Genomic DNA, 42,894 nt, shown 5'->3' with positions numbered 1-42,894 from the left:
CCGGCAAGGATCAACCTCATTCACCTGAATGCGGAATCCATTCCGCTCGCCTTCGCCTATCAGCCCGATGTTTTTTCAAACAGCTACAACATCGGCTACTTCTTTTGGGAACTCGATAAACCCGCTTATTGCCACTATCTAGGCATGGAAATGCTGGACGAAATCTGGGTTTCGACAGACTATGGCATGCAAATCTATCAAAAGGATTCAAACGGAAAACCGGTCGTGAATGTCGGCATGTGCTTTGAAGACACAGCAGAAATATGTCGAGACCGTAGTCGCGACTTTATAGAGCGTCGCTTCAAGTTTTCGGCAAAAAACTACATTTGCTTAGTCGCATTTGATAGTTTTTCCTTTGTTCAACGCAAAAACCCAGTGGCCGTATTACGGGCTTTCCAGCAAGCCTTTGTCGGCATTCGAGAAGCGCGACTGATTGTAAAAACTCAAAACCGAGACAGCGTGTTTGATCCCGTCCAAATGCATTTATGGGATCAAGTCGATACGATCGTACAGTCCGACCCTCGTATCATTGTGATGAATGAAACACTCTCCTATCAAAACTTGCTTCAACTTAAGGCGGGGTCCGATTGCTACATTAGCCTGCATAAATCTGAAGGCTGGGGCTTTGGCATGATAGAAGCGATGAACCTTGGGGTGCCAGTCGTCTGCACAGGGTATTCGGGCAATTTGGACTTTTGCAACCAAGATACGGCATGGCTTGTCGATTTTATCGAAACACCGCTACAGAAAGACGATTATATCTTCGTAAGGAACGGCTCTGTCTGGGCTGAGCCTGATATTAACCACGCTGCAGCGCAATTACGTGCAGCTTTTGATGATCCAGTGGCACGCGCGGCAAAAGCCACCGCGGCAAGAGCCCTCATTCATGAAAATTTCTCTCTAGAGGCGATCGCAAAAAGATATGGCGCACGCTTACAAGACATCCTCAAAAAGGGGCGTCACAGCAGTGCAGCGTAACATTTCTATCGGTGGCATTCGCCACACCGTTTCATCCGATGACCAATATCTCTCCCAGATGCCTGAGGTCTTTGAACCAGAAATGGCCGCTGTCTTTAAGGCCCTGATACACCCCGATATGGTGGTTGCCGATGTCGGAGCCAACATTGGCATGACCGCTCTCTTGTTTTCCCAGCTTGCGCGCAAAACCTTCGCTTTCGAGCCATCACCCAGCACATTTGCTTTTTTACGCAGTAATCTGGACAGCAATAAGGCTGTGAATGTCGACGCTCACAACCTTGGCATGGGCGACCAACACGAGCAGCAGACAATCACATTCGCCCCTTCCAACCGCTCAGGTGGTTTTGTGAGCGACACCCTGAAGCTCACTGCAGGGCACATCACCGAGACAATCGAGATCGAGACTATGGACAGGTTTTTCTACAATCATGCAGATCAACCTGATTTTATCAAACTAGATGTTGAAGGTTTTGAGCCGCGTGTTCTGCGTGGGGCTCGGTCGGTATTAACAGCACAAAAGCCTATTATAATACTCGAACTCAACCATTTTTGCCTTAACATTATGCATCGTGTGAGCGTCCCTGACTTCCTTGATCAGCTAGCAGCCACTTTTCCTGTCCTGCTTGCTTTGGAGCGCGACAACAGTGCAATGGCAAACCTGCACAACCCTGATCAACGCTATAGAGTGATGAACCTTCATGTCACGAAATTCCGCTTCCCCAACATCTTGGCGGGCTTTGACCCGCAGATAGAAACACACATGAAAACTGTCATTAAATCAAAATAGATGCCTGCCTTATCTTCACAAAAACTGCAAAGAGACTTCCCTTGGACGTGACAAAAGAAACTATTAAGGTCGCCTACCGCCTTTTTCTTGACCGAGAGGCTTCTGAGACCGAAGTCAACGTTATGGCTTCAAGCGAAATATCATTCGAGCAGCTGCGCAATGCATTCCTCAACTCTCGAGAGTTTAATAACAAAAATTCGGCCCGCAATTTGAAGACCAATCATTCAATGCGTCCGGCGCGCGCGCTGGTCCATTTGCATATCCCCAAAACTGCGGGCTCAAGTCTCACACGGATTCTTGCGCCTCATGTTGCTTCAGGCACCCAATTGCCTGTCAGCGACGGCGACTTAGCGACCTTCGCCGCACTCTCAGAAACAAAGCGCCGCAAAGCAAGTTTTATTTATGGGCATCTTTCACATGGAATTGCGCATCTTTTGCCTCAAGGGCATAATTATATTTGCGTTCTGCGCAAGCCAGCGGCACGGCTATTAAGCTATTACAAGTATTTGTATCGCACGACGGATCATCACAGTCAAAAATTTGTCGGCGGCCAAGATATGTCGTTTGGCACATTTTTAGAGTGGACAGCAGATCCAGCGAACGGGCATATCAACGAGGTCAACAATGGCCAGATCCGCCGGTTGGCTGGCCTCAAAATGCAACGTGACGGAGCCAGCGACCCTCAACTTCTGCTGACGGCGGTCCGAAACATTGCCTCACCCGATATGGTTTTTGGCCTTACAGAACATTTCAACCACTTTGTTCATCGCCTATCGGTAAGAGGCTTGATTGTAGGGACACCAGACGTGTGGGAAAATATGGCACCCTCTCCAAGTAATCTAGAAAATGCGCTCAGTGCGCTCACTCCAGATCAGACTTTGCTGTATAATGCGTTCACAGCATGGGACGAAGTATTCTATAATGTCGCGGAACAACTCTATTTTGCGCAAGACCCACCCCCTACCAAGACCCAGTGACAGGTCTACCCTTTAGTTAGTATTCCAGCCTCCTACCCAAGGATCTTTTAATGATTACCCCTGTTCTTCTCTGTGGTGGCTCAGGCACACGCCTTTGGCCATTGTCTCGCAAAAGCTTTCCAAAACAATTCGCGTCCATTCTGGGCGAGGAAAGCTTGTTTCAAGCCTCTGCCAAGCGTTTCTCAGGTAAGAGTTTCTCCAACCCTCTGCTCGTCACTGGGGATAGCTTTCGCTTCATTGTCGAGGAACAGCTTGATGCCTGTGAGATCAAGGCAGGTGGCATCTTAATTGAACCTGACGGCCGCAACACAGCACCAGCAGCCATTGGAGCGGCCTTGGCTTTAGCGCAGACAGACCCTCAAGCACTGATGCTTCTGGTTCCCTCCGATCACGCCATAACCGATCCACAGGCCTTTCGTGATGCGGTCTGCGCAGGCGCTGTGGCTGCTCGCGACGGCCAAATTGTAACCTTCGGGATCGCTCCTGACCGCGCCGAAACGGGCTATGGCTGGCTCGAAAGCGGCGATGAAACCCACCCTTCCGTAATGGAACTGAAACAATTTATTGAGAAGCCCGACCGCGAAAAAGCCGAAGCCCTACTCAACGACACCCGCTACCTCTGGAATGCGGGTGTGTTTCTTGCACGTGTCGATGTCCTGATCAAAGCCTTCCAGATCCATGCACCAAATGTGCTCACAGCCGTCGAAGACGCGGTGAAAAAGGCAACGCTCGATCTCGGCTTCACCCGCCTTGACCCAGACGCTTGGGCGGAGGTTCCAGATATTTCGATAGACTATGCCGTCATGGAAAAGGCAAACAACGTGAGTGTTGTGCGATTTGATGGGAAGTGGTCCGATTTAGGCAGCTGGGAGGCCGTGTGGCAAGTGTCTCCCCGTGATGCTGATGGTAATGCAATGACCGAACACACCACAGCCTTAAACTGTGAAAACACCCTCTTGCGCTCGGAGAGTGATGAAATCGAGCTGGTGGGGATCGGTCTCAAAAATGTGGTGGCCGTCGCCATGCGCGACGCTGTCATGGTCGCCGACATATCCGATAGTCAAAATGTAAAACACGCCGTTGCTACGCTCAAAAATCGTGCTGCAAAGCAAGCGGTCCAATTTCCTGTCGATCACCGGCCTTGGGGGTGGTTTGAAACACTCATTCTGTCCGATCGCTTTCAGGTCAAACGTATCCATGTTCACCCGGGCGCATCCCTAAGCCTTCAAAGTCACCATCACCGCTCCGAACATTGGATCGTTGTCACAGGCACCGCAAAAGTCACTGTAGATGACGAGATCAAGCTCATTACAGAAAATGAATCTGTCTATATTCCTCTTGGGGCAAAGCACCGTATGGAAAATCCTGGCAAAATGCCCATGGTCCTGATCGAGGTCCAGACTGGGGGCTATCTGGGCGAAGATGATATCATTCGCTACGAAGATATTTACGCGCGCAGTTGATCTCGGGTGCGCGATAAAACGGCGGCCAAAGCACATAACCCTCAATAAAAAATACGGCACTCACAGGCCGTGACTCAAATGCAACGCCGCATTTGGGATAAAAAATCTCATACCAAATTTATACAGAGTTTCATGATACTTCCCTACTTAAGAAACTTTTTCGCCACATTTCACGGCGATAAGCAAAAATAAGAAACGTATAGTGAGACACGAGTATGGCCTATATTGCCCTCTGGGATCAGAGCGATCCCGCGCCTGTTGTTGACAGTGCCACCGCCCATAATACGGCGGTAAAATCCCATGCAGCTGCTCTCATCACCCTCAAAACAACGTCCAAGTCGCTGCACGTCGCGCAGGCCGCAACACACATACAGGAGGTCTGATCATGGCCGTATTTACCCTTACCGCCCTAAACTGGAACGATGTGGCCTTCTGGTCTGCGATCAACGCTGTCAACGGCGACACACTCGATATGGCGGCACTGCCAGCAAACTTTACGGTCACATATGACTACACAACCAACAGCAATCTCCAAATTTCAGATGGCACAACCACCTACACAATCGGCAGCGCAGGTGCGACAGGCACCGATGTCAACTTGGCCAGCGGCGCGTTGGACTTTTTTGACACCATCCTGATGCCCGCTGGCGGAGGCAATGTAAGCCTTGATGGAGACGACCAGACAATCACAGGCGCTGCAGGTGCTGACACGCTCGATACGGGCGCTGGAGACGACGTTGCGAGCGGGGGCGATGGCGACGACAGCATCGACGGCGGCGCGGGGGCGGACAGCCTGTATGGCGAAGACGGCGACGACACGATCATCGGTGGCGATGGCAACGATGAGCTTTTTGGCGGCGCGGGGGCGGACAGCCTGTCGGGCGGCGCGGGCACGGACTGGCTGCGCTATAATGATGCCTCCAGCGATGCGGTGGGCAGCGGCGTCAATATTGATCTGTCGACCAACTCCGCCTCGGGCGGCGCGGCGCAGGGCGACACGATCTCGGGCTTCGAGAATGTGCAGGGCGGCATCCATGACGACACGCTGACGGGCGATGCGGGCAACAACGTTCTGCGCGGCGGCGCGGGCGATGACAGCATCGCGGGCGGCGCGGGCACTGACCGGATCTATGGCCAGGACGGGGCCGATACGCTGGATGGCGGCGATGGAAACGACTGGCTGGACTATCATTTCGATACCGAGGGCGTCACGGTCGATCTGTCCACCAACACCGCCTCGGGCGGCGAGGCGCAGGGCGATGTGATCTCGAATTTCGAGAATATCCGCAGCGGCACCGGCGATGACAACCTCACCGGCGCTGCAGGCAATAACAATCTGGTAGGACAGGACGGCGACGACACCCTCACGGGCGGCGCGGGCCACGATCAGCTTTATGGCGGCGCGGGGGCCGACAGCCTGTCGGGCGGCGATGGCATCGACTGGCTGCGCTATGACGACGGCTCCAGCGAGGCGGTGGGCAGCGGCGTTAATATTGATCTTTTGACCAACAGCGCTTCTGGCGGGGCGGCGCAGGGCGACACGATCTCGGGCTTCGAGAATGTCTGGGGCACGTCCCACGACGACACGCTCACCGGCGACGCGGGCAACAACCTCCTGCGCGGCGGCGATGGCGATGACAGCATCGCGGGCGGCGATGGCGACGACTGGATCATGGGCCAGGACGGGGCCGATACGCTGGATGGCGGCGATGGCGCTGACTGGCTGGATTACATTTGGGACACCGAGGGCGTCACGGTCGATCTGTCGACCAACTCCGCCTCGGGCGGCGAGGCGCAGGGCGATGTGATCTCGAATTTCGAGCATATCCGCGGCGGCAGCGCCGCTGACAACCTCACCGGTGATGCGAACAACAACACGTTCTCGGCGGGCGCGGGCGACGACACGATCGACGGCGGCGGCGGCGATGACTGGATCAACGGTCAGGCGGGCGACGACCTGCTGACCGGTGGTGCGGGGCGCGATACCTTCCGCATGGTTGCGGGTGAAGGTCAGGACACGATCACCGATTTCGAACTGCCGGACTTGAACATCACCACCGGCACGTGGAGCAGCACCAGCGGCGACACCCTGAGCATCGGTGGCGTGCTGAACGCGTCGGGCAATCAGGTGACGACCGATGACGTCACCCTCAGCGACACCAACGGCGACGGCACCGGCGATGTGATCATCAGCTTCCCCATGGGCGAAAGCTTTACCTTGCAGGGCATCACCCCGAGCGAGGTCAACCAGGTCGCGATCCTGACCGCGATGGGCATTCCGGCGGGCACGGACGATGGCATCGTCATGGGCGGCGCGGGCGATGACACCATCGACGCCGCCTATGCGGGCGACCCGGACGGCAATGTCGTCGATGGCGGCGATGCGCTCGACGGCTCGGACGACGATATCATCCATGCCGGTGCGGGCGACGATCTGGTCCAGGGCGGCGATGGCGATGACATCATCATCGACACCGGCGGCAATTCCACCCTGTCCAACGGCGACGACACCTTCTATGGCGGCGATGGCGACGACCTGATCATCGGGCAGTTCGCGGGGACGTTCGCGGGCGGCACCGTGGGAACCAACGTGTTCTACGGCGGTGCGGGCAATGACACGCTGGTGTCCGGCAACAGCCACGAGACGATGCATGGCGGCGACGGTGACGACCTGATTTACACCGGCAATGTCAGCCAGGTGGTTTATGCCAATGAGGGCAACGACACCGTGGTCGGCGACGCCGAGGCCGGAACTGCCGAGAGCGACACGATCTATGGCGGCGCGGGCGATGATGACCTCAGCTCCGGCTTTGTCGGCACGGTCAACCTGCATCAAGGCGATTTCATCGACGGCGGTGAGGGAAACGACACCGTCACCGGCGGCGACGCCGACGACACGCTGACCGGCGGCGCGGGCGACGACACCATCGCAGGCGGCGGCGGGCAGGACGAGATCCGGCTGGAAGACGGCTTTGGCACCGACAGCATCGACGGCGGCAGCACAGGCGTGGACGAAGACACGCTGGATGCGGGCGCAATGACCACCGGTGTCACCGTGACCTTCTCGGGAGACGAGGCCGGCACGCTGACCGACGGCACCAACACCGCGACATTTACCGATATCGAGGCCGTGACAACCGGCGATGGCGACGACACGATCCTTGGCGCGCAGGACAACACCGGCCTCACGCTTTCTTCCGGTGCGGGCAATGACAATGTTCGCGGCGGCGACGGCGACGACACGATTGATGGCGGCACAGGCAACGACACACTCCGCGGCGATGACGGGAGCGACAGTGTCGACGGCGGCGAGGGTGACGATTCCCTCTTCGGTGGGGATGGTGACGACTCCCTCACAGGTGGGGACGGTGACGACAGGCTTCTGGGCCAGGACGGAGCCGATGTTATCGACGGTGGCGATGGCGTTGACACTGCTGTCTTCAACGGCACGACCGGCACCGACATCGACCTGACTGACGGCTTGGCCGAAACCGGCGGCGAGGCCGAAGGCGACACCATCACCAATATTGAGGAATTCGTCCTTTCGGAGGGCGATGACACCTTTGTCGGCGATGCGAACACCACCCGCGTCTCGGGCCGCGATGGCGCTGATGACATCACCACCGATGCAGGCGAGCAGGTTCTTGCAGGCGGCACGGGCAATGACACGCTGTCCGCAGGGGCCGGGGATGACCTGATCCGTGGACAGGAAGACGACGACCTGATCGACGGTGGCGCGGGCGAGGATGTGCTCTACGGTGATGAGGGCAGTGACACGATCGACGGCGGCGAGGGCCGCGATGCGATCTATGGCGGCGATGGTGCGGACGTGGCCGATGGCGGCACGGGCGACGACATCCTGCGAGGTGGTGACGGCGGCGATAGCCTGACCGGCGGCGATGGCGGCGACGTCCTGATGGGCGATGCGGGCAACGATACGCTGGACGGCGGCGCGGGCAGCGACATCTCGATCATGACGACCGGCAGCGGCACCGACACCTTTGACGGCGGCGCGGACGACGATGCGCTGGTGATCGAGGGCGGCGCGACCGGAGCGGATGTGACCTATGATGGCGCAGGCTCGGGCACGGCCGATCTGGGCGCGGACAGCACCGATTTCAGCAATGTGGAAACGATCGCGCTTGGCGCGGGCGACGACACGCTTGAAGCCAGCCTCGACACCGCAGGCATGACCGGCCTTGGCGGTGCGGGCGATGACAGCCTGACGGGCGGCTCCGGCAACGATGTGCTGAGCGGCGATGGCGGCTCCTGGGCGTGGGAGCGGTTCGATATCGACCCGCTGACCATGGACCTCGACAGCACTCTGGCCGATGTGGGCTTTACCCTGAACGGCGGCACCGACAACACCAACACCCCCGACGCCACCGGGTTTTCCAGCGCGATCCACCCCGACGCGCTCAACCCCGGCGAACACCAGGCGTTCAAGTTCGAGACCGAGCTGACAATCACCCAAGGCGGCAACTATGACTTCTCGGCCGTGGCCGACGACAATGTGCGCGTCTTCATCGACGGGGTCGAGATCATCAATGGCGACAGCCAGCAAAGTGCCACCTTCTTTGACAGCGCCGCTCAAACCCTGACGCCCGGCACCTACACCATCGAGGTGATCTACCTTCAGGGTGGCACCGATCAGGCGCTCGATTTGCGGATGAGCGGGCCGGACACTGGCGGAGAAAGCACCAGCCTGCAAGGCTACGCAGGCGTCAGCGCCCCGGGAGCTGTTGGCAACGATACGCTGTACGGCGGCGATGGCGATGACCTGATCGACGGCGGGGCGGGCGACGACACGCTTTACGGCGGCGCGGATAACGACACCTTCGTCATGGCCGATGGCGGCAATGCCGATGTTATCACCGATTTCGATATGGGCGACGACGACACGGACGGCTTCACCAACGATCAGTTGGATGTCACAGGCCTGACCTCAGACGGCGGCACGACGCCTGTGACCACCGACGATGTGGTCATCACCGACACCAATGGCGACGGCACCGGCGACGCGATCCTGACCTTCCCCGGCGGCGAGAGCATCACGCTGCAAGGCGTGACCCCTGCCCAGATCCCCGATGCGGCGACACTGGTGTCGATGGGAATCCCGGCAGGCACCAAGGATTACGTGGTCGACGGCACCGCGGGCGATGACGTGATCAACGGCAGTTACACCGACGCCGATGGCGACGGGGTCGATGGCAACGACAACCTCGCAGGCACCAACGACGACGTGATCGACGCGGGCGACGGCGCGGATCTGGTCGTGGCGGGTGCGGGCGATGACAGTGTCAGTGGTGGCGCGGGCGACGACACCGTTTTTGGTCAGTCTGGTGACGACACACTTGTCGGTGGCGCGGGCGACGACGTCATCAATGGCGACAGCGAATTTTTCGGCCATGACACGCTGCAAGGCGGCGCCGGCAACGACACACTCCACGGCAACGCGGGCGACGATCTGGTCGAGGGGGGCGACGATGCCGATACCTTCTTGCTGGCAGGCGTGTTCGGAGCCGACACGATCATCGGCGGCGAGGGGGGTGTGGATCAAGACCTGCTCACCACGACCCAAGCCGGCACGCCGATCACCGACGATATCACCGTCACTTTCACTGGCAATGAGGCGGGCACGCTGACCGATGGCGTCAGCACGGCGCAATTCTCCGAGATCGAGGCGATCGAGACCGGCGCGGGCGACGACACCATCGACGCCACCGCCCAGACCACCCCCGGCGCGGGTATCGACGTCGCAACCGGCGCGGGCAACGACAGCATTACCGGCGGCGCGGGCCAGGACACCATCGATGGCGGCGCGGGCGATGACATCATCCGAACCGGCGCCAACGCGGGTGGAACCAGCCGCGACACCGTGTTCGGTGGCGACGGCAACGATACAATCACATTTGAAGGCTTCAACATCGGTCAGGCCTATGGCGGCGACGGCAACGACAGCATCACCGGAAGCAACGCCGCCCAATTGCTGGACGGCGGGGCGGGCAACGACACCATATCTGGCGGTGACGACGGGGCAACGGCAGACTCTGATACATTGATTGGCGGCGACGGCGACGACGTGCTGACTTCGGGGCAGACCACTGCCCCTGACGCGTCCCATCAGGCCTTCGGGGATAGCCTGGACGGTGGCGCGGGGCAGGACCAATTGGTGGGCGGCCTTGCAGATGATACGCTTGATGGCGGCACGGGCGACGACGCGCTCGACGGCGGCGAAGGGGCCGATATCCTGCGCGGTGGCGCCGGCGATGATGAGTTATATGGAAACGCAGGCAACGACACCCTCTCGGGCGGTGCGGGAAACGATACGATTGGCGTCGCGCAGGGCTCGAACACCATCATTTTCAGCGATGGCGACGGGAATGATGTCGTCAAAGGTTTTGCGGCGCCGACCGATAACGGTGACGGAACCTATACGTCCAACAGCGCCTTCGATGTCTCCGGCCTGACCTCGGACGGCGGCACCACGCCGGTAACGACGGATGACGTGGTGATCACCGACACCAACGGCGACGGCACAGGCGACGCGATCCTGACCTTCCCCGGCGGCGAGAGCCTCACGCTGGAAGGCGTGACCCCTGCCCAGATCCCCGATGCGGCGACGCTCAACTCAATGGGTGTCCCGCTCGGCACCAAGGATCATGTGGTCGACGGCACGGCGGGTGATGACCTGATCGACGGCAGCTACACCGACGCCAATGGCGACGGGGTTGATGGTAACGACAACCTCGCAGGCACCAACGACGATGTGATCGACGCAGGCGACGGCGATGACACGATCATCAGCAGCGCGGGCGCGGATATCATTGATGGCGGCGCGGGCGAGGATTTTGTCGACTACAACGGCGAAACCGCTGACCTGACCATCGACCTCTCCGATGCGCTGGCCGAAAGCGGCGGCGACGCCGAAGGCGACATCCTGACCAATGTCGAGGATATCCGCGGCGGCAGCGGTGACGACAACATCACCGGCAACGCCAGCGACAACTTCCTGCGCGGCGCAAGCGGCGACGACACGATTGATGGCGGCGCGGGCGACGACAACATGATCGGCGGCGGTGGGAATGATTCCATCATCGGTGGCGATGGCAACGATCTGCTCTATGGTCAATTGGGCGCGGATACGCTGGACGGCGGCGCGGGCATTGACCAGGCTAGCTATGTTCTTGACAACACAGGTATAAACATCGACCTCAGCGCAGGAACAGCCAGCGGCGGCGAAGCCGAGGGAGACGTTCTGACCAACATCGAGCACCTGCGCGGCGGCTCAGCGGCGGATACGCTGACCGGCGACACCGCAGCCAACGAGTTGCGCGGCGAAGGCGGCGACGACATCCTGAAAGGCGGTGTAGGCGATGACACGCTGATCGGCGGCACAGGAGACGACACCTATGTGTTCGCCGACGGGTCTGGCGCGGACGTCATCACCGATTTCGACATGGGTGACGACGACACGGACGGCTTCACCAACGATCAGTTGGACATTAGCGGCCTAACCGATGCAAATGGCGACCCTGTAAATGTTTGGGATGTCGTTATCACCGACACCAACGGTGACGGCACAGGGGATGCGATCCTGACCTTCCCCAATGGCGAAAGCCTCACGCTTCAAGGCGTCACACCAGACCAAGTCGATACAGGGGCGGAACTCGGCTCGATGGGTATTGTCTGTTACGTGAGTGGCACGATGATCCGCACAGAAAGAGGCGAAGTCGCGGTAGAACACCTCACAGACTACGATAAGGTGCTGACCGCGCAAGGCGGCTATGAGCCAATCCTCTGGCGTGATCATACACGCGTGACGCTCGCCCAGCAGAAAGCCGCAGAAAACCTGCGCCCTGTGCGGATCAAACCGCAGGCGCTAGGCAATGACTCCGCGCTCTTTGTCTCGCAACAGCATTGCATGGTTGTTCAAATCGAGGGCAAGGATCAGTTTATCCGCGCAAAGCATCTCGCCGAGTTCACGGATATGGCGCATATTGCAAAGCCGAAATCTGATGTGACCTACCATCATATCCTATTGCCAGAACACGCTGTGATCTATGCCAACGGGGCCGCCTCTGAAAGCTTCTACCCTGGCCCGCAAAGTCTCAAGATGTTGTCTTTGAAGGCGATGTCCTCCTTGGTAACAGCCATTTCACCTAAGGCGACAGAGGGTTTGGCAGCAGCCTATGGACAAAGATGTTTGGAAACGCTCAGCCGAAAATCTGTGCAAGCTCTTCAAGCGACACCCACACAGGGTGTGGCCTGTGCTGCCCTCAAAGCTGGTTCTTCTCACTTGGCAGAAAGAGCACTCGTGCAGCAGCAGTAAGCCGCTAAACTGCGCTGGATACTCAGGATGCACGCACCTCTGTATCTGAAATAATGGGGGCATATCGATGCCCCCATTAAACCCGCAACTATATTGACCTATATCAACGCAGAGAGAAAATACATATTCCACAACACCTATGTAAAGTGGAGAAATATTCATGGTTGATAAATCAAAGGCGCCATCGCGTCGGGCGTTCTTGGGCTTGGCTGCCGGGGCCGGTGCGCTTGGGCTTTCGGGAACGTTTAGCGAGGCACAAGCCCCAATTCCTACCAATGCTAAAATCCTTATTCTAGGCGCTGGTGCAGCGGGAACGGCCTTAGCCAACCGATTAACTGAACGTTTGGAAGGCGCCTCGATCACCCTTGTAGATGGCCGTCAAGCGCATTGGTATCAACCTGGCTTTTCCCTGATTGCAGCAGGCCTCAAACCAGCGAGCTATTCAATTAGCCAAACGGTCGATTGGCTCCCTTCTGGAGTGACACTAAAGCAGGATTGGGCCGCAAACATTGACCCTGAGGCGCGTAAAGTTGCGCTCGCTGGAGGCGAAACACTAAGCTATGATTATCTTATCATCGCAACAGGGCTGACGCTTGACCATGATGCAATCGAAGGCTTTACCCTTGATATGGTTGGAGAAAATGGGATCGGCGCGCTTTATGCGGGGCCTGATTATGCGGCAAAGACATGGAAAGCAGCCTCCAAATTCACAGAAGATGGCGGTATAGGGCTTTTCACACGCCCAGCGACCGAGATGAAATGTGCAGGAGCGCCCCTGAAACATACGTTCCTGATTGATGATTTGGCCCGCAAAGCGGGAACCCGCAGCAAGATGGATGTGCGGTATATGTCCAACAATAAAAGCCTGTTTGGTGTGCCTATTGTGTCCGAAAAGGTGCGGATGCTGTTTGAGGATCGAGAGATCGCGTCAGATTACTCTCACGTGTTGACGAGCATTGACGCCGGTTCAAAGCGCGCAAGGTTTGACACGCCCGAAGGCGTAGTGGAGCGCGATTATGACTACATTCATGTGATTCCCCCCCAACGCGCACCAGATGTCGTGCGCCAGTCAGGGTTAAGCTGGGCCGACAAATGGGTTGATCAAGGCTGGGTCGAGGTCGACAAGGCCAGTCTTCGCCACTTGCGCTATCCGGAAGTCTTTGCTCTTGGTGATGTGGCAGGTGTGCCGAAGGGGAAGACGGCGGCCAGTGTGAAGTGGCAGGTTCCTGTGGTTGAGGAACATCTTGTGGCGCAAATCTCGGGAGACACCACCGATGCCGCCTTTAACGGTTATACGTCCTGCCCATTGATCACCCAAGTGGGGCGCGCGATGTTGATTGAGTTTGATTACAACAACAATCTCACTCCAAGTTTCCCCGGTATCATCGCTCCGCTGGAGGAGCTTTGGATCAGCTGGTTGATGAAAGAAGTGGCTCTAAAAGCGACCTATAACGCCATGCTCCGCGGCAAAGCTTAAGGAAGAAAATCATGCAAGAACTTACACTTACAACACTTCTCGCCGTCTTTGAAGAAATCTTCGGGCGGGGGCTGTTCTGGGCTATGGTGGTGGCGGCTTTGGCCGTCACGGCGCTCTATATTTACGTTTTGATCCGCGACCGAACTGTCAGTTGGAAAAAGTTTCTTTGGGCGCAATTCTCCATGCCGTTTGGCGCAATCGCGGCTGTTGTCTTCGTCCAAACCATGACGCGATCGGGCTTTTCAGACATCGGCGGGCCGATTGATTTGGTCGTTTTGCTGGGTGTGGCAGGCAGTGGGGCCGTGGGTATGGCAGTCTGTATATACACTGTTCAGTCCCTGTTCTGGCCCCCTGCCCCCCACTCCTGAGCGTTTTTAGCTGGCCACCGCTTTCATGAAACGGTCTCGAATGATCACCGGATCCATTGTGATCACCGGCATCTTGGCGTTGCCGCTATCGCATTTGACAACCATGACCGTCATCTCGCCGCTGTCGAGCGCCTCTTGAAGCACGCGGCCTGTGTCAACGTCGCGGCATTCGACCACGCGTTCGCACCCACAGGCCTCAGCGACCTTGGCAAGCGATGTTTTCTTACCAGTGTATGTCGGCTGATCTCCTGTTGAGCCGTAAGAGCCGTTGTCGATGATCATCAAAATGTAGTTGTTGGCGACATTATTGGCGATGGTCGGCAATGTGCCCATGTTGGTGAGGATCGAGCCGTCACCGTCAATCACGATTACGGGCTTGGGCTGCGCGAGTGCAAGCCCAAGGCCAATGCTTGAGGCAAGACCCATGGTTCCGAGCATATAAAAATTGCTCGGCTGGTCATCAATCGCATGAAGCTCTTGACTTGGAATGCCTATGTTACAGACGACAAGCTGGTCACGCAGGATCGGGGCGATTTCTTTCAGAATTTCAGAACGGATCATTGGTCGCCATAGCCTCCCCAGAAGTTGGCATCCGTCAGGATTGCCACAGGTTTGTTGCACATGAAGGTATATTTCAGGATCATGTCGAGCTCTTCGACATCAGACTGTTTGTGAAAGTGGTAGGTCGGGATATTCATCTGGGCGAGAAGCGCTTTGGTATGAACTGCCATTTCAACTTGGCAGGCGACAGGCTCGCGCAGCTCTCCACGATAGCTGATCAGCATCGGAAGCGGCATTCTATAATATTGAATGAGCGTCGCCAAAGTGTTGATGGTTACGCCAATTGCGGTGTTCTGCATAATGATCGCAGGCCGCTTGCCCCCCATCCACGCCCCAGCGCAGAGGCCCATGCCCTCGTCTTCCTTGTTGGACGGAATGTGAAAAATCTCGTCGCGGTTATCAATTTCGTCAATCACACCTGCAAGTTGTTTGCAGGGCACTGTCGTGACAAAGGAAATATCATTCGCCACAAGATCATCCGTGATCTTCTTGTCAATATTCATAGAAGCCCTCCCGAAGCTTTTGGCCACAGTATTGGGCTGATGCACATTTTGCTCAAGAGGGGTTTCGGGGGCGACGCTTTGTTTTAAGTTTGCCTGAAGTGGCGATTATTGCTTTTCGAAAGTAATCGTCACTGTTCCGAGCCTGATGCCAAAGCGTTCCACATAAGCAATGTTGAGCAAGCGGTCATCGCTGAGAAGCCACATCCAGTCATCAAACTCGACGCGCAATGTGCCGCCTTTGTCGGGCTGCGGCAAATCAATCGTGTATTGCCAGTTAAACCTGTCGCCCGCTTCGCGACCCGTGGCCTCGCCTATCACGCCCGCCGCCGTTCCGCGCCATGCGTCAGCCTCTGTCTTGGTCAGCTCCCAAATGCGTTGTTCTGTTGCGCCGCTTTCGTAGCTGAAATCTTCTGTCAGGGTGAGGGTCCCGCCGTCCCATTCCCCCGTCATGGCGACGGTGAAGCGCTGCCGCACCTTGCCAAAGCGGTCCTGAAACTGCCCATAGGCTTTGAATTCGCCTTGAAAGAACTGCTCCAGATCGAGCTTTCGCTCAGACAAGGGCGGGTGATCAAACGAAGGCTTGCCTGTGCACGACACGAGGAAAAGCAAGGCGAGGGCAATTGTTATGTGTTTCATATCATTATTACGTCGCCGCCCCGCAGACCGATGGAAAATACTTGGAATCGGTCGCGGTGAGAAAAGCTGTGTCGCGGTGAGAAAAGTTTTGGCACGGCCACGGCCCTAAGAGAGACTTAACATGAAGGAGGATTCGCAATGACAACCGACGTTTCTGGCGTAATGCGCCCCGTGGCTACGGCCAATGGCTTGCCCAATGATCATTATGTAGACGAGCGGGTCTTTCTGGAGGAGCGCGACGCTGTTCTTTATAAGAACTGGTCGGGTATTGCTGTCACAGCCGATGTGCCAGAAAACGGGGATGCGAAGCCGATCGAATTCCTTGGGATGCCGCTGCTGCTGATCCGCGACAAAGACGGCGATGTGCGGGTCTTTCAGAACACCTGTCGTCACCGTGGTATGATCCTTGTTTCGGAACCCAAAAAAATCGAAGGGGCGATCCGCTGCCCCTATCATTCGTGGTGTTACTCCACCAAAGGCGAGCTTGTAGCGACGCCTCACGTCGGCGGCCCGGGCATGAACACACATAAAGATATGCCACGCAGCGAGCTGGGCCTCTATGAAGTTCCAAGTTATATCTGGCTCGGTGTTGTCTATATCAACGCCTCCGGAACCGCGGCCCCATTTGAAGAGGTTCATGCCGAGCTTCTCGAGCGCTGGAAAGAGTTTGACTTGCCACTGTATCACGGCGGCGAAGACAGCAAATTTGAGCTTGAGGTCAATACCAACTGGAAGCTGGCTGTCGAAAACTACTGCGAGAGCTATCACCTGCCATGGGTTCATCCCGGCTTGAACAGCTATTCGCGCCTTGAGGATCATTACAACATTGAAGAATACGGGCGCTATTCTGGGCAGGGCACGCTGGTTTACCGTCAGTTGACAGGGCAAGACGGCGAAACATTTCCCGATTTTGCGAACCTTTCGGACAAATGGGACACTGGCGGCGAATATATCACCGTTTACCCGAATGTTCTGTTGGGGGTGCAGCGCGACCATGCTTTTGCGATTATTCTGGAGCCGAAGGCGGTTGATAAGACTTTAGAGCACGTGCATTTGTTTTATGCCGAGCCGAAGGTCGATGAGGCCCTGCGCGCCAAGAATGCGACCCAGTGGAAAACTGTCTTTATCGAGGATATTTTTGTTGTCGAAGGGATGCAGAAGGGCCGCTATGGCCGTGGCTTTGACGGCGGCCGCTTCTCGCCCGCGATGGACGGGCCAACGCATTGCTTCCACGATTGGGTGGCCAATCAGATCACATCACATCGTCAGCAAATGGCGGCAGAATGAGCGAGCTGCAATCGCGACTTCTGGTGGCGCATGAGAAAGACGACCGCGCGGGACTGATTGGGCTGTATACCGAGGCGGCAGATCGGGCCAATGATCTTATCGAGCGGTCGTTCTTTCTCACACACGCATTTGTTTTTGCGCTGGAGGCGGGCGACCTACGCGCGCCTCTTTTGCGTGAGCGTTTGCGAGAGATGGGGCGGATTTAGTTGCCCTGCCCCGCCTGAGCCGCTAATGGCAACGCCATGTTAGACAAAGCTGAAGATATTCACCCGCTCTTTCACGGCGCGCCTAAAAGCACCGAGTTTAAGAAGCTGCGCAAACGAATCGTGAGCCAAACGCGCGAGGCGATAGAACAATATGGCATGATCGAGCCTGGCGGTAAGTGGCTTGTCTGTCTGTCGGGCGGCAAAGACAGCTATACGCTTTTGGCGGTGCTTCATGAACTGAAATGGCGCGGGCTTTTGCCCGTCGAGCTTCTGGCCTGCAATCTTGATCAGGGCCAGCCGGGCTTTCCTGCGACTGTTTTGCCAAAGTTTCTGGAAGAACGCGGCGTTGCGCATCGTATCGAATATCAGGACACTTATTCAATTGTCATGGACAAGGTGCCCGAAGGGCGGACCTTCTGTGCGCTGTGTTCGCGTTTGCGGCGCGGCAATCTTTACCGCATCGCACGCGAAGAGGGCTGCACGGCTGTTGTTCTGGGGCACCATCGCGACGACATTCTTGAAACGTTCTTTATGAACCTGTTTCACGGCGGGCGGCTGGCCACAATGCCGCCCAAGCTCGTGAATGAAGAAGGCGATTTGTTTGTCTATCGTCCGCTCGCCCACGTCGCTGAAGTTGATTGCGAAAAGTTTGCGCGCGATCTGGATTACCCTATCATTCCCTGTGATTTATGCGGAAGTCAGGACGGGCTGCAACGCCAACAGGTCAAGCAGATTCTGGATGGCTGGGAAAAGAACAGCCCGGGGCGTAGGCAGGTCATGTTTCGTGCATTGATGAACACGCGCCCAAGCCATTTGCTTGATCCGGGTTTGTTCGATTTTAAGGCACTTGCCAGAACGCAAGCCGAAGAACCTCCAGAAAATGAGCTGCCACCTCTCTTCCGTTAAGGCCCTGTTGATATTATCGCGCTAGCCTCCTCCAAACAGGTTTGAAGGAAGTAAAGATGGCGTTGCATGGTAGGGCTGCATTTATATCACGATCAAAGCGGCTGGCCGAGTGGCTCTTGGGGGCTCATATGTTGGCTTTTGTCCCGGCCATTGCCCTGAGCGCCTTCTGGATTGCTGGAGAACTGGCCCTTGTCAGCGTCGCGCTTGGACTGCCAATCCTCTATCTTCTAGCAGGCACACTCAAAGAGGCGCGCGCAGTGCAGAAACGCGACATTGACGCGACAACAGGTTTGCCACTCCAAAACCAGCTTGAAACCGACATCGAAGAGCTAAACGCAGTGTGCCGCGAGACCGGCCGCAAATCTGCGTTATTCCTGATCCAGTTGGAAGAGTTTGAAGCCCTTTCCCAACGATATGGTCAAGAGGCTGCGGCGACTTTGCTCGAGCGGCTCGGGGAACGATTTCGCGCGTTGGTGCGTGAAGATGACGCCATTTACTGGCTTGGCGGAGCGCGGTTTGCTGTTCTGATCGCTCCTGTGCCTCACTTTGAACTTGAAGCTGCAATCCAGCTTGCGTCACGCTTGCAATCAGCGGCGGAGGAGCCTGTCTCTGTGAATATGCAGGCGCTCTTCCTGAGCAGTGCAATCGGATTTTGCTTGAGCACTCGCAGCCCTGAGAACACAACACAGTCTTGGATGAAGGCCGCCGACACAGCTCTAAATGAAGCCGCTCGTAACGCACCATCCTCCATTCGCGCCTATAGTGCGGAAATGGGCGAAACCAGTGTTAAAAGAGAGGCCCTGATGCGAGAGGCGTTTTTTGCTCTGGACAACGGTGAGATTGCGCCTTGGTTTCAACCTCAACTCTCCACAGATACGGGGCGCGTCACCGGATTTGAAGCACTTGCGCGGTGGCATCATCCCAAACGAGGGACAGTCGCACCCTCAGATTTTCTTCCTGCACTACAAGATTCAGGACAAATGGAGCGCTTGGGAGAGGTTGTTCTCTATGGTGCTCTCACCGCGCTCAAAGCATGGGATCGTGCAGGGTTTTATGTGCCTTGCGTGGCAGTCAATTTCACAGCCGAAGAGCTGCGCAACCCAAAACTCGCCGAAAAAATCCGTTGGGATCTAGACAGGTTTGACCTGGCGCCCAACAGGCTGACGATTGAAGTTCTCGAAACCATTGTCGCGGGATCTCCCGAAGATGCCGCAGCGCGAAATCTTGCAGCCTTGGCAAAGCTGGGTTGCCGTATTGATCTTGATGATTTTGGCACAGGTCACGCGTCTATCACGGCCATCAGACGCTTTACCATCGAGCGCATTAAGATCGATCGTTCCTTTATCAGCCGCGTTGACAAAGATCAGGAGCAACAACGTATGGTCTCCGCAATCCAGACAATGGCGGAACGGCTCGGCCTTGAAACGCTGGCAGAAGGCGTGGAAACTGCGGGGGAACACGCCATGCTTGGCCAGCTTGGCTGTGCGCACGTGCAAGGCTTTGCCGTCGCGCGCCCTATGCCGTTTGATGAAACATTGGGCTGGCTCACACAGCACAACACAAAACTGGGCGCTCTGCCGCAGATTCGGGGCGGAACCGCGATTTAGAATGCTGGTCCAGAGACATCTTAAACGAATTTCCTGCTGCCTTTTGCCCTAAATCCCCAATAACCGCTTGACCTTCGGGCCTTCACTCTGTTGAACCTGCCTCACTCGTAAAGGCAAGGGGCTCAGGTCTTCATGGACGATCAGAACAAGAATCTCATTCTCGCTGTAGCGCTCAGTATGCTTGTCATTCTGGGATGGAGCTTTTTCTTTCCACCACCCGCGCCAAGCCCGCAAGACCTTGCGGGAGCCACGCCGTCTGCAAGCCAGGCAACAGGCGATACAGCCAGCGTCCCCTTGGCCGCCACGGGCACCGAACCTGTCGTGACTGCAGAAGCAAAACCTGCCGTTGATGTGCCCCGTATCAAGATTGAGAACAGCCATGTCGAGGGCACGATTTCGCTCTTGGGCGGGCGTTTTGACGAGCTGAAGCTGAAACAATACCGCCAAACGCTTGAAACAGGCAGTGATATCGTTTCGCTCTTGAAGCCAACGGGTGCCGAAAGCGCTTATTACGCCCTTTACGGCTGGGCGCCCGGCGCGGGGCTGTCAGCCGAGCTCGTGCCCGGGCCGAATACCGTCTGGTCGGTTCAGTCCGGTAGCAGCCTCACCCCGACAAGCCCTGTTGTTCTGACATGGAGCAATGGTCAGGGGCTGACTTTCACACGCGAGATCAGCCTTGATGAAAACTATATGTTTACCATCACGCAATCGGTTGCAAACACCGGCACCGCATCTGTGAGCCTCGCCCCTTACGGGACGATCGCGCGTCACGGCGAGCCTGCTGATCTCAAAAACTTCTTTATCCTGCATGAAGGCGCGATCCGCCATGTTGCAGGCGAGCTGACAGAAACAGATTATGATGACTTTGAGGCCGCACGCAGCCATGAAGAACTCGAAGTCGGCGACAAAGGCTGGACTGGGTTTACCGACCACTACTGGATGACCACCTTGATTGTGGATCAGGCGGGCGCGAAAATCAGCACTTTCAAAGACACCACCCGCAACATTTTCCAAACGACCGCAAAGCATAAGACCGAGACGCTTGAACCAGGCCAAACCGCCGTGGTCTCCTCACGGCTTTTTGCGGGCGCGAAGGAGTGGGAAACCATCCGCAATTACCAAAACGAGAGCGGCGTCCCCAAGTTTCTGGATAGCATCGATTGGGGCTGGTTCTTCTTTATCACCAAGCCGATGTTCTGGCTGCTCCATTATCTTCACGTCATGATCGGCAACATGGGCTGGGCCATTATCGCGCTGACCTTTATTATCAAGCTCGTTCTTTTCCCCTTGGCTTACAAATCTTACGCCTCCATGGCGAAGATGAAAGAGCTTCAGCCGCAGATGGAAAAAATCAAGGAGCAGGCGGGCGACGACCGTCAAAAAGTCCAACAGGAGATGATGGCACTCTACAAGAAGGAAAAGGTCAATCCGGCCGCGGGCTGTTTGCCGATCCTGATGCAGATCCCTATTTTCTTCTCGCTCTACAAAGTGATTTTTGTGACGCTGGAATTGCGCCATGCGCCATGGATCGGCTGGCTGACAGACCTCTCCGCGCCCGATCCTTCAACGATCTTTAACCTCTATGGCCTGTTGCCATGGGACGCACCAGAGCAAGGCTCGATCTTGGCACTGATCTTCATTGGTGTGCTGCCACTGCTTCTGGGGATCACAATGTGGCTGCAGCAGAAACTGAACCCAGCGCCCACTGATCCGATCCAGCAACAGATCTTCGCCTGGATGCCTTGGGTCTTCATGTTCATGCTGGGAAGTTTTGCTTCAGGTCTTGTGATTTACTGGATTGCGAACAACACCATCACCTTCACCCAACAATATCTGATCATGCGCAGCCACGGTTACAAGCCCGATGTGTTTGGCAATATTCTGTCAGGGTTCAAGCGAAAGCCGAAAGACGCAGAATGACGCCACATATCACCCAGCTCTGGCGCTATCCCGTGAAGAGCCACGGACGAGAAGCGCTTGAGCGGGTGACGCTCACAGCAGGGCAAACCCTGCCTTGGGATCGGCTTTGGGCGGTCGCACATGACAGCTCGACGGCAGATGGCGCGGAATGGGTGCCCTGTCAGAACTTCTCGATCGGGACCAAAGCGCCAAAGCTCGCTGCCATAAATGCAGCCGTCAATGAGGCGACGGGATGTGTGAAGCTAACGCACCCCGAGCTTGGGACGCTTGAGTTCAACCCCGACCAAGACAGCGAGAGGCTGATCTCTTGGGCGGGTGGGCTTGTTCCGAAAGACCGTGCACAATCTGCACGGATCATTCGCAGCCAGTCTCGGGGCTTTACCGATACCGATTTCCCTTCGGTTTCGCTGATGAACATGGCCTCACATCGCGCCGTCGAAACCAAACTTGAGCACACGCTTGAGCCAGAGCGCTGGCGCGGCAATATCTGGCTTGACGGGTTTGCCCCCTGGGCCGAATTCGACTGGATGGGCAAAACCCTGCGCCTTGGTGCGGCGCGTATCCTGATCAAAGAGCGGGTTGTCCGCTGCAAACATACCATGGCCTCGCCAAAAACGGGCGAGCGCGATATAGACACGCTTGGCCTCTTGCGAAAAAACTGGGGCCATCAAGACTTTGGCGTATACGGCGAAGTGATAGAAACAGGCGACATACGCCTAGGCGATACAGCAGAGGTGCTTTGATGCAACTTCCCTTTCCACTGGCAGAGCTGCCTGATGACTTTGCCCGCGAAAAAGGGCGTAAACTTTTTGCAGGCGGCGGTGCCGAATTTGTCAAAGGCGTTGTGGCCATGTCGGGGTTGCCTGATGGCGACCGGCTCGAAGTGTGTTTTGCGGGGCGCTCCAATGTGGGCAAATCTTCGCTGATCAATGCGCTGACCAACCGCAAAGGGCTGGCACGGGCCTCAAACACACCAGGGCGCACCCAAGAAATCAACTTCTTCACGCTTGAGGACACCCATTATCTGGTCGATCTTCCTGGATATGGCTATGCAAATGCGCCTCTGCCAATTGTCGAGCGGTGGCAACGCCTGCTCAAGCAATACCTTTCAGGACGGCAAAACCTGCGCCGTGCTTTTGTATTGATTGATGCGCGCCACGGCGCCAAGGCTGTGGACGAAGAGATCATGAGCCTGCTCGACAGCTCGGCAGTGACATTTCAATGTGTGATGACCAAAGCTGACAAAGTCAAAGACGCCGACCGCGAGCGCTCGATTGAAGCCACGCGCAAGGCTTTGGCACGGCATCCTGCCGCTTTTCCCGAGATTATTATGACCTCAAGTGAAAAGGGCGACGGGATTGAGACATTGCGCGCAGTGATTGCGTCTCTGGTTTAAAACGGCCGCGCCGCTCATATCAGGCAGAGCATAAGCATTGGCTTGCGCCTCTGGCTGCGATGAGGTCAAATTGTGGAACGAACTTAAGGCAGACACATGAGAACCCAAGATATGAACCGAGACTGGATCGCCACGGCGCGCACACTCAACCAAGCGCTGCCCAACTTGCAGCGCTATACGGGCGCGATTGTTGTGGTCAAATTCGGCGGTCATGCCATGGGGGATGATGCGGCGATGGATGAATTCGCGCGCGATATTGTCTTGATGCAAATGGTCGGTGTGAACCCCGTGATCGTGCATGGCGGCGGCCCTATGATCAACGAAAAGCTCGATGCCCTTGGTATCAAAAGCGAGTTTGTAAACGGCAAGCGCGTGACAGATGCGGCGACTGTTGAAGTGGTTGAGATGGTGCTTTCCGGTCTTGTTGGGAAGCGCATTGTCCAAGCGATCAATCGTCAGGGCGGTAAGGCTGTGGGCCTGTCAGGCAAAGACGCCAATCTAATGATCTGCAAGCAAACCGACCCTGCACTTGGATTTGTTGGCACGCCTGATGAGATGAATCCTCAGCTTCTGCGCGATTTGTTTGAAAAAGGCACAATACCGGTGATTGCCCCTATCGGGGCGGGCCAGAATGGCGAGACATTCAATGTGAATGGCGACACAGCAGCTGGCGCGATTGCTGCGGCGCTTAAGGCCGACAGACTCTTGCTTTTGACCGATGTTGAAGGCGTCAAAAACAAAGCCGGCGATATTCTGACCGAACTCACGTCTCAGTCTATCCGCGACATGATCTCTGACGGGACGATCGCGGGCGGGATGATCCCCAAGACCGAAACCGCGCTTCTAGCCATAAAAGGCGGCGTGCGTGGCGTGGTTATTCTGGATGGGCGCGCGCCCAATGCCTGCTTGCTGGAACTCTACACAGAGCATGGCGCTGGCACACTTATTCGTGGGTGAGCAAACTCTGGCTTGTTTAACGACCTGATCAGGATCATATTCTAACTATGGAACATGAAGCGACCCTTCGGCTTATTATATTCGTTGGCTTGTTTGCGCTGCTTGCCGCCGCAGAAGCCTATCGCCCCCGCCGCGCACGTCAGGTGGCACGCAGCTCACGGTGGCTGACAAACTGGGGCTTTTCCCTGCTCAACACAGGCGCTTTGCGGCTGATGGCTTTTGGCCTTCCCTTGCTTGCTGTGGGCGCGGCCATGGACGCGGCGCAAAATGGCTGGGGACTTTTCAACGTGCTCGACTGGCCGAGCTGGCTTGAGATTGTTTTGGCTGTGCTCTTTTTTGATTTTGCAATCTGGCTTCAACATCTCATCACCCATAAAGTCCCCCTGCTCTGGCGGCTGCACCGCGTGCATCACGCAGATACCGAGATTGATGTAACGACTGCCATTCGCTTTCACCCCGTAGAAATTGCGCTCTCGATGTGTCTCAAAATCGGATTGGTCTATCTCTTGGGGCCCGCCGCAGTGGCGATCATTTTGTTTGAAATCATCCTCAACGGCACGGCCATGTTTAATCATTCCAATCTGGCGCTCCCCCGCTGGCTGGACCAATGGCTGCGGCTTGTGCTTGTCACCCCCGATATGCACCGCGTGCACCACTCGGTTCATCGCTCAGAGCACGACAGCAACTACGGTTTTTCACTTTCGCTTTGGGACAGGGTCTTCAGAACATATATCGCCGAGCCAAAAGACGGACATACAGAAATGAAAATCGGGCTTGAATGGCAAGATCCACGCCCATCCAAACTTGGCTGGAGCCTATGGCTGCCCTTTATGAAGCGCTGACCCCTGCGCCCGAGCAGGAGGCGCTTGCTGTCTTTGGCGCGCTACATGAGGGCGAGGAAACGATTGTCTTGCTTGGCCCGCATGAGCCAGGGTTCTGGGCTTGTTTCACGGCCACTCCAGAGTATCAGGACGGGCAAGCTGATCCGCTAGATCGTTGGTCAAAGCGGGTGATTGGCCGATTGGCCGCAGATTGGGGCGGTGCTCCGGTGTTTCCGTCTGACGGGCCTCCTTTTGCGCCGTTTCTGGACTGGGCGATAAAGACAGGACAAGCTTGGCAATCGCCTGTCGGTATGCTCGTTCATGCGCGCGCGGGGCTTATGGTCTCTTTTCGGGGGGCTGTACGGCTACAAGGCCGCCTTGTGCTGCCACCAACCAGTTCAAGCCCCTGTGAAAGCTGCACAGGCCAGCCCTGCCTGAGCGCTTGCCCTGTCGGCGCACTTAACAGCGGCATGGAGTATGATGTGCCCCGCTGCAAAGCGCATATAAAGAGCCTTGCTGGCACAAACTGCTTCAGCGCAGGCTGCCTTGTGCGCCGCGCCTGCCCTGTGTCTCAGGACTATGGGCGCCGCCCCGCACAGTCAGCATTCCACATGAGGAGCTTTTTGTGAGTCTCGAGTTCATTCTTATGCGCCATGCCAAGTCGAGCTGGTCTGACCCGCGCCTTCCAGACCATGACCGCCCCCTGAACGCCCGTGGTCGCGCCAGCGCAAAGGCCATCGGCACGTGGATGGAAGAGAACGGTTATCGACCAGAGCAAACGCTCTGCTCCTCTTCCGCCCGCACCCGCGAAACGCTTGATCTCCTCGCAGTTGAAAGCGAGGTGAGCTACCTAGAGGCTTTGTATCACGCGAGCGAACACAGAATGCTTCAACTGTTGCAAAACAAAGCCACAACCAAGAGCGTATTAATGCTTGGACACAACCCTGGCGCAGCTTTTTTGGCCCAAGCAATCGTGAAGACCCCTCCCAAGAGCGAGGCTTTTTCGCTCTTCCCGACAGCCGCCTGTTTGGTTGTCAGGTTTGATGTGGAACGTTGGCAGGATGTTCAGTTTGGCACCGCTCACGCAGAGGCGTTTGTCGTGCCACGAACACTTTTGAACCAAGCCTAGCCATTTTATGTTTGGCATTTGCGGCCCCGTGACGGCCCCAAAGCTTATAGTCGTTTCACAGTCACCACATCGCGAATTCCGTAGCCGTTAAACCGCGTGGCAATGGCAAGAGAATAGGCGCCCATACCCGCAAATAAGAGGTAGTCCCCTTCCTGAATGTTCTCAGGCACAGCCAAAGGCTCAGGCAGGCAATCAAGGCTGTCACAGGTTGGACCAAAAATGGTTCTGCTTTGGTCAGGCCCAGATTTAAGCGCCCCTTCAGGCGAAAAACACATAATTCGATTTGAGGGCGAAATATCACGCCACTCGGCAAAACCGCCATAAATCCCGTCATTCAAAAACACAGTGCCATCCGGTCGGACAGCTTTTACACAGGCAGCAAGCGAAAAACACTCCGCAACCATCGCCCGCCCTGGCTCACAGACCAGCTGGGGCGGCACGCTGAAGGCCTGATCTGTGGCAAGGTTAATCTCTTTAAAAATAAGGTCCAGATTAGGCGCTATGCCACTTCGATGCGAGGCAAAGCCACCGCCCACATTCAGGCGCTCGGGCGCGACACCCGCTTGCCACGCAATCTCGCTTGCGGCCCGAATATACTGGCCCCACGCTTGCGGGTCGTCGCATTGCGTTCCAGGATGGAAGGTCAGAGCAGGCCGGTAGCCGGCGGCCGCGACAGCGCGCAACAGCTCCACAGCCGCCTCAGGCGTTGCGCCAAATTTTGCGCCAAAATCATAATGCGCGCCTTTGACAGGAAGCTTGAAACGCACAGCAATCTCTTCGGCCGCGTGAGATGGCGCACCCAATTTAAACAACTCACCCCCATCATCAACAGACCATGACCGAACTTGCGCAGCTTTGCCCGCCATCACTTCAGCACGAGAGCGCACAGGGTTGTTGTAATGCAAATCAGCCTTTGCAGAGGCGGCACGCACTTGCAAAATCTCTTCAGGACTTGCCACATCAAACCCGGTTAGCCCTGCGGCAACCAGGTTTTCAATCACTTCTGGCGCAGGATTTGCTTTAACCGCATAAGTGACCTGCCCCGAAAAGCTACGGCCAAATCGCTCGGCTTGCTGCCGCAAAACTGTCGGCGCAAAATACATCACAGGCGCTTCTGGCCGCTTCAAACCAATATGCGCTTGGGGGGTCTCAAATACGCCACGTTCAAACATTGTCATATCTCGCTTTTCTTTTCAGTCTCGCGCGAGAATTGGTCGATTTCACGTGGCATATCTGATATCTTAACGAAAAATAACTCCGAAATGACGACAGTATATGCAAAATGACGAGATAGACACCAAGCTGCTAAGCCTCCTCGCTGAAAATGCCCGCGCCCCCGTGGTCACGCTGGCCCGCCAGCTCGGGCTTGCGCGCACAACCGTTCAGGCCCGCATAGAACGTCTGGAGAAAACCGGTGCAATCAGCGGATATACGATCCGCCGCGGCATAGGCGGGCGCCCGGCCCTGCGAGCGACCGCACTGATCTCGATCGAGCCACGCTCTGGCCCATCAGTGCTCGCCCGCCTCAAAGCGCTGTCAGGCGTTGAACAGGTTCACACAACATCAGGTCGATGGGATCTGATCGCAATTTTGAGTGCTGCAACCACAGAACACCTCGACCAAACCCTTGATGACATTGGCGCTGCCAAAGGCGTGCGCAGCTCAGAAAGCCTTATCCACCTCAGCACAAAAATAGACCGGAGCTAAATCACCCCGTCTTTTTCTTTCTAAAAATATCCTGGGGGTGCGGGGGCAAAGCCCCCGCTTTGTTCGGATTTTCGCGCAGCGAAAATTCGAGATCAGATCTCAGCCAACCGTTTAAGAGCAGCCTGCATCAGCCCCTCTTCTTCTTCCCGTTCGGCAAGATTTGCACGCGTTTCCTCAACCACCTCATCAGGCGCGCTTGCAACAAACTTGGGGTTTCCAAGCCGCCCCCGCATTCCGCCAATTTCTTTGGCAAGTTTGCCAAGGCTCTTCTCAAGCCGCGTTTTTTCCGCGTCCACATCAATAATATCCGCAAGCGGCAGGCCAAACTCGGCGCCTGTCACGCTGAGCGCTGCAGTTCCCCTCGGGAACTCGGACACCACGTGCAGCTCATCCATTCGTGCAAGCTTCTTGATCAGCGCTTCGTTGCCCTCATAGGCGGCTGTGGCGTCAGCGCTCATATTGCGCACCACCACGGGGACTTTCAGACCCGCAGGCACGTGCATCTGCGCCCGCACAGAGCGGATTTCCTCGATCAGGCCGATCACCCAGTTCATTTCGTTGTCCGCCGCAGGATCCACAAGCTCATGGCCGTAGGTCGGCCAGTCGGTATGCGCCAGAATCTTATGACGTGCGCCAAGCGTGCCCCAAAGTTCTTCGGTGATAAACGGCATAATCGGGTGCAAAAGCACCACGCATTGATCAATCACCCAAGCCATAACGGCCTGTGTCTCGGCTTTTGTCGCCGCGTCCCCATCCAGAAGAAGCGGTTTGGAAAACTCGACATACCAGTCGCAAACCTTGCCCCAGACAAAGCCATAAAGCGCATTGGCCGCGTCGTTGAAACGGTAGGCTTCAAGGGCGCCGTCAACGGTTTCGCGCACCTTGGCCGTCTCGCCGATGATCCATTTGTTCACTGTTGCAGTGGCTTCGGGCACCGCGCCGTCAGAGCCGACAGCTTCGTTCATTTCCGCAAAGCGCGCGGCATTCCAGAGCTTGGTTGTGAAGTTGCGATAGCCCGTGATCTTCTGCTTGGAGAGTTTGAGAACCCCGCCCAAAGCCGCCATCTGCGCATTGGTAAAGCGCAACGCATCTGCACCATATTCGTCAACGATTTCAAGTGGATCTATGACATTGCCCGTGGTCTTGGACATCTTCTTTCCCTTCTCGTCGCGCACGAGCTGGTGCAGATAGACCGTGTGGAAAGGGATCTCTTTCACCACAGCTTTTTGCATCATGATCATCCGCGCGACCCAGAAGAAGAGGATGTCAAACCCTGTGATCAACACATCCGTCGGAAAGTAACGCTTCATCTCGTCGGTGTCTTCGGGCCAGCCCAAAGTGCCAATCGGCCAGAGGCCAGAGGAGAACCACGTATCAAGCACATCAGGGTCGCGGGTCAGCGTTTTGCCTCCCGATTTTTCAATCGCTTCGGCTTCTGTTGCGGCGCAATAAAACGCCCCGTCTTCATCATACCAAACAGGGATCTGATGCCCCCACCAGAGCTGACGCGAGATACACCAAGGCTCGATGTTTTCGAGCCAGTGATAGTAGGTCTTCTCGCCTGATTCAGGCATGATTTTGATCTCGCCAGAGCGGACGGCTTCAAGCGCGGGGCCAACCACTTTTTCGGCATCCACAAACCATTGATCGGTCAGCATCGGCTCGATCACCACTTTGGATCTGTCGCCAAACGGCTGCATGATCGGCTTGTTTTCAACATACGGAATGAGGCGGGTGAGGCTCTCACCCTCCTCCTCATAGGTCTCTGTCGTCATGACAGCGAGACCCTCTGCTGTGATCTGTTCTACCACAGCTTTGCGCGCCTCAAAGCGGTCCAGTCCGCGCAGCTCTTCGGGCACCAGATTGAGCGCATCTGCTTCCGAAATACTGAGCACTTTCAGCCCCTTAGACACGTCCATCGCCACCGCAGCCGCCTCGTCATAGCTGGCGCCATCAGCGCGCATCGCGCCCTTGGTATCCATGAGACGATAGAGCGGAATACCCGCCCGTTTGGCAACTTCGTAGTCGTTAAAATCATGCGCGCCCGTGATCTTCACAGCGCCCGAGCCAAAGCTCATGTCAGGGTATTCATCTGTGATGATGGGGATGAGGCGGCGGTGTTCTTTTGGCCCAACCGGAATTTCGCAAAGCTGGCCCACAATAGGCGCATAGCGCGCATCATCAGGATGCACGGCCACGGCCCCGTCGCCCAGCATTGTCTCGGGACGGGTGGTGGCGATCGAGATATAATCGCGCTCCTCAGAAAGAGTCACATTGCCGTCTTCGTCTTTCTCGACATAGGTATAGGTCGCCCCCCCTGCGAGGGGATATTTGAAGTGCCACATATGGCCCGCGACTTCAATATTTTCGACTTCCAGATCGGAAATCGCCGTCTCAAAATGCGGGTCCCAATTGACCAGACGCTTGCCGCGATAGATCAGCCCTTGCTCATACATCTCAACAAAAACCTTGATCACGGCATCGTGGAAATTGGGCGAGTTCTCATGCCCGACACGGGGGTCGCCCTCGGCGCCAGCCATGGTAAAAGCGTTGCGATTCCAATCACATGAGCAGCCAAGGCGTTTGAGCTGTTCGACAATCGTGCCGCCGTATTGCCCTTTCCACTCCCAGACTTTTTCAAGGAATTTTTGCCGCCCCAGCTCGCCCCGTGTGGGCTGGCCTGTGGCGGCCAACATCTTCTCGACCTGCATCTGGGTCGCAATGCCTGCGTGGTCCTGCCCCGGCTGCCAGAGCGTGTCAAAGCCGCGCATTCTGTGCCAGCGGATCAAGATGTCCTGCAGGGTGTTGTTAAAGGCGTGGCCCACGTGCAAAGCCCCTGTCACATTGGGCGGCGGGATCATGATTGTGAAGCTCTCGTCGCGCGAGCGGTTGGCCCCTGCGGCAAAGGCACCTTGGGCTTCCCACATTGCGGAAATGCGCGGCTCGGCTTCGCTTGCGTTAAATGTCTTTTCCATCGCCATGATCATCTGCCCTATATTGGGGGTGGTGTGTTGCCCACGGTCTAGCGAATGCGCAGGCAAAACCCAAGGGTCAAAACGGCGCGCCGCCTTGCACGCGCACAGAGCAGCGCACGCTCGTTAACCTTTTGCAAAACGGCTGATTCTAGGGGGGTGAAAAGCGTGCACAACCCGTGCACCATGCGTGCACCGCCTGACTCTCCACTTTGTTAACAGAAATTAACTTAAGGCAGCGTGCGCTGCGGCCCTATCGGGCTAGAACTTCGGGGCGCGGTTTTGCATATTGGCCGCGATCACTTCCATCTGCTCGGGCTTGCCGATGAGGTCTGTTTGCTCGCGGCTTTCCGCCAAGAGGACAGCGTCCTCAGAAGCCCCGCTCTCGGCCAGCGCGATGAGCCGCTTTGCGGCGCGAATAGCGGCGGGGCTTTTCGTCGCAATCGTCGCAGCAAGGGCCTCGGCCGCCGCGAGCGGCGTGTCCGACAGCTCAGTCACAAGCCCCCACTCCAGCGCCTGCGCCGCGCTCACCGGCTCGGCGGTATAGGTCATTTTGCGGATCACATCCGAGCGCGCGAGCGCGGGCATGAGGACCATCCCGCCCATATCGGGCACAAGCCCCCATTTCATTTCCATCACCGCCAGTTTCGCATCAGGGTGCGCAATCCGGATATCAGCGCCCAGTGCAAGCTGGAACCCGGCGCCATAGACCGCGCCGTGAAGGGCTGCGATCACAGGCACAGGGACGCGCCGCCAGACCATCACCAGCTCTTGAAAGAGGTTGGTGTTGCCAAAGTCGCGCGGCATGATCCGCGCTTCGGGGTCGCCTGCGGCCAGCACAGCGAAGCTCGCCACATCAAGCCCCGCACAAAAGGCGCGCCCCTCGCCTGCAAGCACAACCGCGCGGAGCGTTTCTGTCTCAAGAAGCGCCTGCCCCGCCGCGACGAGCGCCTCGGCCATCTCGATATCAACCCCATTCATCTTGTCAGCGCGGGTGAGCGTGACATAGGCGATATGATCTTTGATCTCGGTGGTGACGCGGGGCATAGGGCAAACTCCTCTTTTGTCAGAATGCTAGCCCCGCGGCGCATTTCGGGAAAGCCTAACGCAGCGGCACGCGCCAGCTTGCCCCCCGTCGCATAGGGCGTTTGGTCTGGCGGGCCGTCTGCGCTCACAAGCCCACTTGCCGCCGCGCCCCGCTTTGGCATAGTCAAGAGCCATGACACACACACGTTTTACAAAGCTCGCCGAGAGCCTGCCCGCCACCGTCCCTTTTGTCGGCCCCGAAGCGCAGGAGCGCGCCAGCGGCACGGCCTTTCAGGCCCGTATCGGCGCGAATGAAAACGCCTTTGGCCCCTCGCCCCGCGCGCTTCTGGCCATGGCCGAGAGCCTCAAAGACATCTGGATGTATGGCGAGAGCGAAAACCACGATCTGCGCGCAGCACTGGCGGCGCACCACGGTTGCGGCCCCGAACATATCATGGTGGGCGAAGGGATCGACGGGCTGCTGGGCTATCTGGTGCGCCTGATGATCGAGCCGGGAGATGCGGTTGTCACATCCGACGGTGCCTATCCGACATTTAACTACCATGTCGCGGGCTTTGGCGGCGTGCTGCACAAGCTGCCCTATCGTGACGATCACGAGGATCTGCCCGCCCTTCTCAAGAAGGCCCGCAAGACAGGGGCGAAGCTGGTCTATTTTGCCAACCCTGACAATCCGATGGCCACATGGCATCGCGGCGCGGATGTGCTCAAGGCGCTTGAGGGCCTGCCCGAGGGCTGTCTTCTGGTGCTCGATGAAGCCTATATCGAATTTGCCCCTGAGGGCACGGCGGCCCCGATCGAGATCAATGATCCGCGCGTGATCCGTATGCGCACCTTCTCCAAAGCCTATGGTCTGGCGGGCGCGCGCGTCGGCTATGCCCTCGGGGCCGCCCCGCTCATCCTCGCCTTCAATAAAATCCGCAATCACTTTGGCATGAACCGCACCAGCCAGATCGGCGCTTTGGCCGCCCTTCAGGATCAGGACTACCTTGCCCAGACCCGCAGAAATGTCAGCGCTGCGCGCGCGCAGATCGCCGAGATCGCGGCGGCGAACGGGCTGGTGAGCCTGCCCTCGGCTGCCAATTTCGTGGCCATTGACTGTGGGCAAGATGGTGCCTTTGCCAAAGCGGTGCTCGACGGGCTGATCAAACGCGGCCTCTTCGTGCGGATGCCCTTTGTCGCCCCGCAAAACCGCTGCATCCGCGTGAGCTGCGGCACAGAGGCCGATCTCGCCGCCTTTGCCGCCGCCCTGCCAGACGCCTTGGCCGAGGCCCGCGCGCCCTAGCTCTTTCTTTTTGCCTTAAATATCCAAATCACGCAGCCTCCACAGGCGCCAGATCACTTAAGGCATAACCCCATCAGCCAAACATAAGGGGGCGCGCCAGCGGCCCGCCCCCTTGGGCGATGCACGAAGTGCAGCGCAACCCCTGTCTAGATCAAAGACACCGCAACCGCGGCGATCAGCAGCCCGGCGCCAAGTTCAAGCGCAGCCGAGAGCCTGAGGCCAGAGGCGCGCCCCGCGACAGCGCCAAAGGCGCTTTCACGCATCACAACCGAAAGCACCGCCACCAAAACCGTCACACTTGCAGTGCCAAGCCCCATGACAAAAGCCCCAGCAATGCCGACCCAGTCGATCCCGAGCCGCCATGTCAGGATCAAAAGGAACAGCGCGCCTGTGCAGGGGCGGATCGCCACCGCGCCGATCACCATGAGCGCGTCGCGCAGGCTGTGCACGGCGCCGGCCTCTTGTGCGCTCGGGCCATGCTTGTGGCCGCAGCCACAGCTGCCGTCAGCCTGATGGCCATGGCCACGGTGCTGCCATATCCCGTAGAGCTTGCGCGCCCCGCGCAGGGCAAGCCAGAGACCCACCAGAGCAATCGCCATATAGGACGCCGGCGCGAGCCAGTCTTCGGCAAGGCCCGTCATCGCCTCGCGTGTGAGGCCCAGCAGAAAGACCCCCGCATAGACCAGAACAACCGCCGCCGCCGCTTGGCCGAGGCTTGAGAGCACTGCGAGGCTCGAGAGCCTGACCACGGGCACACGCCGCGCCGCGCCGTAGCCGCCAATGATCAGTTTGCCGTGGCCCGGGCCTGCGGCATGAAAGAAGCCATAGGCAAAACACAGCCCCATGAGGCCCCAAAAGGCGCCGGGCTCGCCCGCTTTGAGCGCCCGCAGGAGGCCCGCCATGGCGGTCTGGACCGAGCGTTGGCCCTCGGCCGCCCATGCCGAGAGGCTTGACGCGCCACCAGCCACCCAAAGCCAGAGGGCAAGTGCCGCCAGCGCGGTAAGGGTCAGGATCAGGAAGGGGGTGCGCATTGAACTATGATCTCATCTGCAAAATCTTCGCCGACTTCAGGGTAGTCGGCTTCGGGGTCATCCATGCTCTCGCCCATCAGGCCCATCACCTTTTCAGTGGCCGCAGTCACATCGGCTTTGATCACTTTGGCTTCGCAACCTGCGGGCAGATCTACGCCGAGACCAAGGTCATAGGCGGTGTAATATGTGGGATCAAAGGCCTTGAGGCTGAAGGTTTGGGCGGGTGTTGCGAGGGCGCGGTAGTGGCGCGAGACAATCTCGCCTTTCTCAAAGCCTGTGCCAAGGCTTTCGGGCGGGCCGAGCGGCAGTTTGCCGTTCGCTGTTTGGGCGTAGAGATCGCCTTCAAAGCCCTCGACCCAGTTCAGGTCAAACCCGTCCAGTTGCTGTTGTTCGCTCGGGGTGAGGCGTCCGTCAAAATCGTGATCCAGCTCCATATCCTCCAGCACGAGAAGCGAATAGAGCGCATCATAACGCCATGTCACTTCAACGCCTTTGACCATGCCACCCTCAGCGCGCACGAGCTTGAGGCCTGTGGAGACAAAAATATGCGGATGCGCCGTGAGGGGCGTCGCCAGTGAGGCCGTGAGCAGCGCGAAGGCAACACCCAGAGTTCGCATCAGTCTTTCCTTGCGCCTTTTGCTCTTGCCTTGAGGGCCAAATATCATCGCCAGAACCTTTAAGGGGCAATCCGCCGCCTCGCAATGGGAGGGGCAGAGGCTTGGCAAGAAAGCGCCCGCCCCCCGCAGTCAGCCACAGCCTCAGAGCGCAATATGGCGAGCACAGCGTCGCAGCCGCAGGTTTTCTGACCGAGTATAGGGGGAGCTTTGTGCCTTTATTACCCTGAAAATTAACCAAATTTTAATCTTTAAGCATTGTAGAATTTACAGAGCCTTCAGACTATGGCAATGTTTGCGCGTTAAAGCGCCGACCATAAGGCGCGGCAAACAAAAGGCGAGTGACGTTGGTAAGTTTCGATTTTTCTTTGTTTCGTGAAAACCTTCTTTTCCATATGAAGTCCAAAAACCTAAAGGCAGCCCAGCTTTCAAAGATGGCAGGGCTCAATCCGCGCGCGGTAAAGGACATTGAAGAAGAGCGGATCAAAAACCCGCGCATTCAAACGGTCCTGGCGCTGGAGGCGGCGATGGAGCTGCCGTTTGGCAAACTCCTTGGCAAATCCATCGACGAAGTCGACGGCGAGCTTCTCAGCCTTCTTGGAGAGCTTGACGCAGCAACCCAGAAACAGCTTCTGATGACTCTTCAATCTTTGTCGTCGACGAAAACCCATTCTCTTTAAGCTTTAAAAGAAAATTCAGCCTCATTTCCGGTGTGGTCTTTGCAAGCAACTCTTTGAAGAACTGTGGCTCCGCTGACCACTTGGCAGAGTCTGGGTTACTGTCTTGAAGTATGTTTGGAAAATTTGACATTTGCCTGACTTTCTTAGTGCTCGATCACTTTATCGAAACGACTAACTTGCTAATGTCCCCGAGGTCTTAATCGCTTAAGTTGACTCTAAGATCAATAATAAGTTTGCAAATTGCTCAAAAAACTTGCGTTTCGCTTCGTTTCGTTGGCGGGTTTTTCCCTGCTCTTTGGCTGCTTTCTGGCGGGGTTTTAACAGTCTGCCCCACCCCCAGTGGTCACTAATTATGTTTTTTTACACATACCACGATCAGACCTCTGGCTCAAGAAACTTACAATAATTTAACACATCTGTGAGCGATCAACCGCCGCCACCTTGGGGAAAACGCTTCCAAAAGAGGTCGTTACACCCTTGTTTTCGACCGAGCATATGAAGCCAGAATGCAACACCGCTTCACTGAAGACAACTTTGCCAAACCTCGAATTGTTGAATTATGTGAGAAAACACAATATTAACGCCGAGGGTTGTAAGAGGCAGAACTATGTTCGCAAACACATCACTCAAGTCAAAACACTCCGCGCGCAGCGAAGGGCTGCTTGCACGGCTGATCCGCGCTGCGGGCGTGCGGAGCGCGAAAACCGCGCGATTTGCGCAGCCAGATGGAAACCTTCTGGACGATTTATTTGCCGAAGCAGGACGGCGCGCCTCCGCGCCGGTGTTTCAAAAACCGCGTCAAACCGCCAAGGTGTTGTCTGAGTTTGACAGCCTGCGGCGTGGGTTTGTCTATGTCTTTGCCAACCCGTCCAACCAGACCCAAAACCTCAAAATCTGGCTTGAGGACACTTTTGGCGCGAAGGTTATTTTTGTTTATGAATGTGCGATTTATCAGGAATGGCTGCAAAGTGCCAAGATAGATGCGAGCATGATTTTCGTCGATCAGGACAGCTTTGAGGGCGATGCGCCGAGCTTCTCGCGCTTTATGACCTCGCTGAACCGCGAATGTGAGAACAAGCCTTTGGTGGTGTTGTCGCGCGATGCGACGCTCAACGACTTTGCAGATGATAACGAAAAAATCTGGGATGTGACATTGAAAAGCCCGCTGTCAAAAACAGCTTTGTGGCTGGGTATCAATGTGGCTCTGGATTATGCAGAACGGCGCCAATAACGCTGTTTCGGCGGCGGGCCATGGTCTGCTCGACGTGGCCCGCCAGCCTTGAATTGACCTCCCCTGTCGTGCGTGTCACGGATATGGCAAGCCATGCCAGCAAGGGGAGCGGAATATGAGAGCGCTACTGCAACGCGTCAGTGAAGCCCAAGTCAAAGTCGACGGAGCCGAAATCGGCGCGTGCGGGCGGGGGCTGATGATATTGGTTTGTGCCATGCAGGGCGATACGGCGGAAGACGCCACGCGGCTGGCGCTCAAAATTTCCAAACTCAGGATCTTTACCGACGCGGCGGGCAAGATGAACTTTTCGGTGCTTGATATTGCGGGGGAGGCGCTTGTGGTGAGCCAGTTTACGCTGGCAGCAGATACCTCGCGCGGCAATCGCCCCGGCTTTTCGGCGGCGGCCCCGCCCGAGGAGGGCAAGGCGCTTTATGAGGGCTTTGCGCAGGCTTTGGCGGCGCTTGGTGTGCCTGTGGCCACGGGCGAATTTGGCGCGGATATGAAAGTCTCGCTGATCAATGACGGGCCTGTGACGATCTTTATGGAAAGTTAGGCCAAGGCCGCGGCGGCGGCATCTAGAGCGCCCGATCCGCGCGGCACATTGAGCGAGGACAAGGCCGCCTCGATGCTGCCAAGCGTGCCCATGACCATCTGTGCATTGATATGACCCATATGGCCGATGCGGAAAAATCCGTGGCCCTCAGGGTCTTGGGGCGTGGACATTCCGAGACCGATGCCAAGGGTGAGGCCCGCCTCGCCTTCTGTCCATTGGCGCAGGCGCAGGCCGTGCTCTGCCCCGATATGCAGCGCGGTGACGGCTGTAGAGCGGTGCGCGCGTTCGGCCACATTGAGCGTGAGAGGGCCATCTTCGGCCCATGTTTCACAGGCGGCCCAGATCGCCTCAGCCATGCGCGCATGGCGCGCCCAAACGGCCTCCATGCCTTCGGAGTGGATCATTTCAAGGGCGGTTTGCAGCCCGTAGAGGTGATGGGTGGGGGCTGTGCCTGCGAAATACTGCCAGAAAGCCTGCGGATTGGCGCGCGGGGTCCAGTCCCAATAGAGGCTGACGCGGGGCATGGCGGCGCGCACGGCGGCGGCTTTCTCGCTGAAGAAGACAAAGCCGAGACCGGGCGGAACCATGAGACCCTTTTGGGAGGCCGCGACCATGACATCAACGCCCCAAGCGTCCATTTCAAAGTGATCACACCCCAAAGAGGCGATACAATCGACCGCGAGGAGCGCATCATGGCCTGCGGCGTCGATGGCGGCGCGCAGCTCGGCGATATTGTTTTTCACCGAGGTCGAGGTGTCGACATGGGTGCAGAGCACAACTTTGATTTTGCCGCCCGTGTCGGCGCGCAGCGCAGCTTCTAGCGCTTCGCCTGTGGCGGGGGCCTTGAGGCCGCAATCCAGCGGGATAACTTCGGCCCCGAGGCCTTGGGCGACTTCGGCCCAGCCCATACCAAAGCGGCCATTGAAAATGCCAAGGGCCTGATCGCCCTCGGCCAGGATATTGCTCAGCGCGGCTTCCCAAGCGCCGTGGCCGTTGGCGATATAGATTGTGGCGTGCTGCTCGGTGCGCGCCACGGCTTTGAGGCCTGCGATCAGCTCGGGCATCATATCGGGCAGCTCGCCTGCGTAGATATTGGGCGCAGCGCGGTGCATGGCGCGCAAAACGGCATCGGGCATCACAGAGGGGCCAGGAATGGCCAGATATTCACGTCCACCTGATGCTGACATTATGCTCTCCTTTGCCGCTTTCGGGGCGACTTTAGACCCATGTTGCGCCGCGTCAACACCGCTTGAGCGCCGCTCTCGGGCGCGCAAACCTTGCCAGCCCGCCCGCCCTTCTCTAAACGCATGGGAAAGGCAACAAAGATTGGCCCCTGATGAGCGACACTTCAAACCCGAGTGACAAACTGTTTGGCTGGCTCTGGCGCAGCTATCTCAAGCGCTTTACGCCTTATCTGCTGATTGCGCTGATGTTTATGATCCTTGAGGGCTCAATGCTCGGCGCGCTGAGCTACATCATGCGCCCGATGTTTGACACGGTGTTTATTGCGGGCAATGAGACGGCCATTAAGTGGGTCGCTCTAACTATTTTCGGTATTTTTGCCTGCCGCGCCGTCTCGGCCGTGGGGCAGAAAGTGACGCTCGCCTATATCGTGCAGAAGATGGCGGCGGCCCTGAGGACAGACCTTCTGGCCCATATCATGCGCCAGGACGGGGCCTTTCATCAGACCCATCCGCCCGGCTTTCTCATTCAGCGGGTGCAGGCCGATGTGATGGCGATCAATGATGGCTGGCGCGCGCTGATTATGGGGGCGGGGCGCGACTTTATCACGCTTGCGGTGTTGATGGGCGTGGCTGTTTCTGTCGATTGGAAGTGGACGCTTGTGGCCCTTATCGGTGCGCCTGTTGTTCTGGCGCCGACGCGGCTTGTGCAGAAGTTTGTCCGCCGCCGTGCGCGCGAGGCGCGCGATCTTGGCGCCAAGCTTGCCACGCGGCTTGATGAGGTGTTTCACGGGATTGTGCCTGTGAAGCTCAACCGTCTTGAGCGCTATCAGAGCGAGCGCTACGGGGCGCTGACCGACAAGCTTGTGAAAGCCGAAGTGCGCGCCCATGCAGGCAGCGCTGTTGTGCCCGGGTTGATTGATATTATGTCGGGTCTCGGCTTTGTCGGGGTCTTGGTTTACGGCGGCTCCGAGATTATTGCCGGCGATAAGTCTGTCGGGCAGTTCATGTCGTTCTTTACGGCCATTGGCTTTGCCTTTGAACCGCTGCGCCGTCTTGGGGCGGTCAGCGGGCAATGGCAAATCGCGGCCTCAGGGATCGAGCGGCTGCGCGAGCTTCTGGAGATGGAGCCGAGCATGACCTCGCCCGAAACTCCGAAGCCTGCGCCCAAAGGCACGCCCGAAATTGCGCTGCGCGATGTAACGCTGGCCTATGGCGACACCACGGTTTTGAAAAGCGCGAGTCTGTTTGCCGAAGCGGGCAAGACGACCGCGCTTGTGGGCGCGTCGGGGGCTGGAAAATCAACCATTTTCAACCTGCTGACGCGGCTTGTGGACCCTGACAGCGGCAGCGTCACGCTGGGCGGCGTCGAGACGCGCGATATGACGCTGGAAGACCTGCGCGGGCTGTTTTCTGTGGTCAGTCAGGACGCGGCGCTGTTTGATGAGACCTTGCGCGAGAATATCCTTTTGGGGCGCACAGATGTGTCTGAGGCGCGCTTGAAAGAGGTGATTGAGGCGGCTCATGTGGCCGACTTTTTGCCCCAGCTCTCTGACGGGCTGGAGACGCCTGTCGGGCCGCGCGGCTCAAGCCTCTCTGGCGGGCAGCGCCAGCGGGTCGCGATTGCGCGGGCTTTGCTGCGCGATACGCCGATTTTGCTTCTGGATGAGGCGACATCGGCGCTGGATGCAAAATCCGAAGCCGTGGTGCAAGAGGCGCTGGAGCGGCTTTCCAAGGGGCGCACGACACTTGTGATTGCCCATAGGCTCTCAACGGTGCGGGACGCGGACAAGATTGTTGTGATGGAGGCTGGGCAAGTTGTCGATGAGGGCACCCATGAGGCGCTTCTGGCGGGCGACGGGCTTTATGCGCGGCTGCATGATTTGCAGTTCAAGACGAACGGCCAGACCGCCGATACAGCTGCGCTAGCGCGGCAGGGTCGGCGCCGCAAAAAAACCGTAGCAAAAGCCACAGATTCTGCGCACCGCGCCGCACCCAGCCTTCTCTCTCGTATTTTTGCGCGTCTGTCAGGGCGGTAAAGCCAAGCGGCATGAGCTGCCCGCGCAGAGCACGGGCGAGCGCGACATCTTCCATGAGCGGCAGTTCGGGATAGCCGCCCGCCTCGGCGAGGGTTTCGGCGGCGACCAGCAGCGCTTGGTCGCCATAGGGCAGCCCGAAAAGGCGCGCGCGCAGATTGGCCCAGCCCGCCACAAAACGCGGGGCAAAACCACGGGCGGCAAAGGCGAGCTGGCCATAGCCTGCTTTGGTCGGGGCTGACGTGATATGGTCAAGCAACGCCCTGCTCCAGCCCGCCTCCAGAACGGTATCGGCGTGCAGGATCAGAAGCCAATCGCCCTGCGCCGCTTTCACGCCACGGGCGATCTGCCCGCCGCGCCCTGCGGACCCTATAAGCCAAAGCGCGCCTGCGGCCTCGGCTATGGCGGCTGTTTCGTCCGTTGAGCCGCCATCCGTCAGGATCAGCTCGCGGATCAGCCCTGCTTCAAGCCCCTCGCCCAGCGCGCCAAGGCAGGCCGGCAAGCCAGCCGCCGCATTGAGCGTGGGAATGATCACCGAGACGGGTGCGCGCATGAACTGGCCCTTTCGTTTGCCCTCGCCTCCCCTATATTACGCATAAGCGCGAATGGGGAGAGCAGCGATGAGCCGCGAGATACTGAAAATTACGGGGGAAGACCGCGAGCACTTCTTGCAGGGGCTTGTGACCAATGATGTGGAACGGCTCAAGGACGGGCTGGTTTATACCGCCATGCTGACGCCGCAGGGCAAATACATTGCCGATTTCTTTCTGGTTCCTGCCGAGGATGCGATCTTGCTGGATGTGGACACGAGCCTTGCGGCCATGCTGACGCAGCGCCTCACGATGTATAAGCTGCGCTCCAAGGTCAGTATCGCGCCATCGGGGCTATGGCTGCACCGTGGCTTGGGCGCTGTGCCTGAGGGCGGGTTTGCTGACCCGCGCCATGAGGAGATGGGCTGGCGGGCGTATCGGGACGCGCCGCAGGGCAAGGACGGTGTCGACTGGGACGCGCGGCGCATCAGGCTCGGTGTGCCCGCGACAGGCAAGGAGCTGACGGCGGACAGTTTTATCCTTGAGATGGGCTTTGAGCGGCTCAATGGCGTCGACTTCAAGAAAGGCTGCTATGTCGGCCAAGAGGTCACCGCGCGGATGAAGCACAAGACCGAGCTGCGCAAGGGGCTGGCGCGGGTGAGCGCTGCGGAGCCACTCAGCGAGGGGACCGAAATTGTCAGCGGCGGTAAGGCGGCGGGCACGGTTCTGAGCGTGGCGGGGACTATGGCACTGGCCTATCTGCGCTTTGATCGGGCGGAGGCGGGGCTTGAGGCCGAAGGCCAGAGCCTAAGCTTTGAGCGTTTGGAGTGACATAAAAAAGCCCCCGCCAGAGGCGAGGGCTTTTACGGGCGCGGCGCGAGGCTTTAGGCGCGCTCGGAATATTCCATCGTGTCGGTGTTGACGATGATCGCCTCATCCTGCCCCACAAAAGGCGGGACCATGACTTTGACACCGTTTTGCAAGATCGCGGGCTTGAAGCTGTTGGCCGCTGTCTGGCCTTTGACCACTGGCTCTGTCTCGGCGATCACACAGGTGACTTTCTGTGGCAGGGTCGCATTGAGCGCTTCGTCGTCGTGGAACTCGACAAAGATTGTCATGCCGTCTTGCAAGAAGGGGCGACGCTCGCCGAGGATCTCGGCATCAAGCTGAACCTGATCGTAGGTTTCTGTGTCCATGAAGATGAGCTGGCCGCTGTCTTCGTAGAGAAACTGCATATCTTTTTGCTCAAGGCGGACGCGCTCGACTTTATCGGCACTTCTAAACCGTTCGTTAAGCTTTGATCCGTTACGAAGGTTCTTCATTTCCACTTGAGCGAAGGCACCGCCCTTTCCGGGCTTGACGTGATCGACTTTGACAGCAGCCCAGAGGCCGCCGTTGTGCTCCAGAACATTTCCGGGGCGAATTTCGTTTCCGTTAATTTTAGGCATTATGGCAAAACCGTGGCAAAAGGTTGATCGGACTGAGGCGGCACCTATATCTTGGGGGAACCCCCTTGGCAAGAAAGCCATATATCGTGGTGCATTTGCTGAAAGATATGCATAAAACGCAAGGGAGCTATGCAAATTCTCCCTATCCGAATCGGAATAAAGCGGTCATAACGAGCCTCACGCCGAAAAAGACAAGAGCAAAAAACAAAGGACGGATCATGAGAGATTTCGTTGACGGCACGGCCTTCAATAACGAGCAAGGCAACCGTGC

The 42,894-nt window shown here is 57.4% G+C and carries 36 protein-coding genes and 2 pseudogenes; 27 read left to right on the top strand and 11 right to left on the bottom strand.

Annotated features, from left to right (window positions below):
* From ACTF58_RS10390 to ACTF58_RS10355, 8 genes are all read left to right on the top strand, one after another.
* On the top strand, positions 1-978 hold a 978-nt coding region (locus ACTF58_RS10390), incomplete at its 5' end, for a glycosyltransferase (protein ID WP_438991903.1).
* Between the two features lie 82 nt (positions 979-1,060).
* On the top strand, positions 1,061-1,765 hold the full coding sequence (locus ACTF58_RS10385; RefSeq protein WP_438991902.1) for an FkbM family methyltransferase: 705 nt from the start codon (positions 1,061-1,063) through the stop codon (positions 1,763-1,765).
* A gap of 47 nt (positions 1,766-1,812) precedes the next feature.
* Entirely contained in the window at positions 1,813-2,742 is a 930-nt protein-coding gene (locus ACTF58_RS10380; protein WP_438991905.1) for a sulfotransferase family 2 domain-containing protein, read from the top strand.
* A 50-nt stretch (positions 2,743-2,792) separates the two neighbouring features.
* The gene (locus ACTF58_RS10375; protein ID WP_438991901.1) at positions 2,793-4,205 is read left to right on the top strand and encodes a mannose-1-phosphate guanylyltransferase/mannose-6-phosphate isomerase; all 1,413 of its coding nucleotides are present in this window, start codon (positions 2,793-2,795) and stop codon (positions 4,203-4,205) included.
* Positions 4,206-4,420: 215 nt separating this feature from the next.
* Positions 4,421-4,588 (top strand): hypothetical protein, encoded by a 168-nt coding sequence (locus ACTF58_RS10370; protein ID WP_438991900.1) that lies wholly within the window; start codon positions 4,421-4,423, stop codon positions 4,586-4,588.
* 2 nt (positions 4,589-4,590) lie between these two features.
* Entirely contained in the window at positions 4,591-12,537 is a 7,947-nt protein-coding gene (locus tag ACTF58_RS10365) for a Hint domain-containing protein (protein WP_438991899.1), read from the top strand.
* A gap of 160 nt (positions 12,538-12,697) precedes the next feature.
* Positions 12,698-14,014, top strand: coding sequence for an NAD(P)/FAD-dependent oxidoreductase (locus tag ACTF58_RS10360; protein WP_438991898.1), 1,317 nt, complete (start codon positions 12,698-12,700; stop codon positions 14,012-14,014).
* An 11-nt stretch (positions 14,015-14,025) separates the two neighbouring features.
* Complete coding sequence (locus ACTF58_RS10355; RefSeq protein WP_438991897.1) at positions 14,026-14,382, top strand: DUF5368 domain-containing protein; 357 nt, start codon at positions 14,026-14,028, stop codon at positions 14,380-14,382.
* Positions 14,383-14,388: 6 nt separating this feature from the next.
* On the opposite strand, the gene comE is transcribed toward ACTF58_RS10355, so the two are convergent.
* From comE to ACTF58_RS10340, 3 genes are all read right to left on the bottom strand, one after another.
* On the bottom strand, positions 14,389-14,943 hold the full coding sequence (comE, locus tag ACTF58_RS10350; protein ID WP_438991896.1) for a sulfopyruvate decarboxylase subunit beta: 555 nt from the start codon (positions 14,941-14,943) through the stop codon (positions 14,389-14,391).
* The gene (gene comD, locus ACTF58_RS10345; protein WP_438991895.1) at positions 14,940-15,446 is read right to left on the bottom strand and encodes a sulfopyruvate decarboxylase subunit alpha; all 507 of its coding nucleotides are present in this window, start codon (positions 15,444-15,446) and stop codon (positions 14,940-14,942) included. Before comD ends, comE begins: the two co-directional genes overlap by 4 nt.
* A 105-nt stretch (positions 15,447-15,551) precedes the next feature.
* A complete protein-coding gene (locus tag ACTF58_RS10340; RefSeq protein WP_438991894.1) occupies positions 15,552-16,082 on the bottom strand; it encodes a DUF3833 domain-containing protein in 531 nt (176 codons plus the stop codon).
* A gap of 138 nt (positions 16,083-16,220) precedes the next feature.
* Between ACTF58_RS10340 and ACTF58_RS10335 the strand changes: the two genes are divergently transcribed.
* The 11 genes from ACTF58_RS10335 (at position 16,221) to ACTF58_RS10285 (ending at position 26,311) form a co-directional block, all read left to right on the top strand.
* Positions 16,221-17,369 (top strand): aromatic ring-hydroxylating oxygenase subunit alpha, encoded by a 1,149-nt coding sequence (locus ACTF58_RS10335; protein ID WP_438991893.1) that lies wholly within the window; start codon positions 16,221-16,223, stop codon positions 17,367-17,369.
* A complete protein-coding gene (locus tag ACTF58_RS10330; RefSeq protein ID WP_438991892.1) occupies positions 17,366-17,575 on the top strand; it encodes a hypothetical protein in 210 nt (69 codons plus the stop codon). The genes ACTF58_RS10335 and ACTF58_RS10330 overlap by 4 nt, the downstream gene beginning before the upstream one ends.
* A gap of 36 nt (positions 17,576-17,611) precedes the next feature.
* Positions 17,612-18,481 carry a tRNA 2-thiocytidine(32) synthetase TtcA gene (ttcA, locus tag ACTF58_RS10325; RefSeq protein ID WP_438991891.1) on the top strand — a complete coding sequence of 290 codons (870 nt, stop codon included), beginning with the start codon at positions 17,612-17,614 and terminating at the stop codon, positions 18,479-18,481.
* 128 nt (positions 18,482-18,609) lie between these two features.
* Positions 18,610-20,088 (top strand): putative bifunctional diguanylate cyclase/phosphodiesterase, encoded by a 1,479-nt coding sequence (locus ACTF58_RS10320; protein ID WP_438991890.1) that lies wholly within the window; start codon positions 18,610-18,612, stop codon positions 20,086-20,088.
* Between the two features lie 132 nt (positions 20,089-20,220).
* Positions 20,221-22,008, top strand: coding sequence for a membrane protein insertase YidC (gene yidC, locus ACTF58_RS10315; protein WP_438991889.1), 1,788 nt, complete (start codon positions 20,221-20,223; stop codon positions 22,006-22,008).
* Complete coding sequence (locus tag ACTF58_RS10310) at positions 22,005-22,751, top strand: MOSC domain-containing protein (RefSeq protein ID WP_438991888.1); 747 nt, start codon at positions 22,005-22,007, stop codon at positions 22,749-22,751. The genes yidC and ACTF58_RS10310 overlap by 4 nt, the downstream gene beginning before the upstream one ends.
* Positions 22,751-23,404, top strand: coding sequence for a ribosome biogenesis GTP-binding protein YihA/YsxC (gene yihA, locus ACTF58_RS10305; RefSeq protein WP_438991887.1), 654 nt, complete (start codon positions 22,751-22,753; stop codon positions 23,402-23,404). Before ACTF58_RS10310 ends, yihA begins: the two co-directional genes overlap by 1 nt.
* Before the next feature lie 96 nt (positions 23,405-23,500).
* Positions 23,501-24,361, top strand: a complete 861-nt coding sequence (gene argB, locus ACTF58_RS10300; RefSeq protein WP_438991886.1) for an acetylglutamate kinase — start codon at positions 23,501-23,503, stop codon at positions 24,359-24,361.
* Positions 24,362-24,408: 47 nt separating this feature from the next.
* Positions 24,409-25,203 carry a sterol desaturase family protein gene (locus tag ACTF58_RS10295; RefSeq protein ID WP_438991885.1) on the top strand — a complete coding sequence of 265 codons (795 nt, stop codon included), beginning with the start codon at positions 24,409-24,411 and terminating at the stop codon, positions 25,201-25,203.
* Entirely contained in the window at positions 25,179-25,811 is a 633-nt protein-coding gene (locus ACTF58_RS10290) for a ferredoxin (RefSeq protein WP_438991884.1), read from the top strand. Before ACTF58_RS10295 ends, ACTF58_RS10290 begins: the two co-directional genes overlap by 25 nt.
* The gene (locus ACTF58_RS10285) at positions 25,808-26,311 is read left to right on the top strand and encodes a SixA phosphatase family protein (RefSeq protein WP_438991883.1); all 504 of its coding nucleotides are present in this window, start codon (positions 25,808-25,810) and stop codon (positions 26,309-26,311) included. Before ACTF58_RS10290 ends, ACTF58_RS10285 begins: the two co-directional genes overlap by 4 nt.
* Before the next feature lie 44 nt (positions 26,312-26,355).
* Here the strand turns inward: ACTF58_RS10285 and ACTF58_RS10280 are convergent, their stop codons facing one another.
* The gene (locus ACTF58_RS10280; protein WP_438991882.1) at positions 26,356-27,489 is read right to left on the bottom strand and encodes a type III PLP-dependent enzyme; all 1,134 of its coding nucleotides are present in this window, start codon (positions 27,487-27,489) and stop codon (positions 26,356-26,358) included.
* 97 nt (positions 27,490-27,586) lie between these two features.
* Here ACTF58_RS10280 and ACTF58_RS10275 point away from each other — a divergent pair, with 97 nt between their 5' ends.
* Positions 27,587-28,018 carry an Lrp/AsnC family transcriptional regulator gene (locus tag ACTF58_RS10275; protein WP_438991881.1) on the top strand — a complete coding sequence of 144 codons (432 nt, stop codon included), beginning with the start codon at positions 27,587-27,589 and terminating at the stop codon, positions 28,016-28,018.
* Between the two features lie 92 nt (positions 28,019-28,110).
* On the opposite strand, the gene ACTF58_RS10270 is transcribed toward ACTF58_RS10275, so the two are convergent.
* Together ACTF58_RS10270 and ACTF58_RS10265 are read right to left on the bottom strand one after the other, a co-directional pair.
* Positions 28,111-30,999, bottom strand: a complete 2,889-nt coding sequence (locus tag ACTF58_RS10270; protein WP_438991880.1) for a valine--tRNA ligase — start codon at positions 30,997-30,999, stop codon at positions 28,111-28,113.
* 252 nt (positions 31,000-31,251) lie between these two features.
* The gene (locus ACTF58_RS10265) at positions 31,252-32,037 is read right to left on the bottom strand and encodes a crotonase/enoyl-CoA hydratase family protein (protein ID WP_438991879.1); all 786 of its coding nucleotides are present in this window, start codon (positions 32,035-32,037) and stop codon (positions 31,252-31,254) included.
* 172 nt (positions 32,038-32,209) lie between these two features.
* Here ACTF58_RS10265 and ACTF58_RS10260 point away from each other — a divergent pair, with 172 nt between their 5' ends.
* The gene (locus tag ACTF58_RS10260; protein WP_438991878.1) at positions 32,210-33,319 is read left to right on the top strand and encodes a pyridoxal phosphate-dependent aminotransferase; all 1,110 of its coding nucleotides are present in this window, start codon (positions 32,210-32,212) and stop codon (positions 33,317-33,319) included.
* 146 nt (positions 33,320-33,465) lie between these two features.
* Here the strand turns inward: ACTF58_RS10260 and ACTF58_RS10255 are convergent, their stop codons facing one another.
* Both ACTF58_RS10255 and ACTF58_RS10250 read right to left on the bottom strand, forming a co-directional pair.
* Positions 33,466-34,350 (bottom strand): nickel/cobalt transporter, encoded by an 885-nt coding sequence (locus tag ACTF58_RS10255; RefSeq protein WP_438991877.1) that lies wholly within the window; start codon positions 34,348-34,350, stop codon positions 33,466-33,468.
* Entirely contained in the window at positions 34,332-34,967 is a 636-nt protein-coding gene (locus ACTF58_RS10250; protein WP_438991876.1) for a DUF1007 family protein, read from the bottom strand. Before ACTF58_RS10250 ends, ACTF58_RS10255 begins: the two co-directional genes overlap by 19 nt.
* A gap of 392 nt (positions 34,968-35,359) precedes the next feature.
* On the opposite strand from ACTF58_RS10250, the gene ACTF58_RS10245 reads away from it, so the two are divergent.
* The 3 genes from ACTF58_RS10245 to dtd all read left to right on the top strand — a co-directional run bounded on the left by ACTF58_RS10245 (position 35,360) and on the right by dtd (position 37,428).
* Positions 35,360-35,644 (top strand): helix-turn-helix domain-containing protein, encoded by a 285-nt coding sequence (locus ACTF58_RS10245; RefSeq protein ID WP_438991904.1) that lies wholly within the window; start codon positions 35,360-35,362, stop codon positions 35,642-35,644.
* A 607-nt stretch (positions 35,645-36,251) separates the two neighbouring features.
* Complete coding sequence (locus tag ACTF58_RS10240; RefSeq protein ID WP_438991875.1) at positions 36,252-36,875, top strand: hypothetical protein; 624 nt, start codon at positions 36,252-36,254, stop codon at positions 36,873-36,875.
* Between the two features lie 115 nt (positions 36,876-36,990).
* Positions 36,991-37,428 carry a D-aminoacyl-tRNA deacylase gene (dtd, locus tag ACTF58_RS10235; RefSeq protein WP_438991874.1) on the top strand — a complete coding sequence of 146 codons (438 nt, stop codon included), beginning with the start codon at positions 36,991-36,993 and terminating at the stop codon, positions 37,426-37,428.
* Here the strand turns inward: dtd and ACTF58_RS10230 are convergent.
* The gene (locus ACTF58_RS10230; RefSeq protein ID WP_438991873.1) at positions 37,425-38,615 is read right to left on the bottom strand and encodes a pyridoxal-phosphate-dependent aminotransferase family protein; all 1,191 of its coding nucleotides are present in this window, start codon (positions 38,613-38,615) and stop codon (positions 37,425-37,427) included. The genes dtd and ACTF58_RS10230 overlap by 4 nt on opposite strands.
* A gap of 149 nt (positions 38,616-38,764) precedes the next feature.
* Here ACTF58_RS10230 and ACTF58_RS10225 point away from each other — a divergent pair, with 149 nt between their 5' ends.
* Positions 38,765-40,648, top strand: coding sequence for an ABC transporter ATP-binding protein (locus tag ACTF58_RS10225; RefSeq protein WP_438991872.1), 1,884 nt, complete (start codon positions 38,765-38,767; stop codon positions 40,646-40,648).
* Here the strand turns inward: ACTF58_RS10225 and ACTF58_RS10220 are convergent.
* Positions 40,584-41,198, bottom strand: a pseudogene (locus ACTF58_RS10220) (glycosyltransferase); the annotation flags it as partial. The gene ACTF58_RS10225 and the pseudogene ACTF58_RS10220 overlap by 65 nt on opposite strands.
* Before the next feature lie 67 nt (positions 41,199-41,265).
* Between ACTF58_RS10220 and ygfZ the strand changes: the two are divergent.
* Positions 41,266-42,006 (top strand): CAF17-like 4Fe-4S cluster assembly/insertion protein YgfZ, encoded by a 741-nt coding sequence (gene ygfZ / locus ACTF58_RS10215; RefSeq protein WP_438991871.1) that lies wholly within the window; start codon positions 41,266-41,268, stop codon positions 42,004-42,006.
* A gap of 53 nt (positions 42,007-42,059) precedes the next feature.
* Here the strand turns inward: ygfZ and efp are convergent, their stop codons facing one another.
* Positions 42,060-42,623 (bottom strand): elongation factor P, encoded by a 564-nt coding sequence (gene efp / locus ACTF58_RS10210; RefSeq protein WP_438991870.1) that lies wholly within the window; start codon positions 42,621-42,623, stop codon positions 42,060-42,062.
* Between the two features lie 65 nt (positions 42,624-42,688).
* Here efp and ACTF58_RS10205 point away from each other — a divergent pair.
* Positions 42,689-42,894, top strand: a pseudogene (locus tag ACTF58_RS10205) (hypothetical protein); the annotation flags it as partial.

The organism is Lentibacter sp. (genome assembly GCF_965657785.1).
Classification (GTDB): Bacteria; Pseudomonadota; Alphaproteobacteria; order Rhodobacterales; family Rhodobacteraceae; genus Lentibacter.
This window is presented reverse-complemented; position numbering and strand designations above follow the sequence as displayed.

Coding starts and splice junctions, on each gene's coding strand:
- ACTF58_RS10385 (WP_438991902.1), top strand. CDS start 1,061: ATGGCCGCTGTCTTTAAGGCCCTGATACACCCCGATATGGTGGTTGCC.
- yidC (WP_438991889.1), top strand. CDS start 20,221: ATGGACGATCAGAACAAGAATCTCATTCTCGCTGTAGCGCTCAGTATG.
- ACTF58_RS10230 (WP_438991873.1), bottom strand. CDS start 38,615: ATGTCAGCATCAGGTGGACGTGAATATCTGGCCATTCCTGGCCCCTCT.
- ttcA (WP_438991891.1), top strand. CDS start 17,612: ATGTTAGACAAAGCTGAAGATATTCACCCGCTCTTTCACGGCGCGCCT.
- comE (WP_438991896.1), bottom strand. CDS start 14,943: ATGATCCGTTCTGAAATTCTGAAAGAAATCGCCCCGATCCTGCGTGAC.
- ACTF58_RS10375 (WP_438991901.1), top strand. CDS start 2,793: ATGATTACCCCTGTTCTTCTCTGTGGTGGCTCAGGCACACGCCTTTGG.
- ACTF58_RS10365 (WP_438991899.1), top strand. CDS start 4,591: ATGGCCGTATTTACCCTTACCGCCCTAAACTGGAACGATGTGGCCTTC.
- ACTF58_RS10260 (WP_438991878.1), top strand. CDS start 32,210: ATGACACACACACGTTTTACAAAGCTCGCCGAGAGCCTGCCCGCCACC.
- ACTF58_RS10295 (WP_438991885.1), top strand. CDS start 24,409: ATGGAACATGAAGCGACCCTTCGGCTTATTATATTCGTTGGCTTGTTT.
- ACTF58_RS10250 (WP_438991876.1), bottom strand. CDS start 34,967: ATGCGAACTCTGGGTGTTGCCTTCGCGCTGCTCACGGCCTCACTGGCG.
- comD (WP_438991895.1), bottom strand. CDS start 15,446: ATGAATATTGACAAGAAGATCACGGATGATCTTGTGGCGAATGATATT.
- ACTF58_RS10245 (WP_438991904.1), top strand. CDS start 35,360: ATGAAGTCCAAAAACCTAAAGGCAGCCCAGCTTTCAAAGATGGCAGGG.
- argB (WP_438991886.1), top strand. CDS start 23,501: ATGAGAACCCAAGATATGAACCGAGACTGGATCGCCACGGCGCGCACA.
- ygfZ (WP_438991871.1), top strand. CDS start 41,266: ATGAGCCGCGAGATACTGAAAATTACGGGGGAAGACCGCGAGCACTTC.
- ACTF58_RS10270 (WP_438991880.1), bottom strand. CDS start 30,999: ATGGCGATGGAAAAGACATTTAACGCAAGCGAAGCCGAGCCGCGCATT.
- ACTF58_RS10275 (WP_438991881.1), top strand. CDS start 27,587: ATGCAAAATGACGAGATAGACACCAAGCTGCTAAGCCTCCTCGCTGAA.
- ACTF58_RS10310 (WP_438991888.1), top strand. CDS start 22,005: ATGACGCCACATATCACCCAGCTCTGGCGCTATCCCGTGAAGAGCCAC.
- ACTF58_RS10290 (WP_438991884.1), top strand. CDS start 25,179: ATGGCTGCCCTTTATGAAGCGCTGACCCCTGCGCCCGAGCAGGAGGCG.
- ACTF58_RS10240 (WP_438991875.1), top strand. CDS start 36,252: ATGTTCGCAAACACATCACTCAAGTCAAAACACTCCGCGCGCAGCGAA.
- ACTF58_RS10370 (WP_438991900.1), top strand. CDS start 4,421: ATGGCCTATATTGCCCTCTGGGATCAGAGCGATCCCGCGCCTGTTGTT.
- ACTF58_RS10335 (WP_438991893.1), top strand. CDS start 16,221: ATGACAACCGACGTTTCTGGCGTAATGCGCCCCGTGGCTACGGCCAAT.
- ACTF58_RS10330 (WP_438991892.1), top strand. CDS start 17,366: ATGAGCGAGCTGCAATCGCGACTTCTGGTGGCGCATGAGAAAGACGAC.
- ACTF58_RS10280 (WP_438991882.1), bottom strand. CDS start 27,489: ATGACAATGTTTGAACGTGGCGTATTTGAGACCCCCCAAGCGCATATT.
- ACTF58_RS10355 (WP_438991897.1), top strand. CDS start 14,026: ATGCAAGAACTTACACTTACAACACTTCTCGCCGTCTTTGAAGAAATC.
- ACTF58_RS10320 (WP_438991890.1), top strand. CDS start 18,610: ATGTTGGCTTTTGTCCCGGCCATTGCCCTGAGCGCCTTCTGGATTGCT.
- dtd (WP_438991874.1), top strand. CDS start 36,991: ATGAGAGCGCTACTGCAACGCGTCAGTGAAGCCCAAGTCAAAGTCGAC.
- ACTF58_RS10360 (WP_438991898.1), top strand. CDS start 12,698: ATGGTTGATAAATCAAAGGCGCCATCGCGTCGGGCGTTCTTGGGCTTG.
- efp (WP_438991870.1), bottom strand. CDS start 42,623: ATGCCTAAAATTAACGGAAACGAAATTCGCCCCGGAAATGTTCTGGAG.
- yihA (WP_438991887.1), top strand. CDS start 22,751: ATGCAACTTCCCTTTCCACTGGCAGAGCTGCCTGATGACTTTGCCCGC.
- ACTF58_RS10255 (WP_438991877.1), bottom strand. CDS start 34,350: ATGCGCACCCCCTTCCTGATCCTGACCCTTACCGCGCTGGCGGCACTT.
- ACTF58_RS10225 (WP_438991872.1), top strand. CDS start 38,765: ATGAGCGACACTTCAAACCCGAGTGACAAACTGTTTGGCTGGCTCTGG.
- ACTF58_RS10340 (WP_438991894.1), bottom strand. CDS start 16,082: ATGAAACACATAACAATTGCCCTCGCCTTGCTTTTCCTCGTGTCGTGC.
- ACTF58_RS10265 (WP_438991879.1), bottom strand. CDS start 32,037: ATGCCCCGCGTCACCACCGAGATCAAAGATCATATCGCCTATGTCACG.